The following is a 55795-nucleotide window of genomic DNA, read 5'->3' on the forward strand; positions in this document are numbered from 1 at the left end:
CGCCGGATCGGCCGACTTGGACTCCGGCTCGGCATTGCCCTCGTCGCCCATGGCGATGCCGCGCCGCTTCGACACGTACACGGCGCCGACGATCACGAGCAGCGCCAGGACCGCGACGACCACACGCATGCCGACGCTCTCGTCCGCGCCGTAGGAGAACCTGATGACCGCGGGCGCGATGAGCAGCGCCACCAGGTTCATCACCTTCAACAGGGGGTTGATCGCGGGACCGGCGGTGTCCTTGAAGGGGTCGCCGACGGTGTCGCCGATGACGGTGGCCGCATGCGCCTCGCTGCCCTTGCCGCCGTGGTGGCCGTCCTCGACGAGTTTCTTCGCGTTGTCCCAGGCTCCACCGGAGTTGGCGAGGAACACCGCCATCAGCGTGCCCGCGCCGATCGCGCCCGCGAGGAAGGCGCCCAGGGCGCCGACGCCGAGCGTGAACCCGATGAAGATGGGCGCCATCACGGCGAGCAGACCGGGCGTGGCGAGCTCACGCAGGGCGTCCTTGGTGCAGATGTCGACGACCTTGCCGTACTCCGGTTTCTCGCTGTAGTCCATGATCCCGGGCTTCTCCCGGAACTGCCGCCGCACCTCGAAGACCACCGAACCCGCCGACCGCGACACCGCGTTGATCGCCAGCCCCGAGAACAGGAAGACGACCGCCGCGCCCGCGATGAGACCGACGAGGTTGTTGGGCTGGGAGATGTCCATCATCAGGCTCATCGGCGCGCCCTCGCCGCTGAGCCGCTCGCCCACGTCCCGCGCGCCGGTGGTGATGGCGTCCCGGTACGAGCCGAACAGCGCCGCCGCCGCGAGTACGGCCGTGGCGATCGCGATGCCCTTGGTGATGGCCTTGGTGGTGTTGCCGACCGCGTCCAGGTTGGTGAGCACCTGGGCGCCCGCGCCCTGGACGTCGCCGGACATCTCGGCGATGCCCTGCGCGTTGTCGGAGACCGGGCCGAAGGTGTCCATGGCGACGATCACACCGACCGTGGTGAGCAGTCCGGTGCCGGCCAGCGCCACCGCGAACAGCGCCAGCATGATCGACGTACCGCCGAGCAGGAACGCCCCGTACACGCCGAGTCCGATCAACAGGGCGGTGTAGACGGCGGATTCCAGGCCGATGGAGACGCCGGAGAGGACGACGGTGGCCGGTCCGGTCAGCGAGGTCCTGCCGATGTCCCGCACGGGACGCCGGGTGGTCTCGGTGAAGTAGCCGGTGAGCTGCTGGATCAGCGCGGCCAGCACGATGCCGATGGCCACCGCCACGAGGGCGAAGATCCGCGGGTCGCCGTCCTTGCCCCGGATCGCCGCGTCGGTGACGCCGTCGAGGCCGGCGTACGACGACGGCAGGTACACGAACACGGCGACCGCGACCAGGAGGAGCGAGATCACCGCGGAGACGAAGAAGCCCCGGTTGATGGCGCTCATGCCGCTGCGGTCGGCGCGCCGGGGCGCCACCGCGAAGATGCCGACCATCGCGGTGAGCACGCCGATCGCCGGGACCAGCAGCGGGAAGGCGAGCCCGGCGTCGCCGAACGCCGCCGAGCCGAGGATCAGCGCGGCCACCAGGGTCACCGCGTACGACTCGAAGAGGTCGGCCGCCATGCCCGCGCAGTCGCCGACGTTGTCGCCCACGTTGTCGGCGATGGTCGCGGCATTGCGCGGATCGTCCTCCGGAATGCCCTGCTCGACCTTGCCGACCAGGTCGGCGCCGACGTCGGCGGCCTTGGTGAAGATGCCGCCGCCGACCCGCATGAACATCGCGATCAGCGCGGCCCCGAGACCGAACCCCTCGAGCACCTTCGGCGCGTCCGCCGCGTACACCAGCACCACGCAGGAGGCGCCGAGCAGGCCGAGGCCCACGGTGAACATGCCGACGACGCCGCCCGTACGGAAAGCGATCTTCATCGCTCTGTGCGAAACGGCGGTGAGATCCTTTTCCGGCTCACCGGGAGCCGGAGTGGCTTCGCGCGCCGCCGCGGCGACCCGCACATTACTGCGCACGGCGAGCCACATACCGATATAGCCGGTGGCCGCCGAGAACGCCGCTCCGATCAAGAAGAACACCGAACGTCCGGCACGCTGATTCCAGTCGTCCGCGGGCAGCAGCATGAGCAGGAAGAACACGACCACGGCGAATACACCGAGGGTGCGCAACTGACGGGCCAGATAGGCGTTCGCGCCTTCCTGGACCGCTGCCGCGATCTTCTTCATGCTGTCGGTGCCCTCGCCGGCCGCGAGTACCTGGCGCACCAGGACGCCCGCGAGCACCAGAGCCGCCAGCGCCACGACGCCGATGACCACCACGAGCAGGCGGTTGTCGTCGGTCAGCACGGCGGCTGCGAGGGAGGTGGATCGGCCCGACTCGTAGGGGATGGAAAGCTCCGCCATTCGTCCTCCTTGACGCTTGGGCTGAGCTCACGATGTGGACGGAATTGTAGGTACCGGAACCTGATCAAAACAGGGCACGGGAAATACGAATGACCCGCACGCACTCGCCGTCAATGATCGCCGCACTATCGGCGAGCACGAATAGCTAATGCCTTTGGAGCATTTACCTGATCGCATTGTGGAGGGCACGGTCGGTCGTGAAGGAATTCACGCGATCAACCGCTCGAGACCACTGTAAGCGGGGGCACCGACACCCGCACATGGCGAAGGGCCCCACGAGGGGGCCCTTCGGTGGAACAGTCGCCGTCCGGGTGAACGGGTCAGGCGAGGAGGGTGGCCGGCGGCGTGGTGGGCCACCTCATGCGGATCGATCCGCCGTGCTCCCCTGCGCTGACCTCGACGTCGTCGACGAGGCCGCTGATGACCGCGAGGCCCATCTCGTCCTCCTCGGTCTCCGCGTCGGCTTCGGCGGGCCCGTCACCGGGCACGCGCCCGCCGGGGGCCGCGTGGGGCGCCTCGTCGCCGACCTCGATGGAGAACTGCTTCTCCTCCTCGATCAGCAGCACCTTCACGGGTGCCGAGATGCCGCCGTTCTGATGCAGTCCCACGGCCCGGCTGCACGCCTCGCCGACGGCCAGCCTGACCTCGTCGAGGACGGCCTCGTCCACTCCGGCCCTGCGCGCCACCGCCGCCGCCACCAGTCGGGCGGTCCTGACATGCTCGGGCAGCGCGCTGAAGCGGAGTTCAACGGTGGCCATGCATCCCCCTCGCAACTACGGGCACGGGCGTGCTGTGAAGAGGCCGGGCCACCAACAGCCCGGCCCTCCTCCGGTTTCGCTTCTCCGTCCCGGACGCAGCGGCCCCGGGACGGGGACGGTCAGTCGGTGGCCGCCACCGCTTCCTCGACCGAGGTGTGGATCGGGAACACCTTGGTGAGGCCGGTGATGCGGAAGATCTTGAGAATGCGCTCCTGGTTGCAGACCAGGCGCAGCGAGCCCTCGTGGGCTCGTACCCGCTTCAGGCCGCCGACCAGCACGCCGAGACCGGTGGAGTCGAGGAAGTCCACGCCTTCCATGTCGACGACAAGGTGGAAACTGCCGTCGTTCACCAGCTCGACCAGCTGCTCGCGCAGCTTGGGCGCGGTATATACGTCGATTTCGCCACCGACCCTGACGATCGTGCGATCGCCCACGGTCTCGGTCGACAGGGACAGGTCCACGGATCCTCCAGCACCTAGCTATCGAGCGGTCGCCCTTGGGGCATCTCGGCTCAGCCCCCGGGACGGTTCGCCAGCCGCGATGGCATTCAATCACTTACCGGCAGGCGTGCACGACGCCTTGGCCCCATTGTCCGTCACGCCAGTGACACACTCGGTGCCGATGGCCAAGAATCACCGATCCGATCGACCCCCGGCGGACACGCCGTCCAGGACCCTGCCGGGCACGGTCCTGGACCGGCTCGCGTCCGGACCGAGCCGGGCTTCGCGCGTTACTCATACGGAGCACTTGCCCCCGCGCGCCGGTCGCCATGCCGTCTGGCCGGACCGGATCCGCGCGGAGGTCGTCGCCGCCGTCCGGGCCGCGGGAATCGAGCACCCGTGGGCCCACCAGGCACGCGCCGCCGAGCACGCGCTGGACGGCGATTCCGTCGTGGTCGCCACCGGCACCGCCTCCGGAAAGTCCCTGGCGTACCTCACGCCGGTCCTCTCCACCCTCCTGGACGGTGCCGAGGCCCCGAACGGCCGCGGCGCGACGGCGCTCTACCTCGCCCCCACCAAGGCGCTCGCAGCGGACCAGTGCCGGTCCGTGAAGGAACTTTCACAACCACTGGGCCATTCGGTGCGCGCGGCGGTCTACGACGGCGACACTCCGTTCGAGGAGCGCGAGTGGATCCGCCAGTACGCCAACTACGTCCTGACCAACCCGGACATGCTCCACCGGGGCATCCTGCCCTCCCACGCCCGCTGGTCCTCCTTCCTGAAGTCGCTGAAGTACGTCGTCATCGACGAGTGCCACACCTACCGGGGCGTGTTCGGCTCGCACGTCGCCCAGGTGCTGCGCCGGCTGCGCCGCCTGTGCGCCCGCTACGGCGCCTCGCCGGTGTTCCTGCTGGCGTCCGCGACCGCCGCCGAGCCGGCGGTCGCCGCCCGCCGCCTGACCGGCCTGCCGGTCGTCGAGGTCGCGGACGACGCCTCACCCCGCGGTGAACTGGTGTTCGCCCTGTGGGAGCCGCCCCTCACCGAGCTGCACGGCGAGCGGGGCGCACCGGTCCGCCGCACGGCCACCGCCGAGGCCGCTGACCTGCTGACCGACCTCACGGTGCAGGGCGTCCGCTCGGTCACCTTCGTACGGTCCCGGCGCGGCGCCGAGCTGATCTCCGTGATCGCCCAGGAGCGCCTGGCCGAGGTGGACCGCTCGCTGGCCCGGCGCGTCGCCGCGTACCGGGGCGGTTACCTCCCCGAGGAGCGCCGTGCCCTCGAACGCGCCCTGCACTCCGGCGAACTCCTCGGCCTCGCGGCGACGAACGCCCTGGAACTCGGTGTGGACATCTCCGGCCTGGACGCCGTGGTGATCGCCGGCTATCCGGGCACCCGCGCCTCCCTGTGGCAGCAGGCCGGCCGCGCGGGACGGTCCGGGCAGGGCGCCCTCGCCGTCCTGGTCGCCCGCGACGACCCGCTGGACACGTTCCTCGTCCACCATCCCGAGGCGCTGTTCGACCAGCCGGTGGAGTCCACCGTCCTCGACCCCGACAACCCCTACGTGCTCGCCCCGCACCTGTGCGCGGCCGCCGAGGAACTGCCCCTGACCGAGGAGGACCTGGCCCTCTTCGGCCCGACCACCGAGGAACTCCTTCCGCAGCTGGAGGCCGCGAAGCTGCTGCGCCGCCGGACGAAGGCCTGGCACTGGACGCGGCGGGAGCGGGCAGCCGACCTGGCCGACATCCGGGGCGGGGGCGGCCGGCCGGTGCAGGTCGTCGAGGCCGGCACGGGCAGGCTGCTCGGCACGGTCGACGCCGGCGCCGCGCACACGAGCGTCCACGAGGGCGCTGTGCACCTGCACCAGGGGCTCACCTATCTCGTCCGCTCCCTCGACCTGGAGGACTCCGTCGCCCTGGTCGAGCAGGCGAGACCGACCTACACGACGGTCGCCCGGGACACCACCTCGATCTCCGTCCTGGAGACGGACACCGAGATCCCGTGGGGCGAGGGCCGCCTGTGCTTCGGCTCCGTCGAGGTCACCAACCAGGTGGTGTCCTTCCTGCGGCGGCGCGTCATCACCGGCGAAGTGCTCGGTGAGACGAAACTCGACCTCCCTCCTCGTACGCTGCGCACCCGCGCGGTGTGGTGGACGGTCACCGAGGACCAGCTGGACCGGGCCCGCGTCGACCCGGAGATCCTCGGCGGTGCCCTGCACGCCGCCGAGCACGCGTCGATCGGCATGCTGCCGCTCTTCGCGACCTGCGACCGCTGGGACATCGGCGGCGTCTCGGTCCCGCTGCATCCCGACACCCTGCTGCCCACGGTGTTCGTCTACGACGGCCACCCCGGCGGGGCGGGCTTCGCGGAACGCGCCTTCCACACCGCCCGGGCCTGGCTCACCGCCACCCGTCAGGCGATCGCCTCCTGCGAGTGCGACGCCGGGTGCCCCTCCTGCATCCAGTCCCCCAAGTGCGGCAACGGCAATGACCCTCTGCACAAGCGGGGCGCGGTCCGGCTGCTCACGGTGCTGCTGGAGGGGGCGCCGAAGGAGGAGGCGGCGGTGGCGGAGGCGCCGGTGGAGGAGTCGGTGCGGGACGAGGCGCCGCCGGAAGGAACGCCGGTGGGCGAGACGTCGGCGGGAGGGACGTCGGCGGGCGAGACGTCGGCGGGAGGTACGTCGGCGGGAGCGGAGGCTGCGTCGGGCCGGCCGGGCCCGCCCGGGCCCTGACCTCCACCGTGAAGGGCCCCCGGCCCGATGACACCGACACGTCCGACGCCTCCCCGACGATCACGCACCGCACGAGGCGGGTGCCCTGCGCGCGGGCGACCCGGTCGGCCCGAGCGCAGGCCGCCGTACCGCCCCGCGCCCAGTGGTCCGCCGCCGCGAGCGCCGCGAGGTCCGCGCCTCCGGCCGCGCGGTGCCGGACCACCACGGCGTGTCCGAGGGCCGCGACGGCGCCGAAGACGACACACAGCACGGCGATCGCGCCCACGCTCCACACGGTGGCGGATCCCCGGTCCGACCGGCGGCCGGGCGCCCGGCCGGCGCCCGGCGCCGGCACCGGTTTCCACACCCGCGTCGGCCTCGCCACCGGCCTCTGCCTGCGGACCACTCCGGTCACGCCGCCTCCCCCACTGTCTCCTCCGCCGCCGCTACGGCCTCCTCCCGCAGTTCGAAGGGCAGCCCGTGCAGGACCGGGGGCCGGGCCACGACGACGACCCGGACCCGGTCCGCCTCCCGGTTCACCGTGACCCGCGCGCCGCGCGGTGCCGCCTCGCGGGTCACCTCGACGACCGCGTCCGGCGGGTCCTGGCGGGCTGCCGCACGGGCGCCGGTGCGGGCCGCGTCCACGCACTGGATCTGCGCCGCCACCACCATCAGGCCCCAGACCAGGGCCGTCGCGAACATCACCAGGACGGGCAGCACCAGGGCCGACTCCGCCGTGACGAACCCGCGGTCCGCGCGCCGCTCACATCCGGCCATCGAGCGCCTGCTGCACGATGTTCCGCAGCGCCGTGCTGACCGGCCCGCTGGTGACCACCTTGTAGAGCACCACGGCGAACGCCACCGCCGCCACGATGCCCATCGCGTACTCCGACGTCACCATTCCGGCGTCCCGCCGTGCCGAACGCGCCCTGCACATCAGGGCACGCAGTCGTGCCCGTACCGCCTGATACATCTCAACCCCCATGAGGAAAGGACCTGTTGTCCGGTTTTCTTGTTGGTTCGCCGGCTCGCTTGCTCGCCAGTTCGTTGGTTCGCCGGCTCGTCGGCTCGGTAGTTCGTTAATTCGTTGGGTCGGTAGTTCGTTAATTCGTTGGGTCGGTAGTTCGTTGATGCGTTGGTCGTTGGTTCGTGGGTTCGCGAGTGCGTCGGTCCGCCAGCCCGCCGGTCAGCCGGCCGCGTTGGTGCGTCGGCGCACTGGTCCGTCGCGTCACCCACCGCCTCCCAGCACTCCGCCGGCGAGCCCGATCACCACGGGCAGCACGCCCACCGCGATGAACGCGGGCAGGAAGCACAGCCCCACCGGCGCACTGACCAGGACGGCCGCCTTCCGGGCACGTGCCGTCGACGCGCGGGCCCACTCCGCCCGGGCCTCGGCGGCGAGCCGGGCCATCGGAGCGGCCAGGGGCAGCCCGGACACATCGGCCCGCTCCAGCAGCCGTGCCAGCCGCGCGGCGCCGGGGAGCGCCCCCAACCGGTTCCAGGCAGCGGCCGGTTCGCCGCCGAGCCGCACCTCCGCCGCGCCGCGCGCCAGCGCGTCCCCGACGGGTCCGCCCAGGGTCTCTCCGACGGCCTGCGCGGCCAGTACCGGACCGGCGCCCGCCGCGATGCAGGCGGACAGCAGATCGGCGGCGAGGGGCAGTTGGCGCGCCGCCCCGGTGGTGTCGGGCTCCCGCGCGCCGGAACCGGCCGCCTGTCGCCGGAGCCGTATGCGCCACAGTCCGGCCGCGGCGGCCAGTCCCACCGCCACTCCGGCGGGACCGCCCACCAGCACCCACCCGGCACACGCGACGCCCGCGTACGGCAGCCCGTTCCGCGCGACGCTCAGCCGCGCGAGGGGTGAGGCGGTCGTCGTCGTCCGTGCCGGTGCCAGTGCCCCGGTCAGTCGCCGCCGCACCCGGCGTTCGCACCGCGTCCGGTCGCACCATCCCACCAGCCAGGCGAGTGCCGACACCGTCCCCACGACCGCCCCCAGCCTGTGGACAACGTCCCCGCTCACGCGGTCACCTCCTCGGCGGTCCGCATGATCCGCAGCGCCCACCACAGGCCCAGGCCCTCCAGCACTCCGCCGGCCGCCAGACAGATCAGCCCCGACGACGTGTGCAGCAGGATGTGCAGCGGGTCGGCGCCGAGCGCCGCGCCGAGCGCCAGACCCACGACCGGGAGCCCGGCGAGCAGGACCGCCGTGGCCCGGGCGCCGGCCAACTGGGCGCGCAGGTCGGCCCGCTGGTCCCGTTCGGCACGCAGCGCCGCTTCGAGCCGGTCGACCCCGGCCGCGAGCCCGGCGCCCTGGTCCACCGCCACCCGCCAGCAGGCGGCGAGCCCGCGCAGTCCTTCGGCGCCCGGTTGCCGGGCCGCCGCCGTGAGGGCGTCCGGGACGTCCCCGCCGAACCGCGCCGCCGCCAGCACCGCCGCCTGCATGTCACCGAGCCCACCGGAGTCCCGCGCGGCCGGCAGCAGCGCCTCACCCGGCTGCCGCCCGGCCCGCACCTCCCCGGCCAGGGCCGTGCACAGCGCAATCACGGCGTCGGCGCGCCGCTCCCGCGCCCGGCGCTCCGCCGCCGCCCGGCGCACCCTGCGCAGCACGGGCATCCCGACCACCCCCGCGACGACCGGGAGCACCGACGCGCCCAGCACCGCCAGCACCATGCCGACGGCCGGCGACGACCACTCGGGTCGCAGCCGCCTCCGGACCCGCCCCCACGCGGCCATGACGCGGGACCATCCCGGCGCCGGCCCGCTCCCCGCCGAACCACCGCCGGCCAGCAGCAGCCTCGCCCGCCCGGCCCCGGACCGGCCGCTGCCGCCGCCCAGCAGCCAGGCAGCGGCCCCGAGGCAGGCGGTCGCCGCGCCCATCGACATCTGTGTCGCCCCGTTCACCGCCCGGTCCCTTCGCGCGGTCGTTCACCGTTCGTGCCGCGCAGCAGCTGCCGCAGCCGCTGCCATCCCTGCTCGGGCAGGAACGCCTCCGGTCCCCACCGCAGCGCCGGTACCGTCCGCACCAGCCCGGACGGGTCCCGTTCCAGCACGTGCACCTCCGCGATCCGCCGCCGCCCGCTGCGGTCCCGTACCAGGTGCAGCACCACCGACAAGGCGGCCGCCAACTGGCTGTGCAGCGCGAGGCGATCGAGTCCTGCGGCCGTGCCGAGCGCCTCCAGCCGGGCCGGCACATCGGCGGCGGCATTGGCGTGGACCGTGCACGAGCCGCCTTCGTGGCCGGTGTTGAGGGCGGCCAGGAGGTGCACCACCTCAGGGCCGCGCACCTCGCCGACCACGAGCCGGTCGGGCCGCATCCGCAGTGCCTGCCGCACGAGGTCCTCGAGGGTGACGAGGCCCGCGCCCTCCTGGTTGGCGGGTCTGGTCTCCAGCCGTACCACGTGCGGGTGTTCCGGCCGCAGTTCCGCCGAGTCCTCGGCCAGGACGATGCGTTCGTCCGGTCCAACGAGCCCCAGCAGCGCGCTCAGCAGGGTCGTCTTGCCGCTGCCGGTCCCTCCGCTGACCAGGAACGACAGGCGCGCGTCCAGCAGCGCCCGGAGCACGCGGTCGCCGCCCGGCGGCACCGTCCCGGCCGCCGTCAGTTCGTCGAGCGTGAAGGCTCGTGGCCGGACGACCCGCAGGGACAGGCAGGTGCCGCCCACCGCCACCGGGGGCAGCACCGCGTGCAGCCGGGTCCCGTCGGGCAGTCGCGCGTCGGCCCAGGGGCGGGCGTCGTCCAGACGGCGTCCTGCCACGGCGGCGAGCCGCTGTGCCAGGCGCCGGACGGCCGTCTCGTCCGGGAAGGCGATGTCGGTGAGTTCCAGTCCGCCGCCCCGGTCCACCCAGACCCGGTCCGGCGCCGAGACCAGCACGTCGGTCACCGAGCCGTCGGCCAGGAGCCTCTCCAGCGGCCCGCTGCCGACCAGTTCGGACCGCAACTGCTCGGCCGCCCCGAGCACTTCGGCGTCACCGAGCACCCGGCCCTGGTCCCTCAGCGCCTGTGCCACCCGCGCGGGCGTCGGCTCGGCCCCGCTCTCGGCCAGCCACCGCCGCACCCCGTCGAGCAGCCCGGGAGGCGTGCCCGTCCCGGTCGTCGCAGGTTTCGTCATGCCGTCCTCGCCTCCACCAGCGCCCGCTCCCAGAACTCCTTGCAGAAGCGGGCCAGCGGTCCCCGGCCCGACGCCCCTGGTGGTCGCGCCGCCTCGTTCGGCCGTTGCAGAGCGGGCTCGGCGGGGACGTCTCCGGCGAGGGGCAGCCCGAGCAGCCGGGCGACCTCACGGTCGTCCAGGCCGGGCGCGTACGGGCCGCGTGCCGCCACCCGCAGGTCGCGCAGGACCATGCGCACGGCGGAGGCGACGCGCCCGGCCGCCGCGACGGCGCGCAGCTCGGCGGGGACCACGAGGAGCCCCAGGTCGAGCTGGGCGAGGACTTCGGCGACCCCGTCGTCGACGCGGCGCGGCAGGTCGACCACGACGGTGCCGCCGCCGCGGCGGGCCGCGGCGAGCACCGCGCGTACGGCCTGGGGCGGTACGGCGAGGCAGTCGCCGCGGTCCCAGCTGAGCACCCGCAGCGAGTGCAGTTCCGGCAGTGATTCCTCCAGGGCGCCGCCGCCGACCCGACCGCGGGACGCCGCGAACGCGGGCCAGCGCAGTCCTTTGGCCGTCTCGCCGCCGAGCGCCACGTCGAGCCCGCCGCCCAGCGGGTCCGCGTCGACCAGAAGGGTGCGCAGTCCCTCCCGCGCGGAGGTGACGGCGAGCGCGCAGGCGAGTGTGGAGGCCCCGGCGCCGCCCCGGCCGCCGATGACCCCGACGGTCAGGGCGGGCCGCCCGACGCCCTCGGCCACGTCGGCGATGCGGTCGACCAGCCATTGCTCGCCGTCCGGCAGCATCAGCACGTGGTCGGCGCCGATCTCCACGGCCCGGCGCCAGACCCCGGAGTCGTCCTGGTCGCGGCCGACCAGCACCACCCCGGGCCGGCGCGCCGCCCCGCGCACGCGCCGCGCGGCGTCGTCGCCGACCAGGACGAGCGGTGCGGCCTCCCAGCTGCCTCTCGGTTCCGGCGCCCCGTGCCGGACCTCCGGTGTGGCGCCGGCCGCCGCGCACAGGCGCAGCAGGTCGTCGAGGAGCGCGGGGTCCTCGGTGACGATCAGTGGTGCGCCCGGCCGGCCTCCTCCGGTGCTGGGCTGTGGATCGTGCGTGATGGTTCCGGCCATGTTCGTCCCCCTTTGTTGTGTCGCTCGCGGGGCCGTTGCGGCCCTTCGAATCCCGGACGTGGAAGAACCGGCAGACGGCCTTCCAGTGAACGGCCGACAGAAACCGGCCATACGCGACCACCCGACAATCACGAGCAACCGTGAACTCGCGGCGATCGGGGCGCGTCGGAAACACGGTGCATCGATCCGGAAAAACTTGTGGATCTTGGTGGATAACTGTGGACGAGTCGGCCGCTGTGAATATCGCGGTCACCCATACCGGTGAGCTCCGCCTGCCCTCTGTACGACACCCGCAGAGCAGTCCGACGACTACCGAAGGTAACCAGCCATGTACACAACAAGTCGCCGCCACATGGATGCCGCGACGGCGTTCCAGCCGTGAAGAGGGGAGAGAAAACGCGTCCGGACATGCGACGACCCCCGCCGGGGGGGAGAGCGGGGGTCGTCCCCACGGCCGACTCGGGGGGGGAGGAGTCGGACCGGGTTAGCACGGTCGCGAACGATCCGTGACTTCCATGGTGTACCCGAGAGCCTTCTCAGGCAAACCCACGCGCCCCACCTTACGCCGAATGGGCTGCGCCTATGCTCAAGGGCGTGGAAAACCACTCGTTGCCCCGCACAGCTGCCTTCTTTGACCTGGACAAGACGGTCATTGCGAAGTCGAGCACGCTCACGTTCAGCAAGTCGTTCTACCAAGGCGGCCTGATCAACCGCCGGGCCGTCCTGCGAACCGCCTATGCCCAGTTCGTGTTCCTGGCCGGTGGCGCGGACCACGACCAGATGGAGCGGATGCGCAAGTACCTCTCCGCCTTGTGCCGCGGCTGGAACGTCCAGCAGGTCAAGGAGATCGTCGCCGAGACGCTGCACGACCTGATCGACCCGATCATCTACGACGAGGCCGCCACCCTCATCGAGCAGCACCACACCGCGGGGCGCGACGTCGTGATCGTGTCCACCTCGGGCGCCGAGGTGGTCGAGCCGATCGGCGAACTGCTCGGCGCCGACCGGGTCGTGGCCACCCGCATGGTGGTCGGTGACGACGGCTGCTTCACCGGCGAGGTGGAGTACTACGCGTACGGTCCGACGAAGGCCGAGGCGATCAGGGAACTGGCCGAGTCCGAGGGCTACGACCTGGGCCGTTGCTACGCGTACAGCGATTCGGTGACCGATGTGCCGATGCTGGAGTCGGTGGGCCACCCGCACGCCGTGAACCCCGACCGCGCACTGCGCCGCGAGGCCCTGGCGCGGGGCTGGCCCATCCTCGACTTCCACCGGCCGGTACGGCTCAAGCAGCGCCTCCCCGCGTTCTCCGTGCCGCCGCGCCCCGCCCTGGTCGCGGCGGCCGCCATAGGAGCCGCGGCAGCCACCGCGGGCCTCGTCTGGTACGCCAGCCGGCGCCGCGCGACCGTGGCCTGAACCGCCGCGCGGCGGGGTGCCGGCAAGGGCCGGGCACCCCGCGCCTTTTCTGAGCCGTTCCCTCAAAATCCTTGAACGCAAAAGTAAAGAAGCAGAACCAGGACTTCCGCTTACTTCGAACCCGGAGTACAAAGGACTTGACGGCCCGCGAGACCAAGGACATCCGAGAGGATCTCCTTCACAACGCAATTGGCCCCACGGACCGAGCATGAACACCGCGCACCCACGCGACGTCGACCCGTCGATTACGGGCCAGCCGCACCAGGTGACGGGCGAAGTTCCCGACCTGATGGGCATATATCGAGGACGCCTGGTAACCCGGTGGACATGCCAGCGGCGGTACGAGTACTCGTACCGCCGCATCTCTGTTCGAGCCCTTGGTGCAGCTTCCGGAACCCTTTAAGCCGCCCCGCGCTGAAGCGCCTCGCAGACCGCCGTCGATTCACGCGCCCCCAGCTCGACCGCGCGCCCGCAGTGCGCGATCCAGGCGGCCACGCCCTCGGGAGTGCCGGACACATAACCTTCCAGCGCCGCGAGATAGGCGTCCCGTCCCAGCTCCGCGTGCCCGACCTCGGCAGGACAGACCGACTTCGGGTCGAGCCCGCTGCCGATCAGGACGATGCGCTCGGCCGTGCGGGCGACCAGGCCGTTGTGGGAGGTGAAGGGGCGCAGCGCGAGCAGTTCGCCGTGCACGACGGCGGCCGTCACCAGCGCCGGGGCGGAACCGCCGGCGATGACCAGTTCGGACAGCCCCTCCAGCCGGCCGTGCGCCTCCGCGGCACTCGGCAGCGGCAGCCCGATCGAGGGCTCGTCGACCGGCTCGCCGTCCTGACGGGGCCGCCCGACCTGCTCGGCCTTGTCGGCGGCGGCGACCAGGTGCAGCCGGGCCAGCACCCTCAGGGGAGACTGCCGCCAGATGGACAGCAGTTGACCCGCCTCCGAGGTCAGCCGCAGGGCCGCACCCATGGTGCGCGCCTGCGGGTCACCGCTGAAGTCGCTCCGCCGGCGCACCTCCTCCAGGGCCCAGTCCGCGCCGGACAGCGCCGCCGAGCCGCGGGCGCCGCGCAGCGCGGCCTCCGAGGTGACCTCGTTGCTGCGCCTGCGCATGACCCGGTGCCCGTAGACCCGGTCCACCGCCTTGCGCACGGACTCCACGGAGTCGGCCACGCCGGGCAGCGAGCCCAGGGCCGCCAGGGGATCCCCGCTGCTCGAGCCGTTCCGGGAGCCCGGGGAGGGATCGGCGTTCGCGCCAGTCGTACTCATGGGTACGACACTACGCATCCCGGTCCCGCGCTCCACGATGGAGTGGTCTTCCTCACGCCCGCCTGCCACCTACAGCTATCGACCCGTTACGCTTCGCGACCATGAGAATTGCTTTCGTGGGGAAGGGCGGCAGCGGGAAGACGACCCTGTCCTCCCTCTTCATCCGGCATCTCGCGGCCGGGGGCGCCCCGGTCGTCGCCGTGGACGCCGACATCAACCAGCACCTCGGGGCCGCGCTGGGGCTGGACGAGACCGAGGCGGCCGCCCTGCCCGCGATGGGCGAGCACCTGCCGCTCATCAAGGACTACCTGCGCGGCACCAATCCACGCATCGCGTCGGCCGACACGATGATCAAGACGACACCGCCCGGTGAGGGCTCCCGGTTGATGCGGGTGTGCGAGGACAACCCGGTCTACGACGCCTGCGCCCGGCCGGTGGAACTCGACGGCGGGGCCGTCCGTTTGATGGTCACCGGCCCCTTCACCGACGCCGACGTGGGGGTCACCTGCTACCACTCCAAGACCGGAGCGGTGGAGCTGTGCCTCAACCACCTGGTGGACGGCCCCGGCGAGTACGTCGTGGTCGACATGACGGCCGGCTCGGACTCCTTCGCCTCCGGCCTGTTCACCCGCTTCGACCTCACGTTCCTCGTGGCCGAGCCGACCCGGAAGGGGGTTTCCGTCTACCGCCAGTACAAGGAGTACGCCCGCGACTTCGGCGTCGCCCTGAAGGTCGTCGGCAACAAGGTGCAGGGCCCGGACGACCTCGACTTCCTGTGCGCGGAGGTCGGGGAGGACCTGCTGGTGACGGTGGGGCACTCGGACTGGGTCCGGGCCATGGAGAAGGGCCGGCCGCCCCGGTTCGCACTCCTGGAGGAGCCCAACCGGGACGCCCTGCGCCGGCTGCACACGGCCGCGGACGCCGCGTACGCGCTGCGAGACCGGGAGCGCTACACCCGCCAGATGGTGCACTTCCACCTCAAGAACGCCCAGTCCTGGGGCAACGAGCGCACCGGGACCGACCTGGCGGCCCAGGTCGACCCCGGTTTCGTGCTCGGCGGTCAGGTCACGGCGTCCGTCTGAGGCTCACCGCCGCGCCGCGGGAGCTCCGGGGACCCCCTTGGGGGCCGGGGCCGGCTCGCCGGACAGGTAGGCCTTCCAGCCCTGCTTCGGGGCCTGGCCCACCTTGAGCGCGCGCAGTTTCCTCAGGGTCGCCGGGTCCTGGGCGTCCAGCCAGTCCACGAGTTGCCGGAAGGAGACACAGCGCACGTCGGACTTGTTGCACACCGTCTCGACGACCTCCTCGACGGCCCGCATGTAGGTGCCGCCGTTCCAGGACTCGAAGTGGTTGCCGATGATCAGGGGCGCGCGGTTGCCCTCGTAGGCGCGCTCGAAGCCCTGGAGGAGTCCGTCGCGCATCTGGTCGCCCCACAGTTCGTGCTTGGCGGGGTCGCCCTGGGTGGTGGTGCCGGACTGGTTGACCATGAAGTTGTAGTCCATGGTGAGCTGTTCGAAGGAGTGCCCGGGGAAGGGCACGAGCTGCAGCGGCAGGGCCCACAGCCCGTGCTTCTTCTTCGGCCAGACCTGGTTGCCGACGCCGCTGGTGTCGTAGCGGAAGCCCAGGTCGCGTGCTGCCTTCACGAAGTTCTTCTGCCCCTCCAGGCAGGGGGTGCGGGCGCCGATGAGCTCCTTGTCGTAGTCGAAGGGCAGCGGGGCCGAGTTCCTCATGCCGGTGTTGGTCTTCCAGGTCCTCACGAACTGCTTGGCCTGGGAGATCTCGTCCTTCCAGTCCGCCACCGACCATTCACCGACGCCGCCGCCGCTGCCGCAGAAGTGGCCGTTGAAGTGGGTGCCGATCTCGTTGCCCTCCAGCCAGGCCAGGCGCAACTGCTTCACGGTGTCGGCGATGCCCTGCCGGTCGTTGAAGCCGATGTCCGAGCGGCCCGGGGAGTGCTGGGGCGGGTGGTAGAGGTCCCGCTTCTCCTCCGGGAGGAGGTACACGCCGCTCAGGAAGTACGTCATGGTCGCGTTGTTCTCCTTGGCGAGCTTGCGGAAGTGGGAGAACAGCTTCTGGCCGTCCTCGCCCGCTCCGTCCCAGGAGAAGACCACGAACTGCGGCGGCTTCTCGCCGGGCTTCAGCCGCTCGGGGCGGGGCAGGTGCGGCTGCGCCCCGGTGTACGCGGTGGAGCCGTCGCCGATCAGCCGGACCACGTTCTTCGGCGCGGGGGCCGGTTCGGCCTTCCTCTGGTCCCGTTCCTGCTCGCCGGTGCCGTCGCCGCCGGTCCCGCAGCCGGCGAGCGAGGCGACGCAGACCGCGGCGATGACGCTGCCCGTGGCGATCCTGTGGGTGGCGGCCATCCGCCCACCTTCTTCCTTCTCTCGGGCCGAGCTCGATGAGGGCGCTGTCTGGTGCTGTGCCGGCCCACGCCGACAGCGCCGTCAAAGTCGCACGGAACGAAGAAGGAACTAATACGACAAGCCGACGAAATGGCTAGTTCACCCTCACAGGTGATTGCTTCCTCCATTTGCCCGGAAAGTCTATGCCAGTCCTTTACTCTCAATTACGATTCATTTACTCACAGTGATCTACCCGCCGTTTTGGGGCCGTGCCCCCACGGCCGCGACCGCCCCGTCGTCGAACGGGGCCCACCAGTTCCGCGACCGCCCAGACCCGGAGGAGACGGGAGACCATGTCAGCCTGCGTACCCGCCCGCGCCGCCGACTCGGACCACACCGAGCGCGCCCACCCGCCCCACAGCCCGCCGCCCGGCCGTCGGCGCTTCCGCATCGCGGGCGCCGATGTGTCGGCCTCGATCGCGGTCTTCCTGATCGCCCTTCCCCTGTCCCTCGGCATCGCCCTCGCCACCGGCGCACCACTGCAGGCCGGGCTGGTCGCGGCCGCCGTGGGCGGACTGGTCGCCGGACGGATCGGCGGCTCGCCGCTCCAGGTCAGCGGCCCGGCCGCCGGACTCACCGTCGTCACCGCCGACCTCATCCAGCACTACGGCTGGCGGACGACCTGCGCCATCACCGTCCTGGCCGGACTCGCCCAGCTCGGCCTGGGCTGTCTGCGGGTGGCGCGCGGCGCCCTCGCCGTCAGCCCCGCGATCGTGCACGGCATGCTCGCCGGCATCGGCGTCACCATCGCCGTCGCCCAGCTGCACATCGTCCTCGGCGGCACCCCGCAGAGCTCCGTGCCCGACAACCTCCGTGCGCTGCCCGCCCAGTTGGCCCAGCTGCACCCCGCGGCCCTGTCGGTGAGCGTGCTGACGCTGGCACTGCTGCTGCTCTGGCCCCGGGTGCCCGGCCGCCTCGGGCGCGTCTGCCGGATGGTCCCGGCCGCTCTCGTCGCCGTCGCCGGAGCCACCGCCGCGGCCGCCGCGGCCGGCCTCGTCCTGCCCAAGGTGGACCTGCCGTCCTGGCGCAACCACGCCCTGGCCGGACTGCCCGAAGGGCCCGTGCTCGGCCTCGCCGCCGCCGTGCTCACCACGACGCTGGTGTGCAGCGTGCAGTCGCTGCTCGGCGCGGTGGCCGTGGACAAGCTGGCGTCCGCCCGCCCCGGTCCCGCCCAGGTCTCCCGCTCCGACCTGGACCGCGAACTGCTCGGCCAGGGCGCGGCCAACATCGTCTCCGGCTCGCTCGGCGGGCTGCCCGTGGCCGGGGTCGCGGTCCGCAGCTCCGCGAACGTCCACGCGGGAGCCGTCAGCCGGAACTCCACGATGCTGCACGGCGTTCTCGTAGTGATCGCCGCGCTCCTGCTGGTGCCGCTCCTGGAGCTGATCCCGCTCGCCGCACTCGCCGCCCTGGTGATGGCCGTCGGCATCCAGATGGTGTCCCTGAACCACATCCGCACGGTGACCCGCCACCGCGAAGTCCTGGTCTACGCCGTGACCACCCTCGGCGTCGTGACCTTCGGCGTCCTGGAGGGCGTGGCACTGGGCATCGCCGTGGCCGTCGGCGTCGCCCTGCACCGGCTCACCCGCACCCGTATCACCCACGACGAGCAGGAAGGGGTCCATCACGTACACGTACGAGGGCAGTTGACGTTCCTCGCGGTGCCACGGCTCAGCCGGGCCCTGCACCTCGTGCCCCAGAGCGCCGACGTCGTCGTGGCACTGGACGGGTCCTTCATGGACCACGCGGCGTACGAGACGCTGCACGACTGGCAGAGCACCCACACCGCGCGGGGCGGCACCGTCGAGATCACCGGCCGCCGTGCCGGGGTCCGCATCGCCGAACCCGCGGCCCTCGCCTCCGGGCACCCGGCGGAGAGGCCCGAGGAGACCGGCACCTCCGAGGCCGACTGCCGCTGCCGGCCCTGGACGGCCTGGCGCAACCACCAGTGCGAACGCCCCCAGGAACTGATGCGCGGCATCAGCACCTTCCAGCGCAACACCGCGCCCCTGGTGCGTGCCGAGCTGGCCCGGCTGGCCCGCGAGGGACAGCGCCCCGGGCAGTTGTTCCTGACCTGCGCCGACTCGCGCGTGGTCACCTCCATGATCACGTCGAGTGGTCCGGGGGACCTGTTCGTGGTGCGCAATGTCGGCAACCTCGTGCCGCCGCCCGGCGCGGAGAGCGGCGACGACTCGGTGGCGGCCGCCATCGAGTACGCGGTGGAGGTGCTGGCGGTGCGGTCGATCACGGTGTGCGGCCACTCGGGGTGCGGTGCGATGCAGGCGCTGCTCGACTCCCACCCGGACGGCGCCCGTACGCCGCTGAGACGGTGGCTGCAGCACGCGCGGCCGAGCCTGGAGCGCGTGGGCGGTCCGGGCGGAGAGCCACCGCGGCTGGCCGGGCGGGCGCCCACCGACGCCGCCGAACGGCTCTGCCTGGCGAACGTGGTGCAGCAGTTGGAGCACCTGCGCGCCCACGAGTCGGTGGCCCGGGCCCTGAGGGAAGGGACGCTGGAGCTGCACGGGCTGTACTTCCACGTGGGTGAGGCCCAGGCGTACCTCCTCACCGAGCGGGACGGGGAACAGGTGTTCGAGCGGGTGCGGGCCATGGACCTGGCGATGTGAGGTGACGCGTCCGGGTGTGAGAGGCGTTACACACCTTGAACCGGCTTGCGCCGGGGCCCGTGGGAAGGGGTGACCGACGGACCGACAGGTCAGCGGACCGACGGCCGGGGGATCCTCGGCCGTCGGCACCCCGCCCCGACACCCGCCCCGACACCGCACCGCCCGAGCCGGACCCGCACCACACACCGCGGATCGGACCTCGCACCACCGACCCCCAACAGGTCTAAACCAATTCCCTGTCGGCCCTTGTCAGCGCACCCCCGGGTCTGATGAGCTGTGGCCTGGGACACAACGGACACCCTGGGAAAGGCAGATGCCGTGAGCAATGAAAGCCTGGCCAACCTTCTGAAGGAGGAGCGTCGCTTCACGCCCCCCGCCGACCTGGCCGCGAACGCCAACGTCACGGCGGAGGCGTATGAACAGGCCAAGGCTGACAGGCTCGGCTTCTGGGCCGAGCAGGCCCGCCGGCTGACCTGGGCCAAGGAGCCCACCGAGACCCTCGACTGGTCGAACCCGCCGTTCGCCAAGTGGTTCAAGGACGGCGAGCTCAACGTCGCCTACAACTGCGTGGACCGGCACGTGGAGGCCGGGCACGGCGACCGGGTCGCCATCCACTTCGAGGGCGAGCCGGGCGACAGCCGCTCCCTCACCTACGCCCAGCTCAAGGACGAGGTCTCCAAGGCCGCCAACGCCCTGCTGGAACTGGGCGTACAGAAGGGCGACCGGGTCGCCGTCTACATGCCGATGATCCCCGAGACGGCGATCGCGATGCTGGCCTGCGCCCGCATCGGTGCCGCGCACTCGGTCGTCTTCGGCGGCTTCTCCGCGGACGCGCTCGCGACCCGCATCCAGGACGCCGACGCGCGTGTCGTCATCACCGCCGACGGCGGCTACCGGCGTGGCAAGCCTTCCGCGCTCAAGCCGGCCGTGGACGACGCGGTCGCACGCGTGGAGAACGTCGAGCACGTCCTCGTGGTCCGGCGCACCGGCCAGGACGTCGCCTGGACCGAGGGCCGCGACGTGTGGTGGCACGACGTGGTCGAGCGGCAGAGCGCCGAGCACACCCCGGAGGCGTTCGATGCCGAGCACCCGCTGTTCATCCTGTACACGTCGGGCACGACGGGTAAGCCCAAGGGCATCCTGCACACCTCCGGCGGCTACCTGACCCAGACGTCGTACACGCACTGGGCGGTCTTCGACCTCAAGCCGGAGACGGACGTCTACTGGTGCACGGCCGACGTCGGCTGGGTCACCGGCCACTCGTACATCGTGTACGGCCCGCTCGCCAACGGCGCCACCCAGGTCATGTACGAGGGCACGCCGGACACCCCGCACCAGGGCCGCTTCTGGGAGATCGTGCAGAAGTACGGGGTGACGATCCTCTACACGGCGCCCACCGCGATCCGGACGTTCATGAAGTGGGGCGACGACATCCCCGCGAAGTTCGACCTGTCCTCGCTGCGGGTGCTGGGCTCCGTCGGTGAGCCGATCAACCCCGAGGCGTGGATCTGGTACCGCAAGAACATCGGCGCCGACCGCACCCCGGTGGTCGACACCTGGTGGCAGACGGAGACCGGCGGCATCATGATCTCGCCGCTGCCGGGCGTGACCGCCGCCAAGCCGGGCTCCGCCCAGACCCCGCTGCCCGGCATCTCCGCCACGGTCGTCGACGACGAGGCCAACGAGGTGCCGAACGGCGGCGGTGGCTACCTGGTGCTCACCGAGCCGTGGCCGTCGATGCTGCGCACCATCTGGGGTGACGACCAGCGGTTCATCGACACCTACTGGTCGCGGTTCGAGGGCAAGTACTTCGCCGGTGACGGTGCCAAGAAGGACGACGACGGCGACATCTGGCTGCTGGGCCGGGTCGACGACGTGATGCTCGTCTCCGGGCACAACATCTCCACCACCGAGGTCGAGTCCGCGCTGGTCTCGCACCCCTCGGTCGCCGAGGCGGCCGTGGTCGGCGCGGCGGACGAGACCACCGGCCAGGCCATCGTCGCCTTCGTGATCCTGCGCGGTACGGCGGCCGAGAGCGAGGACCTGGTCGGCGAGCTGCGCAACCACGTGGGCGCCACGCTGGGCCCGATCGCCAAGCCCAAGCGGATCCTGCCGGTGGCCGAGCTGCCGAAGACCCGCTCCGGCAAGATCATGCGGCGTCTGCTGCGGGACGTCGCGGAGAACCGTCAGCTCGGTGACGTCACCACGCTCACCGACTCCACGGTGATGGACCTGATCCAGGCCAAGCTGCCGCAGGCCCCCAGCGAGGACTGAGCAGGTGGGGCATCCGGCGCAGGCGCGCGCCGGATGCCCCGTACACCGAGGCCGGTAGGGGCGCACGGCCGTCGGTGCCCGTACCGCCGGCGGGGCCGTGGTCCGGAGCGTCCTTGTGCCGCGAGAAGGGGGACCGTGCGCGCGGTTGCTGCTGATGCGCGCCTCGAAGCACGTTAGGTAAGCTAAAGACACATCTGCAGTCTCATGGAGCGCCGGGAAGTCTGGTCGGCACGCGATTCGTGCTGCCCGTCGACCAGAGGACTCCCCCGTGACCGCGCCCCGCACCCCCACCCCCCGCAAGGCCTTCGGGCGTCTCTCCCTGCCCGAGCGCACCTACGTGGCGGATGCCCTGCGCACCGAGACCGTCGGCGGCGTCCTGCTGCTCGTCGCCGCCGTCACCGCACTGGTCTGGGCGAACGTACCGGCCCTGCACGACAGCTACGAGAGCGTCAGCCACCTCCACTTCGGTCCCGAGGCCCTCGGGCTGAACCTGTCCGTGGCGCACTGGGCCGCCGACGGACTGCTCGCGGTCTTCTTCTTCGTCGCCGGTATCGAGCTCAAGCGCGAGCTCGTCGCCGGTGATCTGCGCGACCCCAGAGCCGCCGCGCTCCCGGTCGTCGCCGCCCTGTGCGGCATGGCCGCACCGGCCCTGGTCTACACGCTCACCAGCGGCGCGGGCGGCGGCTCCCTGGCGGGCTGGGCCGTGCCCACCGCCACCGACATCGCCTTCGCGCTCGCCGTGCTCGCCGTCATCGGCACCTCCCTGCCGAGCGCGCTGCGCGCCTTCCTGCTCACCCTGGCCGTCGTCGACGACCTGTTCGCCATCCTGATCATCGCGGTCTTCTTCACCGACAGCCTGAACTTCGCGGCGCTCGGCGGCGCGGTCGCGGGCCTGGCCGTCTTCTGGCTGCTGCTGCGCAAGGGTGTACGCGGCTGGTACGTGTACGTTCCGCTGGCGCTGGTCGTCTGGGGCCTGATGTACAACAGCGGCATCCACGCCACCATCGCCGGTGTGGCCATGGGCCTGATGCTGCGCTGCCACCGCCGCGACGGCGAGGAGCACTCCCCCGGCGAGCACATCGAACACCTCGTGCGGCCGCTCTCGGCGGGCCTCGCGGTCCCGCTGTTCGCCCTGTTCAGCGCCGGTGTGACGGTCTCCGGCAGCGCGCTGGCTGACGTGTTCACCCAGCCGGAGACGCTGGGCGTGGTGCTCGGGCTCGTCGCCGGCAAGACGCTCGGCATCTTCGGCGGCACCTGGCTGACGGCGCGTTTCACCCGGGCCTCGCTCAGCGACGATCTGGAGTGGGCGGACGTGTTCGCGGTGGCCACCCTCGCCGGGATCGGTTTCACCGTCTCGCTGCTCATCGGGGAACTCGCCTTCGAGGGCGACGCGGCGATGACGGACAGCGTCAAGGCCGCCGTCCTGGCCGGCTCGCTGATCGCCACGGCCCTGGCGACGGTGCTGCTGAAGATCCGGAACGCCAAGTACCGCAGGCTCACCGAGGAGGAGGAGCGCGACGAGGACAACAACCGGGTCCCGGACGTCTACGAGCAGGACGACCCGGAGTACCACCTGCGCATGGCGGTGGTGCACGAGCGGAAGGCCGCCGAGCACCGGAGGATCGCCCGGGAGAAGGCCGCCGAGCGGGACGCGCTTGCCGACGTGGCGGGCGGGGCAGGCGAGGACCACGACGGTCCGGCATGATCTGACGAGACGGTACAAAAGACTGGGCACCGGCGGTCGGACACGACCCGTCGGAGGCATGCGGTCGGACACGGACCGTCAGACGGCAGACTGAACCGTACGCGCAGGCACAAAGACGTACGCAGGACGTACGCGAAAGAGGGAGACCGCGATGAGCGCACCCGACGGCAGCCCGGTCGGCGCCGAACGCAGTATCGGCCAGCTGTTCGCCTCGGCGACGGCGGACATGTCGGCGCTGGTGCACGACGAGATCGCGCTGGCGAAGGCGCAGCTCAAGCGTGACGTGAAGCGGGGCGCGACCAGCGGCGGCGCGTTCCTGGCGGCCGGAGTGCTGCTGCTGTTCTCCCTGCCGATGCTGAACTTCGCCCTCGCCTACGGCATCCGCACCTGGAGCGACTGGAACCTCGCGATCTGCTTCCTGCTGTCCTTCGCGGCGAACGTGCTGATCGCGCTGTTCCTCGCGTTGATCGGCATCGTCTTCGCGAAGAAGGCGAAGAAGGGCCGGGGACCGCAGAAGGTCGCGGCGTCGATGAAGGAGACCGCGGGCGTGCTGCAGAACGCCAAGCCGCACCCGCGTCCCGAACTGCCCGAGGACCGGGTCCCCCAGGGCATCGAGGCTGTGGCACGCTCGTCCTCATGACGGGCTCCTCCATCCCTCCGGGGCAATCCCCCGCGGCACAACCCGCTTCGGCCGTACGCCTCGACATCCCCGGTGATGCCGCGGTGACGCACCGGGACGTCGCCGCCAACGGTGCCCGCTTCCACATCGCGGAGCTGGGCGACGGGCCGCTGGTGCTGCTGCTGCACGGCTTCCCGCAGTTCTGGTGGACCTGGCGGCACCAGCTGACGGCGCTCGCCGACGCCGGTTTCCGGGCCGTCGCCATGGACCTGCGGGGCGTCGGCGGCAGCGACCGCACGCCGCGCGGTTACGACCCGGCCAACCTCGCGCTGGACATCACCGGCGTGGTGCGCTCCCTCGGCGAGCCGGACGCCGCGCTGGTCGGGCACGACCTGGGCGGATACCTGGCGTGGACGGCGGCGGCGATGCGCCCGAAGCTCGTCCGGCGGCTGGCGGTGGCGTCCATGCCGCATCCGCGGCGCTGGCGGGCGGCGATGCTGGCCGATGCCCGGCAGTCCGCGGCCCTGTCGCACATCTGGGGGTTCCAGCGGCCCTGGATCCCGGAGCGCCGGCTCACCGCGGACGACGGGGCGCTGGTGGGCAAGCTCATCCAGGACTGGTCCGGTCCCCGGCTGCCGGACGACAAGGCGCTGGAGAACTACCGGCGGGCCATGTGCATCCCGTCCACGGCGCACTGCTCGATCGAGCCGTACCGCTGGATGGTGCGCTCCCTGGCCCGCCCGGACGGCATCCAGTTCAACCGCCGGATGAAACGGCCGGTGCGGGTGCCGACGCTCCATCTGCACGGCTCACTGGATCCGGTGATCCGCACGCGCAGCGCCGCGGGCTCCGGCCAGTACGTCGAAGCGCCCTACCGCTGGCGGCTGTTCGACGGGCTCGGGCACTTCCCGCACGAGGAGGACCCGGTCGCTTTCTCCACGGAACTGATCAACTGGCTGAAGGATCCGGAACCGGATCGGTAACCGGTCGAACACTTCCCGTACCTCTTCTGACCCACGCACCTGAACGCTTGTCCGACGAACGCCAATTGCCTGACGCATAGGCCAATTGGAGGCCCCTGAGGCGGTTATCGACCATGGGGCAGGGGCACACGTCGGGGTATGGGCTGGACGCACGACTACAGTGACGCAAGCCGCAATCGCCGCTCGGCGAGCGGTGCGGGATCCCATCAGCGAGGCGGTGCACCACAGATGGCGGCTTCGGATCCCCGGGTGGGAATTCCGCGCATCCTCCGTCGCCGGGCGCGCTGGGTCTCCGTCCGCCTGCGCCATCCGCGCGGCTGACGGCCCGTACGGCACCCTCCGGTCCGACGGCACCGCCCGCCTCCCACAGGCTGACACGGCTCCTGGCTCACACACCGGCACGGCTGCCGTTCCGTACTCCGGCACGGCTGCCGCCGTACACGCCGGCCGGCTCCCGCACCGAGGCGGGGCGGGACGCGTCGCTGCTAGAGCGCGCAGCTGTCGCTGTCCACCTGCTGGTTCGCGCTGCGGCCCTTGGCGATGTCCTCCTGGATTTCGTCCGCGGTGAGCGCGTACCCGGTCTCGGCGTCGTCGAGCGACTTGGCGAACACCACGCCGTAGACCTCGCCCTCGGGCGTGAGCAGCGGGCCGCCGGAGTTGCCCTGACGGACCGTCGCGTACAGGGAGTACACGTCACGGCGGACCGTGCCCCGGTGGTAGATGTCGGGGCCGTTGGCCGTGATGCGTCCGCGCAGCCGCGCGGCGCGCACGTCGTACGCGCCGTTCTCCGGGAAGCCGGCGACGATCGCGCTGTCTCCGCTGCTCGCGTCCTCGCTCGTGAACCGCAGGGCGGGCGCCGTGAGATCGGGCACGTCGAGGACGGCGATGTCGCGCCGCCAGTCGTAGAGGACGACCGTGGCGTCGTACTTCCTGCCCTCGCCGCCTATCTGCACGGTCGGTTCGTCGACGCCGCCGACGACGTGGGCGTTGGTCATGACGCGGCGGTCGGCGAAGACGAAGCCGGTGCCCTCCAGGACCTTGCCGCAGCTCGGCGCGGTGCCCATCACCTTGACGATGGAACGCTGCGCCCGGACGGCGACGGGGCTGCCCGCCAGCGCCGGGTCCGGCGGCCGGACGTCGGTGATCGGCTCGTTGGAGAACGGGCTGAAGACCTGCGGGAAGCCGTTCTGCGCGAGGACGGAGGAGAAGTCGGCGAACCAGGTGTCGGCCCGCTCGGGCAGCGCCCGGGACACCCCGAGCAGCACCTTGGAGCTGCGGACCTCCTTGCCGAGCGTCGGCAGTGTCGTTCCGGCGAGGGCCGAGCCGATCAGCCAGGCGACCAGGAGCATCGCGACGACGTTGACGAGCGCTCCGCCCGTCGCGTCCAGCGCGCGGGCCGGGGACCAGGTGATGTACCGGCGCAGCTTGTTGCCCAGATGGGTGGTCAGGGCCTGGCCGACGGAGGCGCAGACGATGACGACGACGACCGCGACGACGGCGGCCGTGGTGCTGACCTCGGCGCCGTCCGTCAGCGCGTCCCAGATGACGGGCAGCGTGTAGACGGCGGCGAGACCGCCGCCCAGGAAGCCGATGACCGACAGGATGCCGACGACGAAGCCCTGGCGGTAGCCGACGACGGCGAACCACACGGCGGCGACCAGCAACAGGATGTCCAGCACGTTCACCGCTTCACGCCTCGCCTCGTCCTACCCAGCACGGCGCCCACCCTGTCATGCCCTCCAGTCCAGCGGGACCCGCCGGTCCCGATCCCAGGGGCGCTCCCACCCGGCGAAGTGCAGCAGCCGGTCGATGACGCCGGCGGTGAAACCCCACACGAGTGCCGATTCGACCAGGAATGCCGGGCCTTCATGGCCTCTGGGGTGAACGGCGGTCGCGCGGTTGTCCGGATGGGTGAGATCCGCCACGGGCACGGTGAAGACCCGCGCCGTCTCGTTCGGGTCGACCACTCCGACCGGTCCGGGCACGCGCCACCAGCCCAGTACGGGCGTGACGACGAAGCCGCTGACCGGTATGTACAGCTTCGGCAGCACGCCGAAGAGCTGGACGCCGGACGGGTCGACCCCGGTCTCCTCCTGTGCCTCACGCAGCGCGGCCCGCAGCGGGCCGTCGCCCTGCGGGTCGCCGTCCTCGGGGTCGAGGGCGCCACCGGGGAAGGACGGCTGCCCGGCGTGCGAACGCAGCGAACTCGCCCGCTCCATGAGCAGCAACTCCGGTCCGCGCTCGCCCTCGCCGAAGAGGATGAGGACGGCGGACTGCCGCCCCGTGCCGTTCTCCGGGGGCAGGAACCTGCTCAGCTGTCCGGGCGCGACCGTCTCCACCACGCGGACCACCGGGTCCAGCCAGCCGGGCAGCCCTTCCGTGCTGAGCGTCACCGGGCCGCCCTGGGTACCACTCGTCCGTGTCATCGCCACCCCCGTCGTCCGGCCGGGTCCCACGGGAGCAACGCCCGGCGGCCCCGAGATCGTTCCGCGGGCGGCCGCGCACGCCGCCGCCCCGTCATCCGGCCCCCAGCGGCGGGGCCGGCCGCCCGCCCGCGTCCAGGTAGGCCTGCGGCGGCTTCAGGCGCTGGCCCGGCAGGCCGCCCTTCTCGTACTTCAGCAGCTTCTTCGCCTTCTCCGGGTCCGTCTCGCCCTCGCCGTACGCCGGGCAGAGCGGTGCGATGGGGCAGGCCCCGCAGGCGGGCTTGCGGGCGTGGCAGATGCGGCGGCCGTGCCAGATCACATGGTGCGAGAGGTCGGTCCAGTCGCTCTTCGGGAAGAGCGCGCCGACGGCCGCCTCGATCTTGTCGGGGTCGGTCTCCTCGGTCCAGCGCCAACGGCGCACGAGGCGCTGGAAGTGCGTGTCCACGGTGATGCCGGGGCGGCCGAAGGCGTTGCCCAGCACGACGAAGGCGGTCTTGCGGCCGACGCCGGGTAGCTTCACGAGGTCCTCGAGCCGGCCGGGCACCTCGCCGCCGAAGTCCTCCGCCAGCGCCTTGGAGAGCCCTATCACCGACTTGGTCTTGGCCCGGAAGAACCCGGTGGGGCGCAGGATCTCCTCCACCTCCTCGGGGTTGGCGGCGGCCAGGTCCTCGGGGGTGGGGTACTTCGCGAAGAGGGCGGGCGTCGTCTGGTTGACGCGCAGGTCGGTGGTCTGCGCCGACAGCACGGTGGCGACGACGAGTTGAAAGGGGTTCTCGAAGTCCAGCTCCGGGTGGGCGTACGGGTACACCTCGGCGAGCTCGCGGTTGATCCGGCGGGCCCGGCGGACCAGCGCGGTGCGCGACTCGTTCGCGGCCGGCTTCACGACGGTCTTCGCGGGGGCCGCCTTCACGGCCGCGGTGGCCTTCTTGGGGACGACGAGCGGCTTCTTCGCCAGCGGCGCCTTCTTGACGGGAGCGGCGGGCCCGCCGGCCGGAGCCGCCTTCTTCGCTTTCTTCGCCGCGGTCCTCTTCGCCGACGACGTCTCCGTCTTCGCAGCCGCGGTCTTCGCCGCGGTCTTCCCCGCGGCCTTCTTCGCCGGCGTCTTCTTCGCCGCTGCGGTCGTGCCCTCGGAGGACCCGCTCGCGCGGGCCGTCGGTTCCTTCTTCACCGGCGTCCTCTTTGTCGCTCTCGCCGTTTTCCTACCGCCATCGGAGCCCTGTTCGCCCACAGCGGAATCGCGACGTACTGCCACCGCGCAGCCCCCTCGGCCTGTGCTCTCACCGGCGATTTGGACACCCGGCCAGCCTACGACCCGGCACCGACATCCGCCCCGGACCCTGAAGATCGGCGTCCAATTGGACCCCTGCCGCGTACCCCGACCGGCCTGTACGGCATCCTTGTGACAGATCACACTGTTTGGACCGTCCGGCAAAATGGGCACCAAGGTCCCCTGGTACGTAGGGGAGCAAGATCCCCTGAGCAGGTCGACAAGGAGAGAACTCGTGGACGACGTTCTGCGGCGGAACCCGCTCTTCGCGGCGCTCGATGACGAGCAGGCCGCGGAGCTTCGCGCCTCCATGAGTGAGGTGACCCTGGCACGGGGCGACTCCCTGTTCCACGAGGGCGACCCCGGCGACCGCCTCTACGTGGTCACCGAGGGCAGGGTGAAGCTGCACCGCACGTCCCCCGACGGCCGCGAGAACATGCTCGCCGTGGTCGGTCCGGGCGAGCTGATCGGCGAGCTGTCCCTCTTCGACCCGGGCCCGCGCACCGCGACCGCCACGGCGCTCACCGAGGTCAAGCTGCTCGGCCTGGGCCACGGCGACCTCCAGCCCTGGCTGAGCGCCCGCCCCGAGGTGGCCACGGCGCTGCTGCGGGCCGTCGCGCGCCGCCTGCGCAAGACCAACGACGCGATGTCCGACCTGGTCTTCTCGGACGTCCCGGGCCGTGTGGCGCGCGCCCTGCTGGACCTGTCCCGCCGCTTCGGCGTGCAGTCCGAGGAGGGCATCCACGTCGTGCACGACCTCACGCAGGAGGAGCTGGCCCAGCTGGTCGGCGCGTCCCGCGAGACGGTCAACAAGGCCCTGGCGGACTTCGCCCAGCGCGGCTGGCTCCGGCTGGAGGCCCGTGCGGTGATCCTCCTCGACGTCGAGCGCCTCGCGAAGCGTTCCCGCTGACACCCGACCGCCCGGGCGCCTGCGCCCGGGCGTGCGAACAGCCGCCTGCGCCGGGCGTGCGAGAGGCCCGATGCGCCGGGCGTGCGAAACCCGCCTGAACACCCGGCCGGCCGAAGACCGGCGGGCACCTGCCGCCGCGGCCGACCGCCGGTCGCGGTGGCCGGTGGCCGGTGGCCGGTGGCCGGTGGCCGGTGGCCGGTGGCCGGTGGCTAGATGATGCCGTGCTCCTGGAGGTACTCCAGCTGGGCCCGCACCGACAGTTCGGCGGCGGGCCACAGGGAGCGGTCGACGTCCGCGTAGACGTGGGCGACGACCTCGGACGGGGTGCGGTGGCCGTCCTCGACGGCCGTCTCCACCTGGGCGAGACGGTGGGCGCGGTGCGCGAGGTAGTACTCGACGGCGCCCTGCGCGTCCTCCAGGACGGGCCCGTGACCGGGCAGGACCGTGTGGACGCCGTCGTCGACCGTGAGCGACCTGAGCCGGCGCAGCGTGTCCAGGTAGTCGCCGAGGCGGCCGTCCGGATGGGCCACGACGGTCGTGCCGCGCCCGAGGACGGTGTCACCGGTGAGGACCGCCTGATCGGCCGGGATGTGGAAGCACAGCGAGTCGGCGGTGTGGCCGGGGGCCGGTACGACCCTCAGCTCCAGCCCGCCGACGGTGATCACGTCCCCGGCGGCCAGCCCTTCGCCGCCGAGCCGCAGCGCCGGGTCCAGCGCCCGTACGTTCGTGCCGGTCAGCTCGGCGAAACGGGCGGCGCCCTCGGCGTGGTCGGGGTGACCGTGCGTCAGCAGGGTGAGGGCGACGCGCTTGCCCGCCTGCTCGGCGGTGCCGATCACGTGCCGCAGGTGTCCGTCGTCCAGCGGGCCGGGGTCGACCACGACCGCGAGGTCGGAGTCCGGTTCGGAGAGGATCCAGGTGTTGGTGCCGTCCAGGGTCATCGCCGACGGGTTGGGGGCGAGCACGTTGACGGCGCGCCGGGTGGCGGGGCCGGACAGGACGCCGCCCCGCGGCTGGCCGGGAAGGGTGCTTGCGTCCGTCATGCGGGGCCTCCACCGGTCGGGATGTGCTTGGTGAACTCGTCGTGTCCCGGCCAGGACAGCACGATGCGGTCCTCCACCAGGCGCGCGGTGGCCAGCACCGGAGTGAGGTCCCGCGCGGGCGCCGCGTCGAGCGCCTCCGCGGCGCCCTTGTACGCGGTGAGCTGGCGCAGGGTGGCGATGGTCGGGGGCATCATCAGCAGCTCGCCCCGGTCGTAGCCGGCGGCCGCCTCGCGCGGGGTGATCCACACCGTGCGGTCGGCTTCCGTGGAGGCGTTGCGGGTGCGCTGGCCGTCGGGGAGCGCGGCGACGAAGAACCAGGTGTCGTAGCGGCGGGGCTCGAACTCGGGAGTGATCCAGCGGGTCCAGGCGCCGAGCAGGTCGGAACGGAGCACCAGTCCGCGGCGGTCGAGGAACTCCGCGAAGGACGTCTCCCGCGCGACCAGCGCGGCCCGGTCCGCCTCCCAGTCCTCGCCCGTGGTGTCGCCGACCACGGAGTCGGGGGTCGGCCCGGCCAGCAGGACCCCGGCCTCTTCGTACGTCTCCCGTACGGCCGCGCAGACGATCGCCTGGGCCGCCGTCTCGTCCACGCCGAGCCGTTGCGCCCACCACGCGCGCGTGGGGCCCGCCCAGCGCACGTGCCGGTCGTCGTCACGCGGGTCGACGCCGCCGCCGGGGTAGGCGTAGGCGCCGCCCGCGAACGCCATGGACGTACGCCGACGCAGCATGTGCACGGCGGGTCCGTCGCCGGTGTCCTTCAGGAGCATGACGGTGGCCGCGCGCTTCGGCGTCACCGGCGTGAGGGCGCCGTCCGCGAGCGGCCGGATCCGGTCCGGCCACTCCGGCGGGTACCACTGCCCATCAGCCTGCGCATTCGCCATGGCCGGAGGCTATCCCGTGACGGCCGGATGTTCGAGTGCCCGTCGGGGCGGGCGGGGGCACACCACCGCAACGTACGGGCGCCCGCGCCGGTGCACGGAGGACGGTCACCTGGACCGGCCACGCGAGCCACGGAACCGGGCGTATCCGGCCGCGCGGCCTGCCCGGCGGGCGCGCGACTGGGCGCCCGTCCGCCGGGCCCGCCCCCTCCGCCTGCACCTGGACGCGGGCGCTCCATCGACAACCGGACGCAGGCACTCCGCTCCACCACACCTGGACGCAGGCATTCCACCTGCGCCCTGGACGCAGGCGCTCAGCCGACTCCCGGACGTACGCAGGCGCTCCGCCCACACCCGGACGTACGCAGGCGCCCGTGTCGGGGCTTACGCCTCGGTGAGCTCCACCTGGATCTCGACCTCCACCGGTGCGTCCAGCGGCAGTACGGCGACGCCCACCGCGCTGCGCGCGTGCACGCCCTTGTCGCCGAGGACCTTGCCGAGCAGCTCGCTCGCGCCGTTGAGGACGGCGGGCTGGCCGGTGAAGTCGGACGCCGAGGCCACGAAGCCGACGACCTTCACCACGCGCGCCACCCGGTCCAGGTCACCGGCGACGGACTTGACGGCGGCGAGGGCGTTCAGCGCGCAGGTGCGCGCCAGCTCCTTCGCCTCCTCCGGCGTGACCTCCGCGCCGACCTTGCCGGTCAGCGGAAGCTTGCCGTCCACCATGGGCAGCTGGCCCGCGGTGTAGACGTACCGCCCCGACTGGACCGCCGGCTGGTAGGCCGCCAGCGGCGGGACGACCTCCGGCAGGCTCAGGCCCAGTTCGGCCAGCTTCGCCTCGACGGCGCTCATCCCTGCTTCTCCCGCTTCAGGTAGGCCACCAGCTGCTCGGGGTTGTTCGGCCCGGGCACGACCTGGACGAGCTCCCAGCCGTCCTCGCCCCAGGTGTCCAGAATCTGCTTCGTTGCGTGGACGAGCAGCGGCACAGTCGCGTATTCCCACTTGGTCATGCGGCCGACTCTAGCCGCTGCCGCCGCCCGCCCCACCGGCCGACCACGAACCACGACCGCCACGACCGCCAGACCGCCACGACCGGGACGACCGGGACCTCGCCCAGGCCCCGCCCCCGCCCGCCGTGCCGGCCCGGGGCGCGACGCCGGGGAACTGGCACCCGGAGCCGCCGGGGTGCGCGGCGAGGAATTAGGCTCGAAGACGTGAGCAGGCTCCAGGTCGTGAGTGGCAAGGGCGGAACCGGCAAGACCACGGTGGCCGCGGCCCTCGCGCTGGCCCTGGCCACGGAGGGGAAGCGGACGCTCCTCGTCGAGGTCGAGGGCCGGCAGGGCATCGCGCAGCTCTTCGAGACGGAGGCGCTGCCGTACGAGGAGCGGAAGATCGCCGTCGCTCCGGGAGGCGGCGAGGTGTACGCCCTCGCCATCGATCCCGAACTGGCGCTTCTGGACTACCTCCAGATGTTCTACAAGCTCGGCGGCGCCGGCCGGGCCCTGAAGAAGCTCGGCGCGATCGACTTCGCCACCACCATCGCCCCCGGTGTGCGGGACGTCCTGCTGACCGGGAAGGCGTGCGAGGCGGTGCGCCGCAAGGACAGGAGCGGACGGTTCGTCTACGACTACGTCGTGATGGACGCCCCGCCGACCGGCCGCATCACCCGCTTCCTCAATGTGAACGACGAGGTCGCGGGGCTGGCCAGGATCGGCCCGATACACAATCAGGCGCAGGCGGTGATGCGGGTGCTGAAGTCGCCGGAGACGGCCGTGCACCTGGTGACGCTGCTGGAGGAGATGCCGGTCCAGGAGACCGCGGACGGCATCGCGGAGCTGCGTGCGGCGCGGCTGCCGGTGGGGCGGGTCATCGTGAACATGGTGCGGCCGCAGGTGCTGGACGCGGACGGCCTGGAACTCGTGGCGGCGGTCCCTCGTTCCTCTGTCGCGCGGGCACTGTCGTCCGCCGGGCTCGGCGGCGCGCGGCGCGGTGGGCACGCCGAGCGGCTGGTGGACCCGCTGCTCGCGCAGGCGGAGGAGTACGCCGAGCGGTACGCGCTGGAGACCGAGCAGCGGGCCGTGCTGGCGGACCTCGATGTGCCGTCGCACGAGTTGCCGCTGCTCGCGGAGGGCATGGACCTGGCGGGGCTGTACCAACTGGCCCGGGAGCTGCGCGGACAGGGCGTCTCATGACCGAACGTCTCCGGCCCCTCGTCCGCAACCGTCACCGCCGTACCGGCCCCGTCACGAGTCGCAGGCACCGGAAACACCGGAAGCAGGGGATGCAATGAGTCGTCGTCCGGAACCGGCGCAGGCCCACGACCCGGCCCCTCACCACCTCTCCCCCACCCGCACCCTCGACATCGACCCGCTGATCGAGGACCCGGCCACCCGCATCGTGGTGTGCTGCGGCTCGGGCGGGGTCGGCAAGACGACCACGGCGGCGGCGCTGGGACTGCGCGCGGCGGAGCGGGGCCGCAAGGTGGTGGTCCTCACCATCGACCCGGCCCGTCGGCTGGCCCAGTCCATGGGGATCGACTCGCTCGACAACACTCCGCGCCGGGTGAAGGGCATCGACGACTCCGCGGGCGGCGAACTGCACGCGATGATGCTCGACATGAAGCGCACCTTCGACGAGATCGTCGAGGCGCACGCGGATCCCGAGCGGGCCGCCGCGATCCTGGCCAACCCCTTCTACCAGTCGCTCTCTGCGGGCTTCGCGGGCACGCAGGAGTACATGGCGATGGAGAAGCTGGGCCAGCTGCGGTCCCGGGACGAGTGGGACCTGATCGTGGTCGACACGCCGCCGTCGCGCTCCGCGCTGGACTTCCTGGACGCGCCCAAGCGGCTCGGGTCCTTCCTCGACGGCAAGCTCATCCGCGTCCTGCTGGCGCCGGCGAAGGTCGGCGGACGTGCGGGGATGAAGTTCCTGAACGTCGGCATGTCGATGATGACGGGCGCGCTGGGCAAGGTGCTCGGCGGACAGCTGCTGAAGGACGTGCAGACGTTCGTGGCGGCGATGGACTCGATGTTCGGCGGGTTCCGTACGCGCGCGGACGCCACGTACAAGCTGCTCCAGGCGCCCGGTACGGCGTTCCTGGTGGTGGCGGCCCCGGAGCGGGACGCGCTGCGCGAGGCCGCGTACTTCGTGGAGCGGCTGGCCGCGGAGGACATGCCGCTGGCCGGTCTGGTGCTCAACCGGGTCCATGGCAGCGGCGCGGACGGGCTCTCCGCCGAGCGGGCCCTCACGGCCGCGGAAAATCTTGAGGACGCCGGCATTGTGGATCAGGAGGGCGGGAAAGCTGGACTTCGTAACTCTCCCGACACGTACGGCAGTTCAGAACAATCCGTTTCCGGAGCACCGGCTGACGACGCTCCCGACGGAGGCTCCCCCGCCACCGCGGACGACACCGGCACGGACACGGGCACGACTCTTGGTACGGACACATCCCTCGGCACGACCGTAGGCCCTGGTGTGCCCACGGGCGTCGACGGCACCGAGGCACACGCGCACACGGAAGCGAACGCCAACCAGGACCCGGACGCACAAGCACACGCAGAGGCAGACGCAGAGGCAGGGGCAGGCACTGGCGGGAACGTGGACACCGGCGCGGAGGGAGACGTCGACACGGACCCGGCCGCGGACGCGGATGTGACCGTCGGCGCGGACGCGGATGTGACTGCCGGCGCGGACGCGGATGTGACTGCCGGCGCGGGCGCGGAGCGGTCCGTCGACCGGCTCACCGCGGGCCTGCTGAGGCTGCACGCCGAGCGGATGCAGCTGCTCTCACGTGAGCGGCGCACCCGTGACCGTTTCACCGCGCTCCACCCCGAGGTCGCGGTCACCGAGGTGGCCGCACTGCCCGGCGATGTGCACGACCTCGCGGGGTTGCGTGACATCGGCGACCGACTCGCGGCCAACCGGCCGGAGCTGCCCGAAACGCCCTGATACGTCGATGCGGTCCCTCGTCCCGTTGCCGGAGCGCCCGAGAACCGGGCGGTGCCAAGGACCCCCCGAGGGTCCTCAGCTCACCGCCGCGTAGTTCTCGTACACCTCGTCGTCGTCGAGCGGAACGACACCCGTCCCCCGCTCGTACTCCGACCGTGCGGTCTCCAGCAGCCTGCGCCAGGAGGTCACGGTCGGCCGCCGGCGCAGCAGTGCGCGGCGCTCACGCTCCGTCATTCCTCCCCATACGCCGAACTCGACGCGATTGTCGAGCGCGTCGGCCAGGCATTCCGTGCGTACCGGGCATCCGGTGCACACCGCCTTGGCCCTGTTCTGCGCTGCTCCTTGAACGAACAGTTCATCCGGATCGGTAGTGCGGCAGGCAGCCTGCGCACTCCAGTCGGTAACCCAGCCCATACCGGCGCCGTCCTCTCCCGAATCGAGGCTCCCCCACGGCGGCAGCGGCATATTCACCGCCGCCAGTTGAGGACGTTACGGAAGGTGGGCACAGCGCAACACCCCCAGCGGGCCCAATCTTGAATGGTCCGAACGGACTATGGGTAAGCGGCAGATCACCCGGGGGAGTGAGGTGACGACATGCGCGACAATCCAGGCGTTTCAGGTCACTTCAGTCGCGTCACAGCGGGCACCGCATGACACACGAGGCGGATCCGGACACGGACTCAACACCACTCGACGCGGCTCGATCAGAAAGTCGAGAGGATCCGGAACGATTCGGGGTCGCCGGACGTATTGATACGTGGCCTCACTGCTGTGACAGTTGAGAGCAGCTTAGGCCAAGGCATATACGCTTGTCCGGCGAATGAGAACGTAGGCTGCTCCCATGCCAAAGAAGCGCTCGGGCGGTGGTCTGTCGCCAACGCAGCAGGCCGCCAAGTTCCTCGGTGTCAGTGTCCTCGCAGGTGCCGTCATGGCCGGTATCGCACTGCCGGCGGTGGGCGCGCTGGGGTTGGCGGCCAAGGGATCCGTGGAGAGCTTCGACGAACTCCCGGCCAATCTCAAGACGCCGCCGCTGAGTCAGCGCACCACCATCCTCGACGCCGAGGGCGGCCAGATCGCCACGGTCTACTCGCGTGACCGCACGGTGGTCGACCTCAAGGACATCTCGCCGTACATGCAGAAGGCGATCGTCGCGATCGAGGACTCACGCTTCTACGAGCACGGCGCGGTCGACCTGAAGGGCGTCCTGCGCGCCCTCAACAAGAACGCCCGCAGCGGCGGTGTCTCCGAAGGCGCCTCCACCCTCACGCAGCAGTACGTGAAGAACGTCTTCGTGGAAGAGGCGGGCGACGACCCGACGAAGGTCGCCCAGGCCACCCAGCAGACCATCGGCCGCAAGATCCGCGAACTGAAGTACGCGATCCAGGTCGAGGAGGAGCTGGGCAAGAAGAAGATCCTCGAGAACTACCTGAACATCACCTTCTTCGGCCAGCAGGCGTACGGCGTCGAGGCGGCCGCCCAGCGCTACTTCTCCAAGCCCGCCAAGGACCTGAACCTCCAGGAGGCCGCGCTCCTCGCCGGCATCGTCCAGTCACCGAGCCGCTACGACCCGGTCAACGACGAGGCGGAGGCGAAGAAGCGGCGCAACACCGTCATCCGGCGCATGGCCGAGGTCGGCGACATCTCGCAGGAGCAGGCCGACGAGGCGGCGAAGAGCCCGCTCGGCCTGAACGTCAGCCAGCCGAAGAACGGCTGCATCACCGCGGTCGCCGACGCGAGCTTCTTCTGCGACTACGTGCGCGAGGTGTTCCTGAACGACCCGGTCTTCGGCAAGACCCGCGAGGCCCGGGCCAAGATCTGGAACCAGGGCGGTCTGACCATCCGGACCACGCTCAGCCCGCAGGCGCAGGAGTCGGTCCAGGCCTCGCTCGAGAACCACATCGACCAGAGCGACTCGGTCGCGGCGGCGGTCACCCTGGTCGAACCGGGCACCGGCAAGATCCTCGGCATGGGCCAGTCCAAGCCGTACGGCTACGGCAAGAACGAGACCGAGATCAACTACTCGGTCAACCACGCCATGGGCGGATCCAACTACGGCTTCCCGACCGGTTCGACGTTCAAGCCGTTCGTCGCGGCGGCCGCGCTGGAGGAGGGACGGCCGCCCACCCAGGAGTACTCGTCGCCGTACGAGATGCCCTACCCGGATCCCGTGCAGACGTGCAGCGGCAAGCCCTGGATGAACCAGGCGGGCGAGACCGTGCCCAACGAGAGCGAGTCGGAGGTCGGCCCGTACCGGCTGAAGGAGGCGATGGCCCTCTCGGTCAACACCTACTTCGTGCAGATGGTCGCCGACATCGGCCTGTGCCCGGTGATGAAGATGACGGACGGCCTGCACGTGGTGCAGGGCAGCGGCGAGAAGCTGCCCGAGGTGCCCGCCGTCTCCCTCGGCTCCAAGGGCGTCGCCCCGCTGACGATGGCGAGCGCGTACGCCGCCTTCGCCGCCCGGGGCATGTACTGCACGCCGGTCGCCATCGAGTCGATCACGCAGAAGATCGGCAACCAGCAGAAGTCGCTCGAGGTGCCCAAGTCGACGTGCTCGCGCGCGATGAGCGAGAAGACCGCGGACACGGTGAACACCCTGCTCCAGGGCGTGGTCGACTCCGGTACGGGCCAGGAGGCGGGCCTCACGGACCGCGCCAACGCCGGCAAGACGGGTACGACCGACGAGCGCAAGAACGCCTGGTTCGTCGGCTACACCCCGAACCTGTCCGGTGCGGTCTGGGTCGGCAGCGCCACCCAGCAGGTCAAGATGGTCGGCATCACCATCGGCGGCGTCCCCCACGACAAGGTCTACGGCGGCTCCGTCCCCGGCCCCATCTGGCGGGACGCCATGACCGGCGCCCTGTCCGGCAAGGACTCCCCGTCCTTCTCCCTCGTCGACATCCCCGACGCCGACCGCGACCGGGACGAGGACGAAGGCGGAGACGGAGGCGACCGTGACGACAACGGCAACGGCGACGGCGGTCTCATCGGCGGCCTGATCGGCGGCGGCGACGGAGGGGGCAACGGCGGCACCGAGCCCGACCCGTCCTTCTCCATCCCGGAGGGCTTCATCCAGGGCAACGGCAACGGCAACGGCCACGGCGGACGCCGCTGACCGACCCGGCCGGACAGCACTCGGCCCCTGCTTTCCCCGCACCTCGTGCAGCGAAAGCAGGGGCCGTTCGTCGTACGCGTACAGCCGCGCGGTCAGCCCGCCAGCAGCTTCTTCACCGCGGCGGCCACCCGGCCGCCCTCCGCCAGCCCCGCCACCTTCGGGTTCACGATCTTCATCACGGCGCCCATGGCCCGCGGCCCCTCGGCACCGGCGGCCCTGGCCTCCTCCACCGCCTGGGCGACGATCGCGTCCAGCTCGTCGTCGGACAGCTGCTTGGGCAGGTACGCGGCCAGCACCTCGCCCTCCGCCTTCTCCCGCTCGGCCTGCTCGGGACGCCCGCCCTGCGCGAAGGCCTCCGCCGCCTCACGGCGCTTCTTCGCCTCGCGGGTGATCACCTTCTGCACCTCGTCGTCGGAGAGCTCGCGCTTCTCCTTGCCCGCGACCTCCTCCTTGGTGATCGCGGCGAGCGTCAGCCGGAGCGTCGAGGAGCGGAGCTCGTCGCGCTCCTTGATCGCGGCGTTGAGGTCATCCTGCAGCTTCGACTTGAGCGTGGTCATGGCTTGATTGTCGCAGGTACCGGGACGAGCACGCCTGCTGATTTAAGGCCCGGTGCGGCAAAGGACGTTGGAGTGATCCACCGGCCGACCTCGGGGCGGTACGGGCATCCCGGGTCTGACACGATGGACGCATGCGCGCGCGATACGGAATCCCCCTGGGAATCACGGCGGCCGGTGCCGCCGGGCTGCTGTACGCGGCGGGCTTCGAGGCCCGCTCCTTCCGCCTGCGGCGGGTCACCGTCCCCGTCCTGCCGTCCGGAATGCGCCCCCTGCGCGTGCTGCAGGTCTCCGACATCCACCTGGTGAGCGGCCAGCGCAAGAAGCAGCGCTGGCTGCGCTCCCTGGCGGGCCTGCGCCCCGACTTCGTGATCAACACCGGCGACAACCTGTCCGACCCCGAGGGCGTACCGGAGGTGCTGGACGCGCTGGGCCCGCTGATGGAGTTCCCCGGCGCCTACGTCTTCGGCTCCAACGACTACTACGGCCCCAAACTGCGCAACCCCGCCCGCTACCTGATCGAGAAGGCCCAGGGCCGGCACGGCCTCAACGGCAACGCCCCGGCGGTCGGCGTGATCCACAACCCGTGGGAGGACCTGCGGGACGGCTTCGACGCGGCGGGCTGGCTCAACCTGACCAACACCCGCGGCACGCTGAAGATCGAGGGCACGACGATCGAGCTGACCGGCCTGGACGACCCGCACATCAAGCGCGACCGGTACGCAGAGGTGTCCGGCGGACCCTCGGACACGGCGGACTTCTCGATGGGCGTCGTCCACGCCCCCTACCTGCGCGTCCTGGACTCCTTCACCGCCGACGGCTACCCGCTGATCCTGGCCGGCCACACCCACGGCGGACAGCTCTGCATCCCCTTCTACGGCGCCCTCGTCACCAACTGCGACCTGGACACGGACCGCGTGAAGGGCCTGTCCACGCACACCTCGCAGGGCCGCACCGCCCACCTCCACGTCTCGGCCGGCTGCGGCACCAACCGCTACACGCCGGTCCGCTTCGCCTGCCCGCCGGAGGCGACCCTGATGACGCTGGTGGGACGGGACTGAGCCGACGCCGGACGCGGACGCCGGCCCGGCAACCCGTTCGGCCCCGTCCGCATGGCCCCGCACGGGCCGCCCCCACACGCTGGGGAGCATGACCGCCCCGATACCCAGGGACATCCCGGACCTCCCCAGGATTCCGGGGACGACGCCCGCGCTGCTGCCCTCCGCCGTCCCCGCCCGGGCCGTCGTACCGCCGGTGCGCCGACCGCTGACCGCGGCGTACCGCCTGGCCCTGGCACTGACGGCGGCCGGCGCGGTGACCGTCCAGCTCCTGGTCGGCGACCCGGCGCGCGTCCTGAGCCACTTCTCCACCCAGAGCACACTGCTGCTGGCGGTGGTCATGCTCGCGTCGGCCCGCCGCGCCTGGAGCGCCCGCCACCCCCTGCCCGGCGCCGTCACGGGCGCCGCCCTGCTGTACGTCGTCATGGCGGCCCTGGTCCAGCACGTCCTCCCGCACGTCTCCACGCCGGGCGACACCACCGGCGTCACCGGCGCCACCGACGCCTCATGGCCGGCCGTCCTCGCCGCCCACACCCTCCACACGGTGCTCCCCCTCGCCGCGGCAGCGGACTGGCTCCTGCTCTCCCCGCCGGCCCGCACCCACCTCCGCCAGGCCGCCACCTGGCTCCTCTACCCCCTGGCCTACCTGGCCTTCACCCTGACCCGGGGCGAACTGCTCCCCGCCACCTCCCCGGACCGCTACCTGCATCCCTTCCTCGACGCCGCCCAGCACGGCTACAAGAGCGTCCTCGCCAACGCCCTCCTCCTCGGCCTCGCCCTCTACGCCCTGGCCGTCCTCCTCGTCGCCCTGGACCACACCCGCCCGAACCCGGTCCGCCGCCGCCCCAAAACCGGATTTCGTCTCCGGCCACCGGTGGGCTAAAGTAAACGTCGTCGCCGCGAGAGCAGCGACAATCGGGGTGTAGCGCAGCTTGGCAGCGCGCTTCGTTCGGGACGAAGAGGTCGTGGGTTCAAATCCCGCCACCCCGACAGCCGAAACACCAGGTGAGGCACCTACTCATACGAGTAGGTGCCTCACCTGTTTCCGCCTGCGTGTCTATCTGCGTGACTACCGCTTCCCGCGTGTCTACGACCGCTGTTCCTGCGCGCCGAAGATGCCGTCCATGACCACGGCACCGGTCTGGATCACGGGCCGGATCTGCTTCCGGTAGACCTCCTCGGTCACGGCCGTCCCGGAGTGCCCGACGAGCCGGGAGATCACTTCCAGCGGTACGCCGCGGTCGGACAGCAGGGACACGAAGCTGTGCCGGAGCTCCCGGGGCGTCCACTCATCGGCGTTGATCCCGTCGATGCCCTTGAGCGCCTGGCGGAAGGCACGGCGGACATTGGCCGCGTCCAGCGGCTTGCCCACGGCCGAGGAGAAGACGAGCCCGTGTTCCTCCCATTTGTCGCCGGCCGCCAGCCGATCCCATCCCTGATCTTCGAACTGCTGCCAGAGCGCTTCGACACAGCGCCCCGGCAGAGCGAGCGTGCGCCGAGACTTCCGGGTCTTGGTGTCCCCGCCCCGCCGGACCGAGCGCCACACCGCGATGTGCGGAGGCTGCGGCGGGTCCGCGTCCGGCTCACCCTTGAGGAAGACGTGGTCCCAGGTGAGCGCCCGCAGCTCCTCGGTACGGGCACCGGTCAGCAGGGCCACGACGATGTACGCGTACATCGAGGTCCCCTCGGCACCCTTGAGCACGGCCTCGGCCTGAGCGAAGGTGAGGGCCTTGGAGGGGCGCCCGGCTTGCCCCTGGGGCACCGAGCACAGCTCGACGACGTTGCGCTTCACCTTGTCCCGGGCCATGGCCCGCTTGACCGCGCGGTTGAGGCACGAGTGGATCGCCTGGAGGGTGCGCGTGCTGAGCGTCTTCGCCTTGGCGGCCAGCCAGCGGTCTACGTCCTCCGCGCTCAGGTCACGGAGCTTCCGGGCGCCGAGCGCCGGAATGACGTGCTTCTGGCTCAGGAGCGTGGTGGTCTCGACGGTGCTCGGGTCAAGGCCCGCCAAGCCGTATGTGAGCCAGTCCGTCACCGCGTCCTTGACCGTGTAGTTGGTGGGCGCGATGGCGAGGCCGTCCTCGTGGTCCCGCAACACCTCCTTGAGCTTGTTCTTCGCCTCCGTCTTGGTCTTGCCACTCCCCCGCTTGACGATCCGCTTGCCGCTCGGATCGAACCCGAGGTTCGCCGTGGCGATCCACCGTTGCCGTCTCTCGTCCCAGTGCAGGCCGCCGTCACCGCGGCTCCGACGCTTGGTCATCAGGCCGCACGCTCCATCTGTTCCGCGATGAAGTCGCCCAGGGCGGAGGCCGGGATACGCCGGCACCGGCCGATGGTGACCGAGGGCAGCCGTCGTGTACGGATCAGGTCGTACACCGTGGACCGGCCGAGCCTGAGACGGGCCATCACCTCGGCGACGGTGAGCAGTTCGTCATTACGCACGGTCGGGTTCTCCTTCCGTTCCGGGGGCGGGTTCGAGGGTTTCGGCGAGCCAGGCTTCGGCGTCGGTGAGGCCGGTTCCGGCGTAGATCCAGTGCGCGAGGACGAGAGTCGTGTTCGGGTCGGTCTCGGCCGCTTCCAGGGCTTGTGCGCGGCGGTATTCGGCGCGGGCGTCGCGGAGGGCGCCAAGGGTGGTGGAGTAGCGGCGGGACTTGGTGGAGAAGTGGCCGCGGAAGCCGAGCATGTGGGCCCAGGCCCGCAGGCGGAGGTGTTCGAGGTTCTTACGCGCGCCGAGGGTCCAGGCGGTGCGGATGAGCCGGCGGGCGTGGTCGCTGATGTCGAGCTGGGCGAGTTCGGCGAGGAACCTCAGCGGCCGGTCCAGAGCTCCCGTCGCGGTCTCGGCGCCCTTGGTGGCGTATTTGGCGATGTACGCGGCGACGGCCCGTTCGGTCAGTTCCTTGCCGCCGTCGAAGTCGGCGGAGCGGATGGTGCGGACGTCGAGTTGGCGGCCGAAGGCGAAGGTGTGGGCTCGGCCGTCGATGACCGGGCCGTCCACGCGGGCGGCGGTGGCGGCAGCGCGGATGGCATCGGTGAGCAGTTCGGCGGTGGCCCAGGCGGGAGGCGGGGTGTCGCCGCCCTCGGGGCCGTCGATGCGGATGACGGCGTGGAAGTGGACGGCGCCGCGCTTCTGGTACTCGGCGACCTTGGCGAAGGACACCCGTGCGTACTCGCGGAAAGCTCGCTGGGTGAGGCCGGCGCGCTTGGCGACCTCCCGGCGCAGGTAGATGGAGAAGCGCCGCCACAGCGGACCGGCGTGCGCGTTCCACAGCACGGCCGCTTCGTAGTCATAGGTATCCGGGTCGAGCGCGGTGCCGAGGGCGGGGTCGTCCTGGTCATGGAGCGCGCCGCAGCGGCAGCGGCGGACCGAACCAGCCGGACCGGTGGGGCGGTTGTGGACCGGGCCGAAGCTCGGTGTGGTGAAGGTGGCGAAGACGCGCGGGTGGGCGGCGACGCGTTCGGGGACGCCCTTGCCGCCACGCAGGCCGGAGGTGATCAGGTGAAAGGTGTCGCGGCGGTACACCTCGGCGCAGGCCGCGCACCGGGTGGTGCGGCGGTTGTTGCAGCGGACCAGGAGGTGACCGGACGGGAGGCTGGAGGAGTCGAGGCGGTGGAGGACGTTGCCGATCTCGCCGGTGCGGGTGTCGACGGCGTACTCGGTGCGGTGGCCATCGAGGCGGATCGGGTGCGTGCAACCGCCGAGGCCGGCGAGCTGACGCAGGAGTGCGGGCATGGTGCCGAGTGCGGCCAGTTCGCCGAGTTCGCGGAGCGGAGGCGGAGTGGCGCGGGTGATGATGGCTTTCTCCTTCTGGTTCGGCTGGAGGGACAGAGCCCCCGGGGCGGCGGATGCTTGGCGGTATCGAGGCCGCCCCGGGGGTGGTGCGGTGCGTCAGCGGCGGTGCTGGTCGCGGAGCATCGACCGCAGGACCACGGCGGCGACGGCCACGGAGACGGCCGTGACGGCGACGGCGGCCAGGAGCGCGGTCAGCACGACGCCGCCGACGAGGACGGCCGCGACCGCTCCGGTGCTGACGGATATCTGAGGGACCGGCCGCCGCACCGGCGCTTGGTCGGCCACGGTGTGGGTGTGCGCGGGCGGCGGTGTCGGGTTGTCGGGGTACTTGGGCAGGAACACAGCGAAGCTCTCCTTACCTACTCGTCTAGTCATGTGAGCCGTTGACGATGTCCACGCCGGAGCGCGTGCCGGACTCGATGACGGGGGCCATGAAGGTGTCCGAGAGCCAGAAGCCGAAGAGGGCGATCAGGACGACGATCCACGTGCGGACACCGAGGAACTTGACCGCTCCCCAGGCGAAGAAGCCGAGGAGGACGACGAGCGGCAGGCTGACGGTCACGGTGTGCGGGTCCTTTCAGCGGACGGGGCAGCGGTGGGTACGGGCGGCCAGTTCGGCGGCGGCACGGCTGTCGTAGTCGGCGGAGAAGCCGCAGCGCGGGGCCGTGCAGGCAGCGGTGTGCTTCTCCCGGCCGCGGCCGTCGTAGTACGTGCCGACCTGGACGGGGCCGATGCGGGTGACGGAGCGGAAGCGGCGGTTGGCGCTCATGTGGGGCTCCTTTCAGAGGTGGGCGGCGATGGCGTCGGCCATGGGCGGCGCGACGCCGAGGCGGGCGCGCAGGGTCGGAGTGTCGATGGCCCTTCCGGTGCGGGCGTGGTGCTCGGCGGCGACTTTGCGGGCGTGCTCGACCAGGGCGGCCGGGACGGCGACCGGCGGCGGGGCCGGAGGTGGAACCGGTGCCGACTCGGCCGCCGGCGGTTCCGGAGCGGGATCGGGCGCGTCCTCCTGGTCCTCGATGTCCTCGGGCGCCTCCTGGCCCACGGCATCACTGGGCTCGTCATGCGTGGTCGGCGACGAGTGGACCAGGAGGGTTCCGCCGAGGAAGGCGACCGCGGGCCAGCCCGCGACGAGGATGCGAAGCCAGGCCGGCACGTGGTCCAGGTCGAGCAGCCCGGCGGTGGCGACGTTCGCGCCCAGCGACGCGGCGAGGGCGATCAGGAACCAGCACCACCCGGCCGCTTTCGCCTCGCCGGACCGCAGACGGCGCCAGGCGGCGACGAGCAGCAGGTCGACGGAGACGGGATAGGCCCACGCCTTCCACCCGTCCTGTCCGACCGCCGAGGCGACGTCGTGCAGGTGGGCGAAGGACAACGCGGCGGCGATGACCGCTTGGACGAGCACCGCATCGACACGGGCCAGGTAGGCACGCATGCTGCGGCTCCTTCCGAATTCGGGCATGAGAGGGGTAGGGACATGGCGTGAGGCGGTCACGCCGACCGGGGATGAGCGGGGACGCGGGTCAGTCGGTCACCGGTCGAGGCCGCAGGACCGGGCTCGGTGTCTCAGCAGGCTGTAGGGGCGCGTCGGGCCGGAAGGGCTTGAGCGCGGGCAGGTCGGGGACCAGGTGGGCCGACTCGCGGCAGGTCTCGGCGGCGTCGCCGAGGGAGAGGTACGGCGTGCGGATGCGGGACCAGCCGCCGGAGGTGTCACCGGCCACGGCGAGGCCGGGCCGTTCGGGGGCGATGGCGCAGGCTGCGGAAACTGCCTCGGGGGCGATGTCGCCGAGTGCCATCTTGGCGGAGGCTTCGTCGTTGACGCGGTGGCAGACGCGGCCGGTCAACTGGGCCCGCAGCATGGTCGCGCCCTTGCCGAGTTCGGCGCCGAAGCGCTGTCCGCAGACCTCCAGGTAGATGCCGGCGGCCCGGCCGAGCTGGGCGAGCCGGATGAGTTGGGTGACCATTTCGTCCCGGCGTTCCTCGTCCTTCCTCGTGGCGACGAGGAAGAGTTCGGCCACCTCGTCGACGAACAGCACGACGGGTACCGGGCGTTCGTGCTCGGGCAGGCCCCAGATGTCGGAGGTGATCTCCTCGTCCGGCGTGTTCGGCGCGATGCCCTGCCGGGCCTTGATCAGGTCGTACCGGTCCTCCATTTCCTTGATGAGCACGGGCAGCAGTTCGGCGGCCTGCTCCGGGTCGGTGGCGAGCGCCGACAGGCGCGGAGCGAAGGGCGCCAGTTCCACGCCCCGCTTGCAGTCGATGCCGACCAGGGCGACGGGCTGACGGGCGAGACCCGCTATGAGGTGACGCAGGTACATGGATTTGCCGGACAGCGTGGCACCGAGGGTGAGTTGGTGCGGAACGGTGCGGTAGTCGCGTACGAACGGAGTGGCGTCCTCGCGCAGCGCGACCGGCACCCGGAGCAGGTCCGGGCGGAGCTTGCGCGGCATGCGCACCCGCCGCAGCACGTCGAAGCCGACGAGCCGTAGTTCGACCACGCCCGGTTTGACCGTGGTCACGTAGACGGCGTGGACGCCCCAGGCGTGCCGCAGTCGTTCGGCGGAGGCGGCCACGTCGGCGGGTTCCTGCCCCGGGGCGAGCCGCAGGCGGACCCGCAGCCCCGTCGTGGTCGGCCGGATGATCCCCCGGCGCGGCGGTACGGGCCGGACCTCACGACGGGTGGTGGCCTTGACGGCCAGGACCCGCAGCCGGGACGGCGCCACCGTCAGCCCGCACGCCTCCATGACGGAGCCGTAGGAGCTGAGCAGCCGGACCGTGGACACCGGTAAGCCGACCGTGGACCAGTAGACGCCGGGGTGTCGCACCCGGGCGTAGGCGGCCCCACCGCCGAGCGCGGCGACGGGACCACCCACCTCCAGAAGGGTTGTCAGATCGGTCATCAGGCCGTGGCCCCCATGGCTGCCGGGAAGGCGGCCGGAGTGACAGCGGCGGCCCGGAAGGCGATGCCGTGCCGCTGCTGGCCGTTGAACACGCTCTCCCACGGCCGCGCGACCAGGCCCGGCAGCGATACCGGGGCGCCGAGGGCGAGCCCTTCCGCTACCCCACTCTCCGGAACGGTCACCTTGATCAGGGACGACTCCCCCTCCTCGATGTACACGACGCCGATCGTCATCAGCGCCTCACCGCTGACGGCGTCCTTCGCGATCTCGCCCGACTGCCGGTCGCGGACCTTGGGCTCGGGCGCCTCGGTCAGCAGGATCGTCGCGGCCGAGGTCTCCACACGGATGGTGCGCAAGACTTCTCCCCATCTACTCGTCTAGACAAGATGCATCCTTCGAACCCGACGACGCCGGGAACGGGGACCACCTTGCCACACAACTTGCCCACTCGTCTATACGAGTATGCATGAGAGGGTGTACGAGTCCGGGGAAGTGGCCTCGCGCACCGCCGATCAGGTCGCCGGGAGCTGGTAGGAGAGAACGTACGCGTCGGCCGCCATCACCGTGTCGCAGACCTCCACAGCCCGCCCCGCGGTATCGAAGGCCGTACGGATGAGGTGAATCACGGGCACACCGGAGGCCAATTGCAGCGTCTTCACCTCGGACGGCGAAGGCATCCGGGCCCGGATCTCCTCCTCGAAGTGGTCGAGCTGGTGGCCCAGTTCCTCGAGGCGGGCGTAGATGCCGCCGGGACCGGGGTTGGGTTCGGCGATCTGCGTACCCCGGGCGATGTCGAGCGGCAGGTACGACGTGGCGAACTCGACCGGTCGGCCGTCGAGCAGGTACCGGCGACGCCGGGCGAGCACGCGCCGCACGGACCCGAGCCGGGTGGAGATGTCCTGACTGGCCTTCTCCTCCTTCACCTCCAGGCTGTCCACGGTGGGGTGACTGCCGACGGCGTCGGCCTCCACGATGAACGCGGACTTCCCCTGCTCACGGTGGCGCCTGGCGAACCGGTCGGAGGCGAGTCGCCGGACCGGAGGCCGGGGCCGGACGAAGACGCCCCGGCCGTGCTCGGCGTGCACCAGGCCCTCGCCCTGGAGGATCGAGAAGGAGTTCCGGACCGTCATCCGGGACACCCCGTAGTGCTCGACCAGCTCAGCCTCGGAGGGCAGCTTCTCCCCCTCCTTGAATCGCCCACGGTCGATGGCCTCGCGCAGCTGGTCGGCGATCTGCCGGAAGACGGCACGATCACTGGTCGGGTCGAGGCCGCCGAGAATGCTCGGTAGAGACGTCACGCGTACTCCTTTAGGTATCTAGACGAGTGGGCGAGTCTTGTTGCTACGGTGGAGAGCCTAGCCAGCCGAGAGGGCCGAGGAACGTGAGCACAGAACGCCCGCACTCCGTGAGCGTCGCCGGGGTCATCGTTGATGACCAAGGCCGGGCCCTGCTGATCAAGCGCCGCGACAACGGCCACTGGGAACCGCCGGGCGGAGTCCTCGAACGCGAGGAAACCGTCCCCGAGGCACTTCAGCGCGAAGTCCTCGAAGAGACCGGCATCAAGATCGAGCTTCCCGCGACCCTGACCGGCGTCTACAAAAACATGACGGGCCTGATCGTCTCCCTCGTCTTCCGCTGCCAGGCGGCCAACGGCATTCCCACCACGGGAGACGAGACCCGCGCACTGCGCTGGGCCACCCGCGAAGAAGTCATCGAACTCGCCGACGAGGCATACGCGATCCGCGTCCTCGACGCACTCGACGCGGCATCCCCGCCGGCCGTCCGCGCCCACGACGGCGTGAAACTCGTCTAGTCCGAACCCGCTGCACATGGCGGCCTACCAGCATGGAGGAACTTGTATGCACGAGTATACGAGTAGCGCCCGGGTCTGGGGGCTCAGTTGCCCAGGTTTTCCGGAAGAGGTCAGCAGGGCCCGCCGCTGGACCCGCGACATCCTGCGGGGATCGCCGTTGGCGGAGGACGCCGAGCTGATCGTCAGCGAGCTGAGCGCGAACGCGATCCTCCACACGGCCAGCGGCCGGACATCGGGCAGCTTCCATCTGGCCCTCGCGGTCTCCCCGCAGGTGATCGCCTTGTCCGTCACGGACGACGGAGGCACCGGCACGGCGCCGAAGGTCGAGCACCAGGACCAGGAGGCGGAGCACGGCCGAGGCCTGGGCATGGTCAGCGCACTCGCTCACCGGGTCGTCGTCCACGGCAGCCACGGCAGCCACACGGTCACTGCGGAACTCTTCACCGATGCCGGCCCGGCAGGAGGGCACCCGTGCTGACATCCGCTCCCCCCACAGCGCCGACCGCAGGCAGCCGGCCCCTCCCCTACCAATGCCGAGCCGCTGCCTACCCGTTGAACGAGATCCGTTCCATCCCCCTGGGATCACACGACGCCACGAGCCCGCGCCTGGCACTGCGCTGGTTACGCGAGCGCACGCAGCACATCACCGACCAGCTCGACGCCGCATACGCACAGCCGGGCATGCACTGGCTGACGGACGAGGCCGAACATGAACGAGCCCTCGCCTACCTGACCAGCGGCACGGGGTACCAACTCACCCTCTACGACGAGACCACCCGCTACGTACTGCTGGCCTACCCGGCGGGAGCGACCCCATGAACGGGCCCACCCGCAGCTACTGGTGCGAATGCTGGACCGAGGAAGTCACCGGCACAGGAGGGCCGGCGCGTCTGGCATCGTTCGACGCGTACTCGGCGCCTCAAGCAGACCGATGGGTCGCCATCGCTCTCCGCACCATCTCACCAGCACTCGACTCCGACGCGTCGGACGAAGCATGGACATGGCTGCACGACGAACGCGCCGAGACCCGCAGAGCCATGCTGCGCTCCGAACCCTGCACGGTGACCATCACCCACGCCAGCACCCGCATCACCTGGACCATCCGCCCAGTGTTCTTCCTGCCGCTTGCACACCGACAGGACGTCGAACTCCCAGCCTGTGCCCACGACTTCAAGCCCCGCACCACAGACTGAGTTACAACTTTCTTTACGGGTTCAAGCCCCGGCTGCGCTCCGCTCCGCCGGGCGCGCTTCCCGGCTCCGCTCCGGGCGCCGCTCCTGCCTTCGGCCCGCTCCGCCCGCGCTGCGCCGACGCGCGCCCACACGTGGATAGGGCCGGAGGCAATGAGTCGATCACCACGCAGGGCGGCCCGCGGTCAAGACAATGCCTCCGGCGGGGGATCGGCCGGCACCGGGATGGAGGGAGCACCGTCGCCGACTGCGGGCCCGTAGGGGCGTGCGCGGGGAGCTCCCATCCCGTCCACCGCCGACCCAGGCAGAGCCGAGCAGACGCGGCTCCTGGCGTCCAGGTCGTTCGTACAGTGGCGCGCTCCACCTGGACGCCAGGAACCACGCCCGCTCCACGGTGTGTGGGTCGACGGCGGACGGGATGGGAGCTGGGGTGGGTGGTGGCTTAGGTGGAGAAGGCCAAGCAGTGGATCCGTACGCGGCGACAAGGGGTTCGACTCCGAGGGCGTCGGCGTCACGTGCAGCCGTGTCGTGGACAATCCTTGCGCTACCGAGTTGAGAAGCGCGGCAAGACGTCATCCGAGCAGGTCAGGCACCCATAGCCTGACGTGCTCGGCAAGTTGGTTTCACGTGAAACGGTGCCCCGTTGGTGTCAAAAGGCGGTGAGCGAAACGGAGTTGGGCCTCTCATTTGTCAGTGCCGTGCCGTAGAAATGGCGAGACCGCACAAGACGCGGGGCGCGCGCCCGAGCACTTTGGCGAGAGGCAGGCGCACGCCCCAGAGAGAACCAGGAGAGACACGACGTGTCCATCCCGACCCCTCGCACCCCACTTCCGAACGGCAGCGGTGGCACTACTGCCACTGTTCCACAGCCCACTGACAATGCCCTATGGGTGATGATCGCTGGCGTCGCCGGTTGCGTCATCAACCCAGATGCCATGGCAGCGACGCTCGACTCAGCCTTCCAATTGATCACTGTGATCATCGTGCTGATTCTCGTGCGGTCGCACCTACGACGGACCAGCTACATGCCAGCCTGGCAACCGTCAAGCGCCCCCTGGGTGTTTGACACCAACGCCTGACACCAACAAGGGCGGACGATCGCGGATTGACGCGACCCCTGGCGACCGCTACGCCGCTGCACGACAGGTGAGCGCCAGCGTCGACGGTCCGTGATGATCGACCTGATAAGGATGAGGCTCGAACATGTCCCAGGCGGGGCGCCACCCTCAATCGGTGGGCGGCGCCCCGTCGGCATGACTCGGCCATTGGGACTCCACCGACCTCGTCCGCTAGCGATGGAAATCACCCCCCTCCCTTCGTACCACCGTTAAGGAGCGGAGCAGCCTCGCGCAGTAGAGTCGCAACGTTGTGGGCTTTGCGGTCCTCAATTGGCGGCGTCTCTCGGCTCGTGCACCGTGAATCAATTTCCCTAAGAATGAGGTACCGAAGAAGCGACCTCAATATGGCGAATGGAACCGGAGCAGAGGACTTGTACCCAGCATACGCACCTACGGCCTGATTGATCGAGTCGACTGATCTTTTACCCGAATGCACAAAACCTGAGCGCGCAGCGTATGACTTTTTGAGCGCTTTTTTAAGGTCATCGATGTTTGAGTTGACCTCTCCTATGCGCGGCCCTGGATTCCAGGATCCGCCCGTGATGCTGCCCCTAGCCCAGTCAATGTTTGGCACCCATGCAGATAGTTCTTGTTCAAAGAACGCTTCGGTGATCCCGCTTGTTGCATAGTCGGCGAATCGCTCACCCAGCCTCATGTGCGCGTTCTTTTCTAGCAGTTTCGACCTGAGCGCTTCCGCCTGCTTATCTGTCAGCGCTTGCGCCTTGATGAATTTTTCCCAGCTTCTAGCCTGGTCCCATACGTCCCAACCGGGGTTAAACTTGTGAAACTCTCCGGCTAGAGTTTCAATTCCCGCGACGACCAACGTGTAAGCCGCTGCGATATCCGTCGCAAAAAGGAGGCAGGCGCCGTAGTGGAGCCTGATGGCCGCATTGAGGACATCCGCTTCTCGACTCTCAAGCGATCGCATACCACCCAAAAGAGCACGGAAATCTTCATCCAGGTCAAGTCCGTCATCGAGTGGGCCCATAAGTCGACGATCAGGAAGATCAGACATGGACAGGAAAACCTTCCGACTGGGCTCTCCCTCCATGGTAAGCGGCTGAGCGGGAACTACCTCTATTCTTCGGTCTGCCACAAGGGTAAGCGCCGCGCCAATGTCGTCGGTTAGCTCGAAAGGATTCCCGTCAGTATCAAGCCACCCCACCACATGGAGGTGTTGGTATGTGGACCCCGGAATGTAGATTTGACTCGCTGGTTCTATCCGCAAAAGACCTTCCGACTCGACTCGATTAGGACCAGGTATAAGGATTTGCCTAAAAGTCTCGCCAAACTTGAATTCCTTCTTGGCGATAGCACTGTCGAGCCGGTTCAACCATCGGGATAGATTCTGCATGAGCAAGATTATGCATACGCGGGGGCCCCATCGCTGCGATTTTCTGCAACGGCTCTTCTTCGGTCCATCAGCTACGCCTCGACGCGCCCCACTACAGCACATGCATTCCACTGCCTCCGGATAGCCGTGAGCTGGCAAGACGAGGAGCGGGAGGCGATGGGGCTGGACCGTCTGTCTAGCCTTGGTCGTCTGCAGTCCCCGATGAATGGCACCGACACTGCTGTCCGGAGGAAGTGGCGTGCCAGATCGTGCGGGGAGCACAGGAAACATCGGGTATCAACCCAACAAGCGGTTGGACGCTGGCAGTGTTCCTGTCCAGGTCAGTCAAGCAACCTCGAGCAGATCACCTGAGCTTCCCAAGCTGAGGGCTCCGGACTCTCGTGAGCAGTTACTCCGGTCGGCCCCCTGCCCGCGCAGGCTCTGCCAGACTCCCTTCATGGGGCATTGCGCTGGGGTGACACGGCAGGGACGAGCGTGCGGAAACCCTGCCGGATGGAACGGCTACTGCCATCTGCACGGTGGTGGAGGCCGACGAAGCCGAAGCCCACGTGTCTCTACTCCTCCCCGACTTCCGCGCATGCCGGCGCGTCCGGAACCACAGCCGCAACGCAGGCGCAGAGGTTGGTTCTGGTGGTTGAGGTGGCTCTTCATGGGTTGGTTCGAGGCGCTGCGTAACGCGGTAAGCCGACGCTCATGACGGTGCTGGCTGGGCCGTCCCTGGGCCGTCCGAGGCTGCTCGGCAGCGACCAATGACGACCAACGACGACCACCAAGCGCACGGACCCGCCGCCCCTGACCAGCAAAAACCCAGCTCACCAAGATCCCCGGCAAGACCCAGGGCAAGAAGACATCTCAGGTTGCGTCGCGTGGCGGATCCGACAGGTTGTGCCACGCGTGACCACATCCGCCGACACAGTGCAGCGCCCGCCTGCGGGAGTCGGCGATGCTGAAGAGGGTGACGAGCAAGCGGAAGGACTTGATTAGTTCGTAGGCCGGAAGTGCTTCCATTCCGAAGCGCCACTTCGTGAGCATCACCGCCGGCGTGTGAGTAGGACGGATACCGGAGCGCGCGATGCTCTCGGGGACGTCCTCTTCGCAGGCGCGGGCCTGCCCGCAGAACAGCACTAGTGCGTGCAGGACCTTGCGTTGGTCACCCTCTGAGAGACCCTTGAACCACTCGACGCCCTCGTCCACAGGTCTGAGCCCCTGTGCGAGTTCGTTCAGGATCACCTCGTGTGCGTACAACACAGACTTCCACCCCCACGGTCCAGACCGACGGTACGCGCACGGCGACCCGTGGACAGCGCGGTTTCCCGCGCCCTGATGGCACAGCCATCTGACACAAGCAGCAGGCTCCTTCGTCGACGCCACGCAGCGCGCCTTCCGGAAGGTCCGCCTTCCGAGTGCGTGTCTAACTGCGTGGCAACGCAGACGAACAGCGGCGGACGACCGCGGACGTCTGCGGACCGTTGCACCAGGTGAGAGCCAGATCAGCCCAAGGCAGTGCCCTCACTCCAGTTGCTTCGGGACGAAGAGGTCGTGGGTTCAAATCCCGCCACCCCGACGCTGGTCAGAGGGCCTGGTGTGTAAGTGTGACACCAGGTCCTCTGTCGTGTTCAGGGGCCGAACACGGGGCCGTGCGATGTTGATCCGGCCACCGCGTCGCCCGCTTCCTGGTCGGCCGCCGTCCGCCTTTCTGATCTTCGGCGAAGATGTGGTCCACCGCTTCGGCACCCTTCGTGATGGCGCGCCGGAGCTGCTTATGCGCGGGGGTGCGCAGCGCACCGGCGAGGGCGAGGGCGGAGCCGAGGACAGGGCGTCGAGTCCGGACGCCGGGGCCGCCGCCGAGCCGCCGGAGGACCCGCCCGACGTGCGACGGTGGTCCCGCGGGTTGTGGTGGTGCCGTAGATCTCGTCGAAGGTGCGCACGCCCTGCAGTCCCACGGGCGCGTTGAATGCCTTCGGCCTGTTCGGCATCGGGCCGACCCGATGGTGCGAGGCAGGTGGCCGGAGGTGCCGGATGCCGGGGCCGGTGGTGTGAGGCGCATCACCGTATGGGGGATTCAGGTTGGGCGTGCACGAGCATGCTCGGAATGGACTCTCGTTTTCTCGGTATCCACGAGTTGGTCGAAGTCGACGTCCCGTCCGTAGCGGTCGTGGTCGACGTCATGCGTGCTTTCACGGTGGCTGCCTGGGCCTTCGGCCAGGGGGCGGAAAAGATCGTTCTTGCCGAGTCGCTGGGCGAAGCCCTGGCGCTCAAGGCGCGCCATCCGGATTGGGTGGCGGTCAAGGACGGGCCCCCGGCGCCCGGGTTCGACACCGTCAACTCGCCGGGTCTGGTGCGGTCGATCGACCTCGGCGGACGGACCGTCGTGCAGAAGACCACCGCGGGGACGGTCGGTGCCCTTGCAGTCAAGGATGCGTCGTTGGTGTTGTGCGCGAGCTTCGTGGTGGCGGAGGCAACGGCTCGGCTCTTGCGGACACGCGGGTGCGACGGTGTCACGTTCGTGGTCACCGGCGAGGACGGGCAGGCCGACGAGGATCTGGCGTGCGCGCAGTACATCGCCCGGAGGACCACCGAAGTCGGAACGGACGCAGCCGAGTTCCTCCGACGCGCCGGCGCGTCGCGCGCCGCGGGTGAGCTGGCGGAGGGCGTGCGTCAAGGAGTTCATCCTGATGACGTGGCGCTCTGCCTCGAGCTCGACCGGTTCCCCTTTGCCATGGTGGCGGCCGTGGAGGACTCGCTCCTGGTCCTGCGCTCGCGCGCCGTGGCGTGACGGCCGGTGAGCGGTGGCGTGTCGGGGACGTGCGGGGGCCGGGTCAGGGGCGGTCGGGGGTCGGGCCGGTGGCCTGGAGGCCGAGGACGAGGAGGCGCAGGCCGTGTTCGAAGCCGGCGTCCTCGTCCAGGCCCAGGAGGTCGGCCGACGCCTGGGCGGTGAGCGGGAAGCGTTCGGCGTCGATGATTCCCGCGAGCCGGTCGGGGGTGTACGGGTTGTCGTCGCCGTAGGCCGCGTTGGTGTGGGCCTGCTGCTCGATGGTGGAGCCGATCGTGTAGTGCAGGACGGCGGGGATGCCGCGGGCCGCGTCGGTGAGGGAGAAGCCCGCGTCCCGTAGGGTCCCCAAGCCCAGTTCCACGGCCCGGTGCACGGCCGGGTGGTTCACGTACGTGCCGGCGAGGACGCGTGCGCCGTCGCGGTGGCTCAGCATCGCGCGGCGCAGGTGGCGGGCCCAGTCGGCGATCCACTCCTGCCAGGAGGTGCCCGCGCCGGGTGGCTGGAGCCGTTCGGCCGCCTCGGCGTAGACGAGGGTGGCCATGGCGTCGAGCAGTTCCTGCTTGTTCTTGATGTGCCAGTAGAGAGTCGGGGCCCGTACGCCGAGTTCCTGCGCGACCAGGCGCATGGTGAGGCCGTCGAGGCCCACGCCGTCCAGCAGGCGGAGCGCCGCTGCGGCGATCACCTCGGAGTTGATGGTGCTCTTCATCGCGCTCCCTCGTCACCGGACACTTGACACTCTAACAGCGTTCGAGGCAGCCTCTAACAGCGTTCGAGTCTCTAACGGCGTTAGAGGCGGGGCGATGGACGGAAGTCGGCAGCTAGCCAGGAGGCTCGGATGAGCGGCATGAGGACGGACACGGACGTACTGATCGCGGGTGCCGGCCCCACCGG

The 55795-nt window shown here is 70.7% G+C and carries 54 protein-coding genes, 1 tRNA gene and 2 pseudogenes (1 of these 57 cut by a window edge); 22 read left to right on the forward strand and 35 right to left on the reverse strand.

Annotated features, from left to right (window positions below; genetic code table 11):
• From FGW31_RS15560 to bldG, 3 genes are all read right to left on the reverse strand, one after another.
• A partial coding sequence (locus FGW31_RS15560; RefSeq protein WP_142194023.1) for a sodium-translocating pyrophosphatase occupies positions 1–2394 on the reverse strand: 2394 nt, incomplete at its 3' end.
• Between the two features lie 320 nt (positions 2395–2714).
• Complete coding sequence (locus FGW31_RS15565) at positions 2715–3152, reverse strand: ATP-binding protein (RefSeq protein WP_142194024.1); 438 nt, start codon at positions 3150–3152, stop codon at positions 2715–2717.
• 119 nt (positions 3153–3271) lie between these two features.
• Positions 3272–3613, reverse strand: coding sequence for an anti-sigma factor antagonist BldG (gene bldG / locus FGW31_RS15570; protein WP_006132569.1), 342 nt, complete (start codon positions 3611–3613; stop codon positions 3272–3274).
• Between the two features lie 79 nt (positions 3614–3692).
• On the opposite strand from bldG, the gene FGW31_RS15575 reads away from it, so the two are divergent.
• On the forward strand, positions 3693–6320 hold the full coding sequence (locus FGW31_RS15575; RefSeq protein ID WP_233452491.1) for a DEAD/DEAH box helicase: 2628 nt from the start codon (positions 3693–3695) through the stop codon (positions 6318–6320).
• Here the strand turns inward: FGW31_RS15575 and FGW31_RS15580 are convergent.
• The 7 genes and pseudogenes from FGW31_RS15580 to ssd all read right to left on the reverse strand — a co-directional run.
• Positions 6271–6654, reverse strand: a pseudogene (locus tag FGW31_RS15580) (Rv3654c family TadE-like protein); the annotation flags it as partial. The gene FGW31_RS15575 and the pseudogene FGW31_RS15580 sit on opposite strands and share 50 nt — an antisense overlap.
• A 56-nt stretch (positions 6655–6710) precedes the next feature.
• Positions 6711–7076, reverse strand: a complete 366-nt coding sequence (locus FGW31_RS15585) for a TadE family type IV pilus minor pilin (RefSeq protein ID WP_142194025.1) — start codon at positions 7074–7076, stop codon at positions 6711–6713.
• A complete protein-coding gene (locus FGW31_RS15590; protein ID WP_142194172.1) occupies positions 7063–7272 on the reverse strand; it encodes a DUF4244 domain-containing protein in 210 nt (69 codons plus the stop codon). The genes FGW31_RS15585 and FGW31_RS15590 overlap by 14 nt, the downstream gene beginning before the upstream one ends.
• A 255-nt stretch (positions 7273–7527) precedes the next feature.
• Positions 7528–8316 carry a type II secretion system F family protein gene (locus FGW31_RS15595; RefSeq protein ID WP_142194026.1) on the reverse strand — a complete coding sequence of 263 codons (789 nt, stop codon included), beginning with the start codon at positions 8314–8316 and terminating at the stop codon, positions 7528–7530.
• Positions 8313–9173 carry a type II secretion system F family protein gene (locus FGW31_RS15600; protein ID WP_142194173.1) on the reverse strand — a complete coding sequence of 287 codons (861 nt, stop codon included), beginning with the start codon at positions 9171–9173 and terminating at the stop codon, positions 8313–8315. The genes FGW31_RS15595 and FGW31_RS15600 overlap by 4 nt, the downstream gene beginning before the upstream one ends.
• 20 nt (positions 9174–9193) lie before the next feature.
• Positions 9194–10402, reverse strand: a complete 1209-nt coding sequence (locus FGW31_RS15605) for a TadA family conjugal transfer-associated ATPase (RefSeq protein ID WP_142194027.1) — start codon at positions 10400–10402, stop codon at positions 9194–9196.
• Positions 10399–11505: a septum site-determining protein Ssd gene (ssd, locus tag FGW31_RS15610; RefSeq protein WP_142194028.1), complete on the reverse strand. Its 1107-nt coding sequence runs from the start codon at positions 11503–11505 to the stop codon at positions 10399–10401. Before ssd ends, FGW31_RS15605 begins: the two co-directional genes overlap by 4 nt.
• Positions 11506–12087: 582 nt before the next feature.
• On the opposite strand from ssd, the gene FGW31_RS15615 reads away from it, so the two are divergent.
• Entirely contained in the window at positions 12088–12921 is an 834-nt protein-coding gene (locus FGW31_RS15615; RefSeq protein WP_142194029.1) for an HAD family hydrolase, read from the forward strand.
• 399 nt (positions 12922–13320) lie between these two features.
• On the opposite strand, the gene FGW31_RS15620 is transcribed toward FGW31_RS15615, so the two are convergent.
• Positions 13321–14184: a Fic family protein gene (locus FGW31_RS15620; protein WP_233452492.1), complete on the reverse strand. Its 864-nt coding sequence runs from the start codon at positions 14182–14184 to the stop codon at positions 13321–13323.
• Between the two features lie 101 nt (positions 14185–14285).
• Here FGW31_RS15620 and FGW31_RS15625 point away from each other — a divergent pair, with 101 nt between their 5' ends.
• Positions 14286–15266: an ATP-binding protein gene (locus tag FGW31_RS15625; protein ID WP_142194030.1), complete on the forward strand. Its 981-nt coding sequence runs from the start codon at positions 14286–14288 to the stop codon at positions 15264–15266.
• Between the two features lie 3 nt (positions 15267–15269).
• On the opposite strand, the gene FGW31_RS15630 is transcribed toward FGW31_RS15625, so the two are convergent.
• Positions 15270–16541 (reverse strand): polysaccharide deacetylase family protein, encoded by a 1272-nt coding sequence (locus tag FGW31_RS15630; protein WP_142194031.1) that lies wholly within the window; start codon positions 16539–16541, stop codon positions 15270–15272.
• Positions 16542–16873: 332 nt separating this feature from the next.
• On the opposite strand from FGW31_RS15630, the gene FGW31_RS15635 reads away from it, so the two are divergent.
• The 6 genes from FGW31_RS15635 (at position 16874) to FGW31_RS35660 (ending at position 25103) form a co-directional block, all read left to right on the forward strand.
• The gene (locus tag FGW31_RS15635; protein ID WP_142194032.1) at positions 16874–19201 is read left to right on the forward strand and encodes a SulP family inorganic anion transporter; all 2328 of its coding nucleotides are present in this window, start codon (positions 16874–16876) and stop codon (positions 19199–19201) included.
• A 318-nt stretch (positions 19202–19519) separates the two neighbouring features.
• Positions 19520–21475, forward strand: a complete 1956-nt coding sequence (acs, locus tag FGW31_RS15640) for an acetate--CoA ligase (protein ID WP_142194033.1) — start codon at positions 19520–19522, stop codon at positions 21473–21475.
• 268 nt (positions 21476–21743) lie between these two features.
• Positions 21744–23180, forward strand: a complete 1437-nt coding sequence (gene nhaA, locus FGW31_RS15645; protein WP_142194034.1) for a Na+/H+ antiporter NhaA — start codon at positions 21744–21746, stop codon at positions 23178–23180.
• A 151-nt stretch (positions 23181–23331) separates the two neighbouring features.
• Entirely contained in the window at positions 23332–23820 is a 489-nt protein-coding gene (locus FGW31_RS15650; protein WP_142194035.1) for a phage holin family protein, read from the forward strand.
• Positions 23817–24782 (forward strand): alpha/beta fold hydrolase, encoded by a 966-nt coding sequence (locus FGW31_RS15655; protein WP_142194036.1) that lies wholly within the window; start codon positions 23817–23819, stop codon positions 24780–24782. Before FGW31_RS15650 ends, FGW31_RS15655 begins: the two co-directional genes overlap by 4 nt.
• Positions 24783–24920: 138 nt before the next feature.
• Positions 24921–25103: a hypothetical protein gene (locus FGW31_RS35660; protein WP_142194037.1), complete on the forward strand. Its 183-nt coding sequence runs from the start codon at positions 24921–24923 to the stop codon at positions 25101–25103.
• 164 nt (positions 25104–25267) lie between these two features.
• Here FGW31_RS35660 and FGW31_RS15665 read toward each other — a convergent pair whose 3' ends face one another.
• The 3 genes from FGW31_RS15665 to nth all read right to left on the reverse strand — a co-directional run bounded on the left by FGW31_RS15665 (position 25268) and on the right by nth (position 28373).
• The gene (locus FGW31_RS15665) at positions 25268–26467 is read right to left on the reverse strand and encodes a MarP family serine protease (protein WP_142194038.1); all 1200 of its coding nucleotides are present in this window, start codon (positions 26465–26467) and stop codon (positions 25268–25270) included.
• Between the two features lie 45 nt (positions 26468–26512).
• Entirely contained in the window at positions 26513–27208 is a 696-nt protein-coding gene (locus FGW31_RS15670; protein ID WP_142194039.1) for an NUDIX hydrolase, read from the reverse strand.
• Between the two features lie 91 nt (positions 27209–27299).
• A complete protein-coding gene (gene nth, locus FGW31_RS15675; protein ID WP_142194040.1) occupies positions 27300–28373 on the reverse strand; it encodes an endonuclease III in 1074 nt (357 codons plus the stop codon).
• Between the two features lie 334 nt (positions 28374–28707).
• On the opposite strand from nth, the gene FGW31_RS15680 reads away from it, so the two are divergent.
• Positions 28708–29382, forward strand: a complete 675-nt coding sequence (locus FGW31_RS15680; protein WP_142194041.1) for a Crp/Fnr family transcriptional regulator — start codon at positions 28708–28710, stop codon at positions 29380–29382.
• Between the two features lie 209 nt (positions 29383–29591).
• On the opposite strand, the gene FGW31_RS15685 is transcribed toward FGW31_RS15680, so the two are convergent.
• The 4 genes from FGW31_RS15685 to FGW31_RS15700 all read right to left on the reverse strand — a co-directional run bounded on the left by FGW31_RS15685 (position 29592) and on the right by FGW31_RS15700 (position 32307).
• A complete protein-coding gene (locus FGW31_RS15685; protein ID WP_142194042.1) occupies positions 29592–30422 on the reverse strand; it encodes an MBL fold metallo-hydrolase in 831 nt (276 codons plus the stop codon).
• Positions 30419–31300: an NUDIX hydrolase gene (locus FGW31_RS15690; protein WP_142194043.1), complete on the reverse strand. Its 882-nt coding sequence runs from the start codon at positions 31298–31300 to the stop codon at positions 30419–30421. Before FGW31_RS15690 ends, FGW31_RS15685 begins: the two co-directional genes overlap by 4 nt.
• Positions 31301–31681: 381 nt before the next feature.
• Positions 31682–32149 carry a RidA family protein gene (locus FGW31_RS15695; RefSeq protein WP_142194044.1) on the reverse strand — a complete coding sequence of 156 codons (468 nt, stop codon included), beginning with the start codon at positions 32147–32149 and terminating at the stop codon, positions 31682–31684.
• Positions 32146–32307, reverse strand: coding sequence for a DUF4177 domain-containing protein (locus FGW31_RS15700; RefSeq protein ID WP_142194045.1), 162 nt, complete (start codon positions 32305–32307; stop codon positions 32146–32148). The genes FGW31_RS15695 and FGW31_RS15700 overlap by 4 nt, the downstream gene beginning before the upstream one ends.
• Positions 32308–32511: 204 nt before the next feature.
• On the opposite strand from FGW31_RS15700, the gene FGW31_RS15705 reads away from it, so the two are divergent.
• A complete protein-coding gene (locus FGW31_RS15705; protein WP_142194046.1) occupies positions 32512–33489 on the forward strand; it encodes an ArsA family ATPase in 978 nt (325 codons plus the stop codon).
• 94 nt (positions 33490–33583) lie between these two features.
• Positions 33584–35245: an ArsA family ATPase gene (locus tag FGW31_RS15710; protein ID WP_142194047.1), complete on the forward strand. Its 1662-nt coding sequence runs from the start codon at positions 33584–33586 to the stop codon at positions 35243–35245.
• Between the two features lie 75 nt (positions 35246–35320).
• Here the strand turns inward: FGW31_RS15710 and wblA are convergent, their stop codons facing one another.
• A complete protein-coding gene (gene wblA / locus FGW31_RS15715; RefSeq protein ID WP_031115994.1) occupies positions 35321–35659 on the reverse strand; it encodes a transcriptional regulator WblA in 339 nt (112 codons plus the stop codon).
• A gap of 427 nt (positions 35660–36086) precedes the next feature.
• On the opposite strand from wblA, the gene FGW31_RS15725 reads away from it, so the two are divergent.
• Positions 36087–38360 (forward strand): transglycosylase domain-containing protein, encoded by a 2274-nt coding sequence (locus FGW31_RS15725; protein WP_142194048.1) that lies wholly within the window; start codon positions 36087–36089, stop codon positions 38358–38360.
• 92 nt (positions 38361–38452) lie between these two features.
• On the opposite strand, the gene FGW31_RS15730 is transcribed toward FGW31_RS15725, so the two are convergent.
• On the reverse strand, positions 38453–38917 hold the full coding sequence (locus tag FGW31_RS15730) for a GatB/YqeY domain-containing protein (RefSeq protein WP_142194049.1): 465 nt from the start codon (positions 38915–38917) through the stop codon (positions 38453–38455).
• Positions 38918–39048: 131 nt separating this feature from the next.
• Between FGW31_RS15730 and FGW31_RS15735 the strand changes: the two genes are divergently transcribed.
• The 3 genes from FGW31_RS15735 to FGW31_RS15745 all read left to right on the forward strand — a co-directional run bounded on the left by FGW31_RS15735 (position 39049) and on the right by FGW31_RS15745 (position 40962).
• Positions 39049–39975: a metallophosphoesterase gene (locus FGW31_RS15735; RefSeq protein ID WP_142194050.1), complete on the forward strand. Its 927-nt coding sequence runs from the start codon at positions 39049–39051 to the stop codon at positions 39973–39975.
• 88 nt (positions 39976–40063) lie between these two features.
• Positions 40064–40855: a Pr6Pr family membrane protein gene (locus FGW31_RS15740; protein WP_142194051.1), complete on the forward strand. Its 792-nt coding sequence runs from the start codon at positions 40064–40066 to the stop codon at positions 40853–40855.
• 33 nt (positions 40856–40888) lie between these two features.
• Positions 40889–40962 (forward strand) — tRNA-Pro (locus tag FGW31_RS15745).
• 97 nt (positions 40963–41059) lie between these two features.
• Here the strand turns inward: FGW31_RS15745 and FGW31_RS15750 are convergent.
• From FGW31_RS15750 to FGW31_RS15795, 10 genes are all read right to left on the reverse strand, one after another.
• Positions 41060–42229 (reverse strand): site-specific integrase, encoded by a 1170-nt coding sequence (locus FGW31_RS15750; RefSeq protein ID WP_137961322.1) that lies wholly within the window; start codon positions 42227–42229, stop codon positions 41060–41062.
• A complete protein-coding gene (locus FGW31_RS15755; protein ID WP_137961321.1) occupies positions 42229–42411 on the reverse strand; it encodes a helix-turn-helix domain-containing protein in 183 nt (60 codons plus the stop codon). Before FGW31_RS15755 ends, FGW31_RS15750 begins: the two co-directional genes overlap by 1 nt.
• Positions 42404–43699 (reverse strand): replication initiator, encoded by a 1296-nt coding sequence (locus FGW31_RS15760; RefSeq protein ID WP_142194052.1) that lies wholly within the window; start codon positions 43697–43699, stop codon positions 42404–42406. Before FGW31_RS15760 ends, FGW31_RS15755 begins: the two co-directional genes overlap by 8 nt.
• A 156-nt stretch (positions 43700–43855) precedes the next feature.
• Positions 43856–44101, reverse strand: a complete 246-nt coding sequence (locus FGW31_RS15765) for a SpdD protein (protein WP_137961319.1) — start codon at positions 44099–44101, stop codon at positions 43856–43858.
• A gap of 25 nt (positions 44102–44126) precedes the next feature.
• On the reverse strand, positions 44127–44321 hold the full coding sequence (locus FGW31_RS15770) for a hypothetical protein (RefSeq protein WP_142194053.1): 195 nt from the start codon (positions 44319–44321) through the stop codon (positions 44127–44129).
• A 15-nt stretch (positions 44322–44336) separates the two neighbouring features.
• Positions 44337–44528, reverse strand: a complete 192-nt coding sequence (locus tag FGW31_RS15775) for a mobile element transfer protein (protein WP_137961317.1) — start codon at positions 44526–44528, stop codon at positions 44337–44339.
• A gap of 12 nt (positions 44529–44540) precedes the next feature.
• Positions 44541–45191 (reverse strand): DUF2637 domain-containing protein, encoded by a 651-nt coding sequence (locus FGW31_RS15780; protein ID WP_142194054.1) that lies wholly within the window; start codon positions 45189–45191, stop codon positions 44541–44543.
• Between the two features lie 88 nt (positions 45192–45279).
• A complete protein-coding gene (locus FGW31_RS15785) occupies positions 45280–46656 on the reverse strand; it encodes an FtsK/SpoIIIE domain-containing protein (protein WP_137961315.1) in 1377 nt (458 codons plus the stop codon).
• Positions 46656–47012 (reverse strand): SCO3933 family regulatory protein, encoded by a 357-nt coding sequence (locus FGW31_RS15790; RefSeq protein WP_142194055.1) that lies wholly within the window; start codon positions 47010–47012, stop codon positions 46656–46658. The genes FGW31_RS15785 and FGW31_RS15790 overlap by 1 nt, the downstream gene beginning before the upstream one ends.
• Positions 47013–47168: 156 nt before the next feature.
• Positions 47169–47954 (reverse strand): GntR family transcriptional regulator, encoded by a 786-nt coding sequence (locus FGW31_RS15795; RefSeq protein ID WP_137961313.1) that lies wholly within the window; start codon positions 47952–47954, stop codon positions 47169–47171.
• 107 nt (positions 47955–48061) lie between these two features.
• Between FGW31_RS15795 and FGW31_RS15800 the strand changes: the two genes are divergently transcribed.
• From FGW31_RS15800 to FGW31_RS15815, 4 genes are all read left to right on the forward strand, one after another.
• The gene (locus tag FGW31_RS15800) at positions 48062–48469 is read left to right on the forward strand and encodes an NUDIX hydrolase (RefSeq protein ID WP_137962175.1); all 408 of its coding nucleotides are present in this window, start codon (positions 48062–48064) and stop codon (positions 48467–48469) included.
• Positions 48470–48515: 46 nt separating this feature from the next.
• The gene (locus tag FGW31_RS15805; protein WP_142194056.1) at positions 48516–48947 is read left to right on the forward strand and encodes an ATP-binding protein; all 432 of its coding nucleotides are present in this window, start codon (positions 48516–48518) and stop codon (positions 48945–48947) included.
• A gap of 74 nt (positions 48948–49021) precedes the next feature.
• Positions 49022–49288, forward strand: a complete 267-nt coding sequence (locus tag FGW31_RS15810; protein WP_308432237.1) for a hypothetical protein — start codon at positions 49022–49024, stop codon at positions 49286–49288.
• A complete protein-coding gene (locus FGW31_RS15815; RefSeq protein ID WP_142194058.1) occupies positions 49285–49662 on the forward strand; it encodes a hypothetical protein in 378 nt (125 codons plus the stop codon). The genes FGW31_RS15810 and FGW31_RS15815 overlap by 4 nt, the downstream gene beginning before the upstream one ends.
• A gap of 1299 nt (positions 49663–50961) precedes the next feature.
• On the opposite strand, the gene FGW31_RS15820 is transcribed toward FGW31_RS15815, so the two are convergent.
• The 3 genes and pseudogenes from FGW31_RS15820 to FGW31_RS35665 all read right to left on the reverse strand — a co-directional run.
• Complete coding sequence (locus FGW31_RS15820; protein ID WP_142194059.1) at positions 50962–52131, reverse strand: hypothetical protein; 1170 nt, start codon at positions 52129–52131, stop codon at positions 50962–50964.
• Between the two features lie 852 nt (positions 52132–52983).
• Positions 52984–53361 (reverse strand): DUF5958 family protein, encoded by a 378-nt coding sequence (locus FGW31_RS15825; protein ID WP_233452493.1) that lies wholly within the window; start codon positions 53359–53361, stop codon positions 52984–52986.
• A gap of 532 nt (positions 53362–53893) precedes the next feature.
• Positions 53894–54083, reverse strand: a pseudogene (locus tag FGW31_RS35665) (amidase family protein); the annotation flags it as partial.
• A gap of 140 nt (positions 54084–54223) precedes the next feature.
• Between FGW31_RS35665 and FGW31_RS15835 the strand changes: the two are divergent.
• A complete protein-coding gene (locus tag FGW31_RS15835; RefSeq protein ID WP_142194061.1) occupies positions 54224–54907 on the forward strand; it encodes a 2-phosphosulfolactate phosphatase in 684 nt (227 codons plus the stop codon).
• Positions 54908–54950: 43 nt separating this feature from the next.
• Here the strand turns inward: FGW31_RS15835 and FGW31_RS15840 are convergent, their stop codons facing one another.
• Entirely contained in the window at positions 54951–55610 is a 660-nt protein-coding gene (locus tag FGW31_RS15840; RefSeq protein ID WP_142194062.1) for a TetR/AcrR family transcriptional regulator C-terminal domain-containing protein, read from the reverse strand.
• A gap of 129 nt (positions 55611–55739) precedes the next feature.
• On the opposite strand from FGW31_RS15840, the gene FGW31_RS15845 reads away from it, so the two are divergent.
• A protein-coding gene (locus tag FGW31_RS15845) for an FAD-dependent monooxygenase (RefSeq protein ID WP_220450325.1) crosses the window boundary here: on the forward strand, positions 55740–55795 show its 5' portion. Its footprint extends 1456 nt past the window's final position; only the first 56 of its 1512 coding nucleotides appear in the window; the start codon lies at positions 55740–55742; its stop codon lies beyond the right edge, outside the window.

This window comes from Streptomyces calvus (genome assembly GCF_006782915.1).
GTDB classification, from domain to species: Bacteria; Actinomycetota; Actinomycetes; order Streptomycetales; family Streptomycetaceae; genus Streptomyces; species Streptomyces calvus.

What these genes read in the sequence shown, in the direction of transcription:
- FGW31_RS15565 (WP_142194024.1), bottom strand. Translation starts at nt 3,152, where the DNA reads ATGGCCACCGTTGAACTCCGCTTCAGCGCGCTGCCCGAGCATGTCAGG.
- FGW31_RS15575 (WP_233452491.1), top strand. Translation starts at nt 3,693, where the DNA reads ATGGCATTCAATCACTTACCGGCAGGCGTGCACGACGCCTTGGCCCCA.
- FGW31_RS15585 (WP_142194025.1), bottom strand. Translation starts at nt 7,076, where the DNA reads ATGGCCGGATGTGAGCGGCGCGCGGACCGCGGGTTCGTCACGGCGGAG.
- FGW31_RS15590 (WP_142194172.1), bottom strand. Translation starts at nt 7,272, where the DNA reads ATGTATCAGGCGGTACGGGCACGACTGCGTGCCCTGATGTGCAGGGCG.
- FGW31_RS15600 (WP_142194173.1), bottom strand. Translation starts at nt 9,173, where the DNA reads ATGGGCGCGGCGACCGCCTGCCTCGGGGCCGCTGCCTGGCTGCTGGGC.
- FGW31_RS15605 (WP_142194027.1), bottom strand. Translation starts at nt 10,402, where the DNA reads ATGACGAAACCTGCGACGACCGGGACGGGCACGCCTCCCGGGCTGCTC.
- ssd (WP_142194028.1), bottom strand. Translation starts at nt 11,505, where the DNA reads ATGGCCGGAACCATCACGCACGATCCACAGCCCAGCACCGGAGGAGGC.
- FGW31_RS15615 (WP_142194029.1), top strand. Translation starts at nt 12,088, where the DNA reads ATGCTCAAGGGCGTGGAAAACCACTCGTTGCCCCGCACAGCTGCCTTC.
- FGW31_RS15620 (WP_233452492.1), bottom strand. Translation starts at nt 14,184, where the DNA reads ATGAGTACGACTGGCGCGAACGCCGATCCCTCCCCGGGCTCCCGGAAC.
- FGW31_RS15625 (WP_142194030.1), top strand. Translation starts at nt 14,286, where the DNA reads ATGAGAATTGCTTTCGTGGGGAAGGGCGGCAGCGGGAAGACGACCCTG.
- FGW31_RS15630 (WP_142194031.1), bottom strand. Translation starts at nt 16,541, where the DNA reads ATGGCCGCCACCCACAGGATCGCCACGGGCAGCGTCATCGCCGCGGTC.
- FGW31_RS15635 (WP_142194032.1), top strand. Translation starts at nt 16,874, where the DNA reads ATGTCAGCCTGCGTACCCGCCCGCGCCGCCGACTCGGACCACACCGAG.
- FGW31_RS15650 (WP_142194035.1), top strand. Translation starts at nt 23,332, where the DNA reads ATGAGCGCACCCGACGGCAGCCCGGTCGGCGCCGAACGCAGTATCGGC.
- FGW31_RS15655 (WP_142194036.1), top strand. Translation starts at nt 23,817, where the DNA reads ATGACGGGCTCCTCCATCCCTCCGGGGCAATCCCCCGCGGCACAACCC.
- FGW31_RS35660 (WP_142194037.1), top strand. Translation starts at nt 24,921, where the DNA reads ATGGGCTGGACGCACGACTACAGTGACGCAAGCCGCAATCGCCGCTCG.
- FGW31_RS15670 (WP_142194039.1), bottom strand. Translation starts at nt 27,208, where the DNA reads ATGACACGGACGAGTGGTACCCAGGGCGGCCCGGTGACGCTCAGCACG.
- FGW31_RS15685 (WP_142194042.1), bottom strand. Translation starts at nt 30,422, where the DNA reads ATGACGGACGCAAGCACCCTTCCCGGCCAGCCGCGGGGCGGCGTCCTG.
- FGW31_RS15690 (WP_142194043.1), bottom strand. Translation starts at nt 31,300, where the DNA reads ATGGCGAATGCGCAGGCTGATGGGCAGTGGTACCCGCCGGAGTGGCCG.
- FGW31_RS15695 (WP_142194044.1), bottom strand. Translation starts at nt 32,149, where the DNA reads ATGAGCGCCGTCGAGGCGAAGCTGGCCGAACTGGGCCTGAGCCTGCCG.
- FGW31_RS15700 (WP_142194045.1), bottom strand. Translation starts at nt 32,307, where the DNA reads ATGACCAAGTGGGAATACGCGACTGTGCCGCTGCTCGTCCACGCAACG.
- FGW31_RS15710 (WP_142194047.1), top strand. Translation starts at nt 33,584, where the DNA reads ATGAGTCGTCGTCCGGAACCGGCGCAGGCCCACGACCCGGCCCCTCAC.
- wblA (WP_031115994.1), bottom strand. Translation starts at nt 35,659, where the DNA reads ATGGGCTGGGTTACCGACTGGAGTGCGCAGGCTGCCTGCCGCACTACC.
- FGW31_RS15725 (WP_142194048.1), top strand. Translation starts at nt 36,087, where the DNA reads ATGCCAAAGAAGCGCTCGGGCGGTGGTCTGTCGCCAACGCAGCAGGCC.
- FGW31_RS15730 (WP_142194049.1), bottom strand. Translation starts at nt 38,917, where the DNA reads ATGACCACGCTCAAGTCGAAGCTGCAGGATGACCTCAACGCCGCGATC.
- FGW31_RS15735 (WP_142194050.1), top strand. Translation starts at nt 39,049, where the DNA reads ATGCGCGCGCGATACGGAATCCCCCTGGGAATCACGGCGGCCGGTGCC.
- FGW31_RS15740 (WP_142194051.1), top strand. Translation starts at nt 40,064, where the DNA reads ATGACCGCCCCGATACCCAGGGACATCCCGGACCTCCCCAGGATTCCG.
- FGW31_RS15750 (WP_137961322.1), bottom strand. Translation starts at nt 42,229, where the DNA reads ATGACCAAGCGTCGGAGCCGCGGTGACGGCGGCCTGCACTGGGACGAG.
- FGW31_RS15760 (WP_142194052.1), bottom strand. Translation starts at nt 43,699, where the DNA reads ATGCCCGCACTCCTGCGTCAGCTCGCCGGCCTCGGCGGTTGCACGCAC.
- FGW31_RS15775 (WP_137961317.1), bottom strand. Translation starts at nt 44,528, where the DNA reads ATGAGCGCCAACCGCCGCTTCCGCTCCGTCACCCGCATCGGCCCCGTC.
- FGW31_RS15780 (WP_142194054.1), bottom strand. Translation starts at nt 45,191, where the DNA reads ATGCGTGCCTACCTGGCCCGTGTCGATGCGGTGCTCGTCCAAGCGGTC.
- FGW31_RS15785 (WP_137961315.1), bottom strand. Translation starts at nt 46,656, where the DNA reads ATGACCGATCTGACAACCCTTCTGGAGGTGGGTGGTCCCGTCGCCGCG.
- FGW31_RS15805 (WP_142194056.1), top strand. Translation starts at nt 48,516, where the DNA reads ATGCACGAGTATACGAGTAGCGCCCGGGTCTGGGGGCTCAGTTGCCCA.
- FGW31_RS15815 (WP_142194058.1), top strand. Translation starts at nt 49,285, where the DNA reads ATGAACGGGCCCACCCGCAGCTACTGGTGCGAATGCTGGACCGAGGAA.
- FGW31_RS15820 (WP_142194059.1), bottom strand. Translation starts at nt 52,131, where the DNA reads ATGCAGAATCTATCCCGATGGTTGAACCGGCTCGACAGTGCTATCGCC.
- FGW31_RS15835 (WP_142194061.1), top strand. Translation starts at nt 54,224, where the DNA reads ATGGACTCTCGTTTTCTCGGTATCCACGAGTTGGTCGAAGTCGACGTC.
- FGW31_RS15840 (WP_142194062.1), bottom strand. Translation starts at nt 55,610, where the DNA reads ATGAAGAGCACCATCAACTCCGAGGTGATCGCCGCAGCGGCGCTCCGC.